Source organism: uncultured Aliiroseovarius sp. (assembly GCF_947492455.1).
In the GTDB taxonomy this organism is placed as follows: Bacteria; Pseudomonadota; Alphaproteobacteria; order Rhodobacterales; family Rhodobacteraceae; genus Aliiroseovarius.
Genome location: NZ_CANLNB010000004.1, coordinates 509,908 through 567,578, shown reverse-complemented (window position 1 = coordinate 567,578; position 57,671 = coordinate 509,908). Strand labels below are relative to the sequence as shown.

48 protein-coding genes, 1 tRNA gene and 1 pseudogene (2 of these 50 only partly in view) are annotated in these 57,671 nt (G+C 60.0%); 30 read left to right on the top strand and 20 right to left on the bottom strand.

Annotated elements, in window-relative coordinates; genetic code table 11:
- Window positions 1-367, top strand: partial view of an alpha/beta fold hydrolase gene (locus tag Q0677_RS12620; RefSeq protein ID WP_298910300.1) — the 3' end only. Its footprint begins 392 nt before the window's first position; the window shows 367 of its 759 coding nt (coding positions 393-759); its start codon lies off the left edge, out of view; it ends in the stop codon at window positions 365-367.
- 57 nt (window positions 368-424) lie between these two features.
- Here Q0677_RS12620 and Q0677_RS12615 read toward each other — a convergent pair whose 3' ends face one another.
- Window positions 425-736 (bottom strand): ETC complex I subunit, encoded by a 312-nt coding sequence (locus Q0677_RS12615; RefSeq protein WP_133485975.1) that lies wholly within the window; start codon window positions 734-736, stop codon window positions 425-427.
- A gap of 565 nt (window positions 737-1,301) precedes the next feature.
- On the opposite strand from Q0677_RS12615, the gene uvrB reads away from it, so the two are divergent.
- A complete protein-coding gene (gene uvrB, locus Q0677_RS12610; RefSeq protein WP_298910298.1) occupies window positions 1,302-3,488 on the top strand; it encodes an excinuclease ABC subunit UvrB in 2,187 nt (728 codons plus the stop codon).
- A 57-nt stretch (window positions 3,489-3,545) separates the two neighbouring features.
- Here uvrB and Q0677_RS12605 read toward each other — a convergent pair whose 3' ends face one another.
- On the bottom strand, window positions 3,546-5,780 hold the full coding sequence (locus tag Q0677_RS12605; protein WP_298910295.1) for a molybdopterin cofactor-binding domain-containing protein: 2,235 nt from the start codon (window positions 5,778-5,780) through the stop codon (window positions 3,546-3,548).
- A 3-nt stretch (window positions 5,781-5,783) separates the two neighbouring features.
- Window positions 5,784-6,242: a (2Fe-2S)-binding protein gene (locus Q0677_RS12600; RefSeq protein WP_298910292.1), complete on the bottom strand. Its 459-nt coding sequence runs from the start codon at window positions 6,240-6,242 to the stop codon at window positions 5,784-5,786.
- A gap of 227 nt (window positions 6,243-6,469) precedes the next feature.
- Between Q0677_RS12600 and Q0677_RS12595 the strand changes: the two genes are divergently transcribed.
- The gene (locus tag Q0677_RS12595; RefSeq protein ID WP_298910289.1) at window positions 6,470-9,469 is read left to right on the top strand and encodes an aminotransferase class III-fold pyridoxal phosphate-dependent enzyme; all 3,000 of its coding nucleotides are present in this window, start codon (window positions 6,470-6,472) and stop codon (window positions 9,467-9,469) included.
- Between the two features lie 192 nt (window positions 9,470-9,661).
- On the opposite strand, the pseudogene Q0677_RS12590 reads toward Q0677_RS12595, so the two are convergent.
- Window positions 9,662-10,092, bottom strand: a pseudogene (locus Q0677_RS12590) (DDE-type integrase/transposase/recombinase); the annotation flags it as partial.
- A 53-nt stretch (window positions 10,093-10,145) separates the two neighbouring features.
- Here Q0677_RS12590 and Q0677_RS12585 point away from each other — a divergent pair.
- The gene (locus tag Q0677_RS12585) at window positions 10,146-10,421 is read left to right on the top strand and encodes an FCD domain-containing protein (protein WP_298910286.1); all 276 of its coding nucleotides are present in this window, start codon (window positions 10,146-10,148) and stop codon (window positions 10,419-10,421) included.
- Window positions 10,422-10,598: 177 nt separating this feature from the next.
- On the opposite strand, the gene Q0677_RS12580 is transcribed toward Q0677_RS12585, so the two are convergent.
- The 3 genes from Q0677_RS12580 to Q0677_RS12570 all read right to left on the bottom strand — a co-directional run bounded on the left by Q0677_RS12580 (window position 10,599) and on the right by Q0677_RS12570 (window position 13,534).
- Window positions 10,599-11,387: an ATP-binding cassette domain-containing protein gene (locus Q0677_RS12580; protein WP_298910284.1), complete on the bottom strand. Its 789-nt coding sequence runs from the start codon at window positions 11,385-11,387 to the stop codon at window positions 10,599-10,601.
- Between the two features lies 1 nt (window position 11,388).
- The gene (locus Q0677_RS12575) at window positions 11,389-12,510 is read right to left on the bottom strand and encodes an ABC transporter permease (RefSeq protein ID WP_298910281.1); all 1,122 of its coding nucleotides are present in this window, start codon (window positions 12,508-12,510) and stop codon (window positions 11,389-11,391) included.
- Window positions 12,511-12,583: 73 nt separating this feature from the next.
- On the bottom strand, window positions 12,584-13,534 hold the full coding sequence (locus tag Q0677_RS12570) for a sugar ABC transporter substrate-binding protein (protein WP_298910279.1): 951 nt from the start codon (window positions 13,532-13,534) through the stop codon (window positions 12,584-12,586).
- A gap of 187 nt (window positions 13,535-13,721) precedes the next feature.
- Between Q0677_RS12570 and Q0677_RS12565 the strand changes: the two genes are divergently transcribed.
- On the top strand, window positions 13,722-14,720 hold the full coding sequence (locus Q0677_RS12565; protein WP_298910277.1) for a LacI family DNA-binding transcriptional regulator: 999 nt from the start codon (window positions 13,722-13,724) through the stop codon (window positions 14,718-14,720).
- A gap of 2 nt (window positions 14,721-14,722) precedes the next feature.
- Here the strand turns inward: Q0677_RS12565 and Q0677_RS12560 are convergent, their stop codons facing one another.
- The 3 genes from Q0677_RS12560 to Q0677_RS12550 are packed head-to-tail and all read right to left on the bottom strand — an operon-like array spanning window position 14,723 to window position 17,885.
- Window positions 14,723-15,856: a Gfo/Idh/MocA family oxidoreductase gene (locus Q0677_RS12560; protein ID WP_298910276.1), complete on the bottom strand. Its 1,134-nt coding sequence runs from the start codon at window positions 15,854-15,856 to the stop codon at window positions 14,723-14,725.
- Between the two features lie 12 nt (window positions 15,857-15,868).
- Window positions 15,869-16,762 (bottom strand): TIM barrel protein, encoded by an 894-nt coding sequence (locus tag Q0677_RS12555; protein ID WP_298910275.1) that lies wholly within the window; start codon window positions 16,760-16,762, stop codon window positions 15,869-15,871.
- A 19-nt stretch (window positions 16,763-16,781) separates the two neighbouring features.
- On the bottom strand, window positions 16,782-17,885 hold the full coding sequence (locus Q0677_RS12550; protein WP_298910274.1) for a Gfo/Idh/MocA family oxidoreductase: 1,104 nt from the start codon (window positions 17,883-17,885) through the stop codon (window positions 16,782-16,784).
- Between the two features lie 122 nt (window positions 17,886-18,007).
- On the opposite strand from Q0677_RS12550, the gene iolD reads away from it, so the two are divergent.
- The 5 genes from iolD to iolG are packed head-to-tail and all read left to right on the top strand — an operon-like array spanning window position 18,008 to window position 23,538.
- A complete protein-coding gene (gene iolD, locus Q0677_RS12545) occupies window positions 18,008-19,876 on the top strand; it encodes a 3D-(3,5/4)-trihydroxycyclohexane-1,2-dione acylhydrolase (decyclizing) (RefSeq protein ID WP_298910272.1) in 1,869 nt (622 codons plus the stop codon).
- Window positions 19,876-20,850 carry a 5-dehydro-2-deoxygluconokinase gene (iolC, locus tag Q0677_RS12540; protein WP_298910270.1) on the top strand — a complete coding sequence of 325 codons (975 nt, stop codon included), beginning with the start codon at window positions 19,876-19,878 and terminating at the stop codon, window positions 20,848-20,850. Before iolD ends, iolC begins: the two co-directional genes overlap by 1 nt.
- A gap of 12 nt (window positions 20,851-20,862) precedes the next feature.
- Complete coding sequence (locus Q0677_RS12535) at window positions 20,863-21,720, top strand: 5-deoxy-glucuronate isomerase (protein ID WP_298910268.1); 858 nt, start codon at window positions 20,863-20,865, stop codon at window positions 21,718-21,720.
- Entirely contained in the window at window positions 21,717-22,547 is an 831-nt protein-coding gene (locus Q0677_RS12530; protein WP_298910266.1) for a class II fructose-bisphosphate aldolase, read from the top strand. Before Q0677_RS12535 ends, Q0677_RS12530 begins: the two co-directional genes overlap by 4 nt.
- A 1-nt stretch (window position 22,548) precedes the next feature.
- Window positions 22,549-23,538, top strand: coding sequence for an inositol 2-dehydrogenase (gene iolG, locus Q0677_RS12525; protein ID WP_298910264.1), 990 nt, complete (start codon window positions 22,549-22,551; stop codon window positions 23,536-23,538).
- Between the two features lie 30 nt (window positions 23,539-23,568).
- On the opposite strand, the gene Q0677_RS12520 is transcribed toward iolG, so the two are convergent.
- The gene (locus Q0677_RS12520) at window positions 23,569-24,597 is read right to left on the bottom strand and encodes a LacI family DNA-binding transcriptional regulator (RefSeq protein WP_298910262.1); all 1,029 of its coding nucleotides are present in this window, start codon (window positions 24,595-24,597) and stop codon (window positions 23,569-23,571) included.
- 81 nt (window positions 24,598-24,678) lie between these two features.
- Between Q0677_RS12520 and Q0677_RS12515 the strand changes: the two genes are divergently transcribed.
- The 3 genes from Q0677_RS12515 to Q0677_RS12505 are packed head-to-tail and all read left to right on the top strand — an operon-like array spanning window position 24,679 to window position 27,350.
- Entirely contained in the window at window positions 24,679-25,860 is a 1,182-nt protein-coding gene (locus Q0677_RS12515; RefSeq protein ID WP_298910260.1) for a phytanoyl-CoA dioxygenase family protein, read from the top strand.
- Window positions 25,861-25,870: 10 nt separating this feature from the next.
- A complete protein-coding gene (locus Q0677_RS12510) occupies window positions 25,871-26,035 on the top strand; it encodes a hypothetical protein (RefSeq protein WP_298910258.1) in 165 nt (54 codons plus the stop codon).
- 55 nt (window positions 26,036-26,090) lie between these two features.
- Window positions 26,091-27,350: a recombinase family protein gene (locus tag Q0677_RS12505; protein ID WP_298910257.1), complete on the top strand. Its 1,260-nt coding sequence runs from the start codon at window positions 26,091-26,093 to the stop codon at window positions 27,348-27,350.
- Window positions 27,351-27,717: 367 nt separating this feature from the next.
- Here the strand turns inward: Q0677_RS12505 and Q0677_RS12500 are convergent.
- Window positions 27,718-27,807 (bottom strand) — tRNA-Ser (locus Q0677_RS12500).
- A gap of 191 nt (window positions 27,808-27,998) precedes the next feature.
- On the opposite strand from Q0677_RS12500, the gene Q0677_RS12495 reads away from it, so the two are divergent.
- On the top strand, window positions 27,999-29,876 hold the full coding sequence (locus Q0677_RS12495; protein ID WP_298910255.1) for a cation:proton antiporter: 1,878 nt from the start codon (window positions 27,999-28,001) through the stop codon (window positions 29,874-29,876).
- A gap of 155 nt (window positions 29,877-30,031) precedes the next feature.
- Window positions 30,032-32,002, top strand: coding sequence for a DEAD/DEAH box helicase (locus Q0677_RS12490; protein ID WP_298910252.1), 1,971 nt, complete (start codon window positions 30,032-30,034; stop codon window positions 32,000-32,002).
- 25 nt (window positions 32,003-32,027) lie between these two features.
- On the opposite strand, the gene Q0677_RS12485 is transcribed toward Q0677_RS12490, so the two are convergent.
- The gene (locus Q0677_RS12485) at window positions 32,028-32,984 is read right to left on the bottom strand and encodes a hexose kinase (RefSeq protein WP_298910249.1); all 957 of its coding nucleotides are present in this window, start codon (window positions 32,982-32,984) and stop codon (window positions 32,028-32,030) included.
- An 81-nt stretch (window positions 32,985-33,065) separates the two neighbouring features.
- Window positions 33,066-35,033 carry an AAA family ATPase gene (locus Q0677_RS12480; protein WP_298910248.1) on the bottom strand — a complete coding sequence of 656 codons (1,968 nt, stop codon included), beginning with the start codon at window positions 35,031-35,033 and terminating at the stop codon, window positions 33,066-33,068.
- Between the two features lie 349 nt (window positions 35,034-35,382).
- On the opposite strand from Q0677_RS12480, the gene Q0677_RS12475 reads away from it, so the two are divergent.
- Window positions 35,383-37,386 (top strand): hydantoinase/oxoprolinase family protein, encoded by a 2,004-nt coding sequence (locus tag Q0677_RS12475; protein ID WP_298910245.1) that lies wholly within the window; start codon window positions 35,383-35,385, stop codon window positions 37,384-37,386.
- A gap of 2 nt (window positions 37,387-37,388) precedes the next feature.
- Here the strand turns inward: Q0677_RS12475 and Q0677_RS12470 are convergent, their stop codons facing one another.
- The 4 genes from Q0677_RS12470 to Q0677_RS12455 all read right to left on the bottom strand — a co-directional run bounded on the left by Q0677_RS12470 (window position 37,389) and on the right by Q0677_RS12455 (window position 44,084).
- On the bottom strand, window positions 37,389-38,612 hold the full coding sequence (locus Q0677_RS12470; RefSeq protein WP_298910243.1) for an HlyD family efflux transporter periplasmic adaptor subunit: 1,224 nt from the start codon (window positions 38,610-38,612) through the stop codon (window positions 37,389-37,391).
- 5 nt (window positions 38,613-38,617) lie between these two features.
- Window positions 38,618-40,981 (bottom strand): ABC transporter permease, encoded by a 2,364-nt coding sequence (locus Q0677_RS12465; RefSeq protein ID WP_298910241.1) that lies wholly within the window; start codon window positions 40,979-40,981, stop codon window positions 38,618-38,620.
- Entirely contained in the window at window positions 40,978-41,706 is a 729-nt protein-coding gene (locus tag Q0677_RS12460) for an ABC transporter ATP-binding protein (protein WP_298910239.1), read from the bottom strand. The genes Q0677_RS12465 and Q0677_RS12460 overlap by 4 nt, the downstream gene beginning before the upstream one ends.
- A gap of 122 nt (window positions 41,707-41,828) precedes the next feature.
- The gene (locus Q0677_RS12455; RefSeq protein ID WP_298910238.1) at window positions 41,829-44,084 is read right to left on the bottom strand and encodes an adenosylcobalamin-dependent ribonucleoside-diphosphate reductase; all 2,256 of its coding nucleotides are present in this window, start codon (window positions 44,082-44,084) and stop codon (window positions 41,829-41,831) included.
- Between the two features lie 172 nt (window positions 44,085-44,256).
- Between Q0677_RS12455 and Q0677_RS12450 the strand changes: the two genes are divergently transcribed.
- From Q0677_RS12450 to Q0677_RS12385, 14 genes are all read left to right on the top strand, one after another.
- A complete protein-coding gene (locus Q0677_RS12450) occupies window positions 44,257-44,691 on the top strand; it encodes a DUF1489 domain-containing protein (protein ID WP_298910235.1) in 435 nt (144 codons plus the stop codon).
- A gap of 231 nt (window positions 44,692-44,922) precedes the next feature.
- Window positions 44,923-45,789, top strand: coding sequence for a branched-chain amino acid aminotransferase (locus tag Q0677_RS12445; protein WP_298910233.1), 867 nt, complete (start codon window positions 44,923-44,925; stop codon window positions 45,787-45,789).
- A 74-nt stretch (window positions 45,790-45,863) separates the two neighbouring features.
- A complete protein-coding gene (locus tag Q0677_RS12440) occupies window positions 45,864-46,319 on the top strand; it encodes a universal stress protein (protein ID WP_247094263.1) in 456 nt (151 codons plus the stop codon).
- A 59-nt stretch (window positions 46,320-46,378) separates the two neighbouring features.
- A complete protein-coding gene (locus Q0677_RS12435; protein WP_298910232.1) occupies window positions 46,379-46,747 on the top strand; it encodes a hypothetical protein in 369 nt (122 codons plus the stop codon).
- 49 nt (window positions 46,748-46,796) lie between these two features.
- Window positions 46,797-47,357 carry a NifU family protein gene (locus Q0677_RS12430; RefSeq protein WP_298910230.1) on the top strand — a complete coding sequence of 187 codons (561 nt, stop codon included), beginning with the start codon at window positions 46,797-46,799 and terminating at the stop codon, window positions 47,355-47,357.
- Window positions 47,358-47,361: 4 nt separating this feature from the next.
- On the top strand, window positions 47,362-47,955 hold the full coding sequence (gene tsaB, locus Q0677_RS12425) for a tRNA (adenosine(37)-N6)-threonylcarbamoyltransferase complex dimerization subunit type 1 TsaB (RefSeq protein WP_366940973.1): 594 nt from the start codon (window positions 47,362-47,364) through the stop codon (window positions 47,953-47,955).
- 6 nt (window positions 47,956-47,961) lie between these two features.
- Entirely contained in the window at window positions 47,962-48,384 is a 423-nt protein-coding gene (gene rimI, locus Q0677_RS12420) for a ribosomal protein S18-alanine N-acetyltransferase (RefSeq protein ID WP_298910226.1), read from the top strand.
- Window positions 48,385-48,566: 182 nt separating this feature from the next.
- Complete coding sequence (locus Q0677_RS12415) at window positions 48,567-49,562, top strand: BMP family ABC transporter substrate-binding protein (RefSeq protein WP_298910225.1); 996 nt, start codon at window positions 48,567-48,569, stop codon at window positions 49,560-49,562.
- Window positions 49,563-49,569: 7 nt separating this feature from the next.
- Window positions 49,570-51,138, top strand: coding sequence for an ABC transporter ATP-binding protein (locus Q0677_RS12410; RefSeq protein ID WP_298910224.1), 1,569 nt, complete (start codon window positions 49,570-49,572; stop codon window positions 51,136-51,138).
- Complete coding sequence (locus Q0677_RS12405) at window positions 51,138-52,244, top strand: ABC transporter permease (RefSeq protein ID WP_298910223.1); 1,107 nt, start codon at window positions 51,138-51,140, stop codon at window positions 52,242-52,244. The genes Q0677_RS12410 and Q0677_RS12405 overlap by 1 nt, the downstream gene beginning before the upstream one ends.
- Before the next feature lies 1 nt (window position 52,245).
- Window positions 52,246-53,253 carry an ABC transporter permease gene (locus tag Q0677_RS12400; RefSeq protein ID WP_298910221.1) on the top strand — a complete coding sequence of 336 codons (1,008 nt, stop codon included), beginning with the start codon at window positions 52,246-52,248 and terminating at the stop codon, window positions 53,251-53,253.
- Window positions 53,237-54,049, top strand: a complete 813-nt coding sequence (locus Q0677_RS12395; RefSeq protein WP_298910220.1) for a purine-nucleoside phosphorylase — start codon at window positions 53,237-53,239, stop codon at window positions 54,047-54,049. The genes Q0677_RS12400 and Q0677_RS12395 overlap by 17 nt, the downstream gene beginning before the upstream one ends.
- Window positions 54,050-54,103: 54 nt before the next feature.
- Window positions 54,104-55,021 carry a sulfite exporter TauE/SafE family protein gene (locus Q0677_RS12390; RefSeq protein ID WP_298910218.1) on the top strand — a complete coding sequence of 306 codons (918 nt, stop codon included), beginning with the start codon at window positions 54,104-54,106 and terminating at the stop codon, window positions 55,019-55,021.
- A complete protein-coding gene (locus tag Q0677_RS12385; protein WP_298910216.1) occupies window positions 55,021-55,788 on the top strand; it encodes a TIGR02186 family protein in 768 nt (255 codons plus the stop codon). The genes Q0677_RS12390 and Q0677_RS12385 overlap by 1 nt, the downstream gene beginning before the upstream one ends.
- 100 nt (window positions 55,789-55,888) lie before the next feature.
- On the opposite strand, the gene Q0677_RS12380 is transcribed toward Q0677_RS12385, so the two are convergent.
- Window positions 55,889-56,617, bottom strand: a complete 729-nt coding sequence (locus tag Q0677_RS12380; RefSeq protein WP_298910214.1) for an SDR family oxidoreductase — start codon at window positions 56,615-56,617, stop codon at window positions 55,889-55,891.
- Window positions 56,610-57,671, bottom strand: partial view of an AAA family ATPase gene (locus Q0677_RS12375; protein WP_298910213.1) — the 3' portion only. It continues 477 nt past the right edge of the window; only the last 1,062 of its 1,539 coding nucleotides appear in the window; its start codon lies off the right edge, out of view — the gene reads right to left on this strand; the stop codon is at window positions 56,610-56,612. The genes Q0677_RS12380 and Q0677_RS12375 overlap by 8 nt, the downstream gene beginning before the upstream one ends.

Below are 57,671 nucleotides of genomic sequence, written 5' to 3'. Positions count from 1 at the left end.
GGACCTTGTGAACACGCGCGGGGATGCTGACCGCCAACTGGCCGAGGTGCTGGACGACGCATCCGTCCGGGCATTCCTGTTGCAATCGCTCAATGTAAAAGAGCAGGCATGGCGGCTGAACTTGGATGTGCTCGAGGCCGAGATGGCCAAAATCGTCGGCTTTCCGGACGTATCAGGATCCTTCGATGGTCCGACCCTGTTTCTCGCCGGTTCGAACTCGGACTATGTGCTGCCCGAACACCGCCCCACGATCAAAGCACTATTCCCGGCCGCCAAGCAGGCCAAGATCCCTGGTGCGGGCCACTGGCTGCATGCGGAAAAACCGCGCGAGTTCGAAGCCGCCGCGCGCAGCTTCCTAAATCTCTAGCCTAAGAAAAGCAAAACCCCGCAACGTGGCGGGGTTTTCGGGAATATCTGGCGCGGTTTAGTGCGTCCAGGGACCGCGGCGGTTGGTGGCGAAGTTCTCGCCATATCCGCCCGACCGAATGTTCGGCTTGCGCTTGTGCGGATCGGTCACCGTGGCTTCGATGCCGTGCTCTTTGGCATAGTCCAGCGCGGCCTCTTTGCTTTGGAACTTCAGGCGCACCTGACTTTGCGTGTCCGACGATCCGGTCCAACCCATCAGCGGGTCAAGTTCACGCGCCGCATCGGCTGCATATTCCAGAACCCAGACCTTGGTTTTTCCCATGCCCGACGACATTGCATTGCGGGCGGGCTGATAGATACGAGCACGCATTCGGTATCTCCTTCCAAAACTAGGATGGTTATCTGTCATGCGGCCCGGCAATTCAAGGCGGAATCAGGGATGTGCAGCAGCTGAACGTACACTCTGCGTGTGTCTCGATCCGTAAATGTCCGTGAGTGTGGCTTATGGAGGAGAAGCAGGGAGACTGCCGGTTATCGACGAGGGAGCGAGGGGTGGGGTGGGTGTTTCGCCGACACCGGCAGTCCGTTCTGCTGCTTGCCTCATTACGCTACCGCAGTGTCAGAGGTGCAGCAAGCAAAAAATACACCTCAAATTGCATTATTTTAACATTTTTTGACCTGATTCATCATTACTTTACAATTACTTAATTGAATTTTGAGTTTTGCTGCATGTGCAAAAATACAATCAAGAGATACACTCACTGATTGTTAAATATGAACGTGTTTTCAGCCACGTTTCCTATGTGTACCTAACCTCGTAAATAATCGTTAACACCGCAACTCACCAAATATGGGGAGATTCTTACTCGCAGCGCGTTAACCACCCCTTGAAGAAGAACAAAAAGTGACCATTCTTGGGGAACGGAGAGATTCGCATGCCCCATGACCAGACCCCGCACAGTCCGCTGACAAATCCAACTATGGCCCCTGTCGTCCGCCCCAAGCTGGAAGGCGGCAAACGGTTTGTGATGCACACGCCGTTTCAGGCCGCAGGTGACCAGCCCACGGCCATCGCCGAGCTAGCCGGCGGCCTCGAAGCTGGCGAACGTGATCAAGTGCTTCTGGGCGCGACCGGCACCGGTAAGACCTTCACGATGGCCAAGATCATCGAGGAAACCCAACGCCCGGCAATCATCCTTGCCCCCAACAAGACCCTCGCTGCGCAGCTCTATGGCGAGATGAAGGGCTTCTTCCCGGACAACGCGGTCGAGTATTTCGTCAGCTACTATGACTACTACCAGCCCGAAGCCTACGTTCCCCGGTCGGATACCTTCATCGAGAAGGAAAGTCAGATCAACGAACAGATCGACCGGATGCGCCACTCGGCCACGCGGGCCCTTCTGGAACGTGACGATGTGATCATTGTGGCCTCGGTGTCTTGCATCTATGGCATCGGCTCGCCCGAGACCTACACCGCGATGACGCAAGACATCACGGTGGGCGAGGAATACGACCAACGGTCCGTCATGCGAGATCTGGTCGCCCAGCAATACAAACGCAATGACAACGCGTTCCAGCGCGGCAGTTTCCGGGTGCGCGGCGATAGTCTGGAGATTTGGCCCAGCCACCTTGAGGACCGCGGTTGGCGTCTGTCCTTCTTCGGGGAAGAGCTGGAAAGCATCACCGAGTTCGACACCCTGACCGGCGCCAAGACCGACACGCTGGAAAAGGTCCGCGTCTATGCGAACTCGCACTACGTGACGCCCACGCCAACGCTGAAACAAGCCATTCAAAACATCAAACAGGAACTCGCCGTCCGCCTGAAGCAGTTCGAGGACGAAGGGAAGCTCTTGGAAGCCCAGCGCCTTGAGCAACGCACCAAGTTCGATCTGGAAATGCTCGAGGCCGCCGGGTTCTGCAACGGGATCGAGAACTATTCGCGCTATCTTACGGGGCGCGCACCGGGCGAACCGCCCCCCACGCTTTTCGAATACATCCCCGACAACGCGATTGTGTTTGCCGATGAAAGCCACGTGTCCGTGCCGCAGATCGGCGGCATGTACCGGGGCGACTATCGCCGCAAATTCACCCTGGCCGAACACGGGTTCCGCCTGCCATCCTGCATGGACAACCGCCCCCTGAAGTTCGAGGAATGGGACGCCATGCGCCCACAATCGGTCTTCGTGTCGGCGACCCCGTCTAACTGGGAGCTGGAACAGACCGGCGGCGTCTTCGCCGAACAGGTCATCCGCCCCACCGGCCTTCTGGACCCCGAGGTCGAAATCCGCCCGGTCGAGATGCAGGTGGACGATCTGCTGGACGAGGTGCGCAAGGTCGCCGCAAACGACATGCGCACGCTGGTCACGACTCTGACCAAACGCATGGCCGAGGATCTGACCGAATACCTGCACGAACAAGGCATCCGCGTGCGTTACATGCACTCGGACATCGACACGATCGAACGGATCGAGATCCTGCGCGACCTGCGTCTGGGCGCGTTCGACGTGCTGGTGGGCATCAACCTGCTGCGCGAGGGCCTGGACATCCCGGAATGTGGTCTGGTCGCCATTCTGGACGCGGACAAGGAAGGCTTCCTACGCTCGGAAACCTCGCTGATCCAAACCATCGGCCGCGCAGCACGGAACGCCGAGGGCCGCGTGATCATGTACGCCGACCGCATCACCGGCTCGATGGAGCGCGCGCTGAAAGAAACCGAACGGCGGCGCGAAAAACAGCACGCCTATAACGTCGAACACGGGATCACGCCCGAGACGGTAAAGAAGAACGTCGAGGACGTTCTGGCCGGGCTTTACGACGGCGACACTGACATGTCCCGCGTCACCGCCACCATCGACAAACCCATGGTCGGCGACAACCTTCTGGCCCATCTGGAGGGCCTCAAGGCCCAGATGCGCAAAGCGGCCGAGAACCTCGAATTCGAAGAAGCCGCCCGCCTGCGGGACGAGGTGCACCGGTTGGAAGCCGTGGAGCTGGCCGTGGCCGACGATCCGCTCGCGCGTCAGTCTGCGATAGAGGCGGCTGGAGACGCAGCGCAAAAGGCCAAGGGGCGGTCAACGGCTGGGAAGCCGGGGCAGCGGGCTGGTCGGAGAGGTCGAAAGTAAAAACGCACCCGCCAGTTGGCGGATGCGTTAACCTAGCTTCCGTGAGTGGCGGGATTGCTAGACAAATGTGAAAACATTCCCAAACGGCATCTCAAACGGCCGCTCACCCGTTGCCCGGAAGATCGCCTCGGCCAGAGCAGGTGCCGCTGGCGGCACGGGCGGTTCGCCGACGCCGGTGACGTAGCCCCGGTTTTCCATGCCGCGCACGATGATCTCGGGCGTTTGGTAGTTCCGCAGCCCTTCGAAGTCCCAGAAGTTCTCTTGCTCGGCCATGCCGTCGGCATAGGTGATCTGGCTGTTGATCGCGTGACCCAGCCCCCAGATCACGCCACCTGCGACAAGGTTTTCGAAATTCACCGGGTCGACGACTTTGCCCACTTCGGCAGCCACCCAGACCTTATCGAGCTTGATGCCATCCTCGCCATTGGTGATCTCGATGATCTGCGCGCAGGGGGTGCCGAAGGACAGGCAGAAGGCCACGCCGCGGGCTTTGTTTGCGGCAAGTTCACCGCCCCAGCCCGACATCTCTGCCACGGCTTCCAAGGTCTTGCGCGACGGGTCGTCCGTCATCAGCCGCAAGCGTTCCTCGACCGGGTCGGCGCCTGCTGCGTGGATCAGCGTATTCAGGAAGTTCTCGTGGAAGAATCCGTTTTGCGAGGCACCAACCGAGCGCCACGAGCTGACCGGGCCCAGTTTCGGCGCGCGATAGCCCGTCACGCGGTAGTTCGGGATCGCATAGGGCTGATCCCACAAGCTTTGCGTGATGGTGGTGTCGGGGCCGGGAACCGGGAAGCCCTGACGCTCGGCCATCTGGCTGTCCATGATCGAGGGCGCAGCGACCTGAATGTCCATCGCGGTCACTTTACCATCAGCCACAGCCCCACGCCCACGCATCAGCGCGATGGGGCGGGTGAAGTCCTGAAGCGTGTCTTCCTCGCGCTTGTAGGTCAGTTTGACCGGCGTGCCCTTCATCGCCATCGCCAGTTCGGTCGCGCGTTTAACCACCTCGTCTTCCAGACGGTGGCCAAAGCTGCCGCCCATCATAAGAATGTGGACATGGACGTCATCCAGCTCCATCCCGGTCATCTTTGCGACACTGGCCTGCGTCATGCGCGGGATCTGGTTGCCGGTCCAGACGTCGACCCGGCTGTCGGTGACCAACACGGTCGCGTTCATCGGTTCAAGCGGCGCGTGGGCCAGATAGGGTGCGCGGAGTTCGGCCTCGACCGTCGCTGAAATCCCGTCCACATCCCCGTCATCTCGGGGCGTGGCGTCGGCGTCACCCGCGTCGATTGTGTCTGCCAGCGCCTGCCAGTGTTCGTCTTGTTCGGCCGGGTAAGGTGCGGCGCCCCACTCCACTTCAATCGCATCCACGGCCTGAAACGCGCGCCAGGTGTTGTCAGCAATCACACCCACACCACCCGTCACCGGGATCACCTTCTGCACGCCGCGCATGCCGTCCACCGCCGACGCATCGAACGAGATCATCTCGCCCCCTTTGCGCGGGTTCACGCGGACGGCAGCATGCACCATGCCCTCCATCCGCAGGTCGATGCCATAGGCCTGCGTACCAGTGGATTTCGCCACCATGTCAACACGCTGCATCGGTTTGCCGACCAGACGCCACTGGGTCGAGGGGCGCAGAGTCACGTCCGTCACCGGCGCGATCTCGGCGGCTTTCGCGGCGAGGGATTCGTAAGGGATGCGCTTTCCGTCCGGCAACACAACCGCGCCGCGTTCTGTTTTCAGCTGAGTGACCGAGAGGCCAGATGCCTCAGCGGCAGCGGCTTTCAGCGTCTCGCGCGCGACGGCACCGGCCACGCGCAGCTTCTCGAACCCGTCCGGCACGGTGGTCGAGCCGCCTGTGATCTGCATTCCCATCAGCTTGATCACTGCGCCCATGAAACCGCGCATGGTTTCCGCAGCCATGCCCCGGTCGGTCGAGGGGAAGGGCACGCCCTCGTCAGCAATCGCGGTGTTCCAATAGGCGGCTGAGGGCGGGCCGGGATCAACCTTGATCTGGTCAAGCTCCACATCCAGTTCCTCGGCAATCAAAGCAGCCTGAACCGAGTACGCCCCCTGCCCTTTATCGGCACGCGGTGTGATCAGCGTGACCCCATCCGCGTTGATCAAAACATAGGGCGTCAGCGCAGCTTCGCCCTGCGCCAGATCGTCGTCCAGCGGATTGTCCACGGGCTGTCTGTATTTGTAGTACCCAAAGGCTACGCCACCCAGAAGGGCCGCCGAGCCGACAAGAAAAGTGCGTCGTGCAATAGTTCCGATACGTCCCATGTCTTAGCTCACCTTCAGAGTTTCAGCAGCGGATTTCACCGCGTCACGAATACGGGGATAGGTGCCACAGCGGCACAGGTTGCCGGACATAGCGTCGTCAATGTCTGCGTCAGTCGGGTTTGGATTGTTCGCCAACAAATCCGCGGCCTGCATCATCTGACCGCCTTGGCAATATCCGCACTGCGCCACCTGGTGTTTCAGCCAGGCCGCTTGCACCGCGTGCATTTCGTCGGGATTGCCCAGACCCTCGATCGTGGTCACCGGTCCATCCACGTCGCCCACCATCGTTTGGCACGAGCGCACGGCCACACCGTCCACATGCACCGTGCACGCCCCGCAGGCCGCGACTCCGCAGCCATATTTCGGGCCGTCCAGTTTCAACTCGTCCCTTAGAACCCACAAAAGCGGCATGTCCTCTTCGACATCCACATCATGGGCAACACCGTTCACAGTAAGCTTCATCGCGTTGGTCCTTTGACTGGTGGCAACTCACGTTACGTCAACCCGACACGCCTTAATGACCGCCGGTCAGTTATGTAGGCCACAGAAGTTTTCGCGATGCAACCCCCAAAATATTTCGCAGATTTTCGGACCGAATTAGGCCTATCGGTTGCAAATTGGATCCAAAAATGCGCAACAATCGCCACAGGACAATTGGGCCGAATCCGCCCCCTCGAAAAGGACAGCACATGGACCATTGGACACAGGTTCTGTTGACGCATTGGGGCATCGACGCCCAGCTTCGCCGCTTGGATGGCGAATACGATCTGAACTTTCTGGCCGAGACCGCTGAGGGCCGCGGATACGTCCTGAAGGCAATGCGCCCGGGGTGCGAAGATTGGCTGGTCGATCTGCAAATCAGGGCGATGGACCACATTCAGGACAAAGCGCCCAATGCCTTGATTCCGCGCATTATTCCCAGCTCTGACGGCGCGCGCTTCTTGCATTGTGCGGACGAAACCGGCGCCCAGCGTCTGGTCTGGCTGATCGAGCGTCTGCCGGGCCAGTGCTATGCCAAGACCGCCCCCAAAACCGACACGCTGATCCACCAGATTGGCGCCGCTCTGGGCCAGACAGCGAAGGCGCTGCAGGATTTCCAACACGACGCGTTGGAGCGTGATTTCAAGTGGGATCTGATGCAGGCCGGGTGGATTGGGGATGAGCTGCCCTGCATCACACAACCCGACCGACGGGCGTTGCTTGAGACCATCCACGCCGGATTCGAGGCCGTCAAACCCGCGCTTAATCGCCTGCCGAAACAGGCCATTCACAACGACGCCAACGACTACAACATCCTCATGGATGGCGGGCTGCTGAACCGCTCCCTCTCGGGCCTCATTGATTTCGGAGATATGTGCGCCGCGCCGCGGATCTGCGATGTCGCTGTGGCCGCCGCGTATCTGGTGCTAGACCATCCGAACCCCGAGGCGGCACTGGCCGCGTTTGTGTCGGGCTATCACGAAGCCTATCCCCTGACCGCAGCTGAGATCGACCTGATCTGGCCGCTCTTGCGGGCCCGTCTGGCGGTCAGCGTGGTGAACTCCACCCTGATGGCCGCCGACAACCCCGACGACCCCTATGTGACGATCAGCCAAGCCCCCGCGTGGCGGTTCCTTGAAACCTACGTTCTGCATCCCGGCCTTCTATCCGCTCGCCTGCGCGCGGCCTGCGAGCTGCCCGTCGTGGATGGGGCAGATCGCGTCTTGGCATGGCTGGATCAAGAGCGCGGCAGTTTCGCACCGGTGATGGGCGTAGACCTGTCAGACGCGCCTTTAGGGTCGCTCTCGGTCGAGCACAGCACATGGCCGCAAAACCCGTTCCACATGCCCCTATCGGAAGCCGCCCGCGTGGGGGAAGAGTTCGAAGACAACGGCCGCATCTGGCTGGGCTACTATCACGAGCCGCGCCTGATCTATGCCGAGCCCGCCTTCCGCAAAGGTCCGTGGAAAGCCAGCGATCGCCGCACCGTGCATTTGGCCGTGGACGCCTTCGCGCCCGCTGGAACACCGCTGCATGCCCCCTATGATGGTACGGTCTTCGTGGCTGAAAACCGCTCCGGTCATCTGGATTATGGCGGGGTCATCATCCTGTCGCACGAAACGCCCGAGGGCGACGCGTTCTATACGCTCTACGGCCACCTGAACCCCGAATTCATGGACCGCTTGAAACCCGGCGATGTGGTCAAAAAGGGCGAGGCATTTTGCCAGCTGGGCGATGCCAGCCAGAACGGCGGCTGGGCTCCGCACGTGCATTTCCAACTCGCCCTCACCACCGAAGGGATCGAGGCCGACTGGCCCGGCGTCGGTGACCCGGACGAGATGTATATGTGGCGCGCGATCTGCCCCAACCCTGCGGCACTTTTGAACCTACCTGACGATCACGTCTACTATCAGCCCACGGACAAAGCCGAGGTGCTGAACGGTCGCCGTGCCCATTTCTGCGGCAACCTCAGCCTGGCCTATTCGGACCCGGTGATGCTGGTGCGCGGTTGGAAACACCACCTGTTTGACGAATGGGGCCGCCCCTATCTGGACGCCTATAACAACGTCCCGCATGTGGGCCACGCGCACCCGCGCATTCATGCGGTGGCGGCGGATCAACTGAAGCGCATGAACTCGAACACGCGCTATCTGCACCCGGCGCAGACGGCCTTTGCCGACAAGGTTCTGTCCAAACTGCCCGACCATTTCGAGGTCTGCTTCTTCGTGAACTCCGGCACCGAAGCGAACGAACTGGCCCTACGCCTTGCCCGTGCCCATACCGGCGCCAAAGGCATCGTGACGCCCGATCACGGCTATCACGGCAATACAAACGCGGCGGTCGCGATCTCGGCCTATAAGTTCAACAAGCCGAGCGGGATCGGAAAGGCGGATTGGGTCGAGCTGGTCGAGGTTGCGGATGACTATCGCGGGTCGTTCAAACGCGACGATCCTAATCGCGCCCAGAAATACGCAGATCTGGTCGATCCCGCCATCGTAGCGCTTCAGGCCCGCGGGCAAGGCGTGGCCGGGTTCATCGCCGAAACCTTCCCCTCGGTCGGCGGTCAGATCATCCCACCCAAGGGCTATCTGCCTGCGGTCTATAAGAAAATCCGCGCCGCGGGCGGCGTCTGTATCGCGGACGAGGTGCAAACCGGGTTGGGTCGTCTGGGCGACTATTACTTCGGTTATGAGCACCAAGGCGCCCTGCCCGACATCGTCGTCATGGGCAAACCCATCGGCAACGGGCACCCGTTGGGCGTGCTGGTCACCACCAAGGAAATCGCGCAAAGTTTTGACAACGGGATCGAGTTCTTCTCAACCTTCGGCGGCTCGACCCTGTCCTGTCGCATCGGGAAAGAGGTCTTGGACATTGTCGATGACGAGGGCTTGCAAGAGAATGCCAAGCAGATGGGCGCGCGCCTGATCGACGGGCTGCGCACACTTGAGGCGCGGTATGACTGCGTCGGCGATGTGCGCGGGATGGGGCTGTTTCTGGGGCTGGAACTGATCCACAAGGATGGCTCGGAAGCCACCGAGATCTGCCAGTTCATCAAGAACCGGATGCGCGACCATCGGATCCTGATCGGCAGCGAAGGCCCGAAAGACAACATCCTGAAAATCCGCCCACCCCTGACCATCGAGGCCGAGGACGTCGACATGATCCTGACCGTTCTGGACAAGGTTCTGGCGGAAGCGTCGCAGGGATAGGAAACAAGGGGCGACCAAACCGGTCACCCTCTACCAATCTGACAGCAACTATGGATCCCGGTACGCATCGCGCCGCCAGCGCGTTAAAAACCCATATCTCTGAAAAGAAACCCTTTCCACACATTCATAGGATGAAAGTAATGTGGCGGTGCTGCCAGACTAATTCGAACACGTCTCAGCGGGACAGTATGGCTATCCTTGTTCAGCACAAAGGCCACGCCACTCTGCTAGAGCAGCTGCGCGGATCAGCTTGAAATTGGATCTGGTGTAAAGGTTTCGTTCCGAGTTGAAGAGGTTGTAGATTGAGGCGTGAACGGAGGCAGTTTTCTGCAAACTTCGCATGCGCCTGAAACGGAGCATGGCGCGATCTCATCTTCAGAACGGAAGGTGGGAGTTTTTCGCTCGATTGTTCAACCAACGACCACACATTTGCTTCTCAGCGTTGCCGATAACCTTCATTGCAGCACCATATGATCGCAGTAAATCAGTCACTAGTTCGTCTGGAGGACCGTGCTTTTGCATTGCTTTTTTAGAAATCTCAAAGCCGCCTTCTTGTCCCTTTTCTTAGTGACAAAGCTCTCAAGAACCTCTCCTTCGCGATCTACGGCCCACCATAGATAATGCCCGTGACCCGCGAAGACCCGATCGAAATCGCCGGGCTGCGCGTTCTTCTAGAATGCCACGCGCTGGAACAATCAAAAACGGAGACACCGACTGGGAAGGCAATTTGGTCGCCGCCCATAACAAGTTGCATCTGATGGAACAGCGCATGCTCGCGTGCGATCATTCCAAGAAAGAAATGTGGAAACGCTATGACTGGGAGTTCCACCTGGCCATGATCGAGGCCTGCAACTCCAAAAACCTGCTGTCGCTCCACGCGACGCTTTACGACAAATACCTGCGCTACCAGATGCCGGTCCTGACCTGTCGCGGCGAAAAAGCTGTGACCTAACGCACACGTTCGAAACAATGTAATAGGCTAGGCAGGCGTCTGGAAATCTGAAACAGGGGGCTGCATTGGAGCAGTTTGAAACAGTCACCATGTACGACCGATATATAACAAAAGGCGAAGCCTAAAAGCTTCGCCTTTTGCCTTTGCTTAGCCCCACGCTTACGGGGCAATCAGACCCTACACGGTGCCCCCAAGGCTGCCCTCAAGCGCGACGAGCTCTTGTCCGCCTGCCATCAGATCCTGAAGCTCTTCAGGCGTGATTTGTCCGCGTTGCGCAGTCCCAAGCGTCTGACCGCGATTGAGCACCGTAAACCGGTCCCCGACAGCCAGCGCGTGGCGCACGTTGTGCGTGATGAAGACCACAGCGATCCCTTGCTTACGAACCTTGTCGATCGTGGCCAGTACGTTTGCCGTCTGGCGCACACCAAGGGCCGAGGTCGGCTCGTCCAGGATCAATACCTTGGCGCCGAAATGCACAGCGCGGGCAATGGCAACGGTCTGACGCTCACCACCAGACAGAGTGCCCACGGCCTGATCCGGTCCACGCAGGTTGATGCCCATCTTTCGCATCTCGTCCATCGTGACCTGATTGGCACGTTCATGGTCAAAGAACTTCATCGGCCCGACCTTCTTCACTGGCTCGTTGCCCATGAAGAAATTGCGGCTGACCGACATCAGAGGAATCATCGCAAGGTGCTGGTGCACGGTCGCAATCCCCGCCGAGATCGCATCGCGCGGATCGCCAAAGCTCATCGGCTTACCCTCGAAATAGATCTCGCCATGGGTCGGCTGATGCACGCCGGACATGGTTTTGATGAAGGTCGATTTGCCGGCGCCGTTGTCGCCAAGAAGGCAGTGGCATTCCCCGGGGAAGACCTCAAGCGAGACACCCGCCAGCGCGATCACGCTGCCGAAGTGTTTCTCGATGTTCTTCATCTGGATGATTGGAGCTTTTTCCGGATTCATATCAACGCTCCCCCGTGATAATGCGACGAATATAGGTGTTCAGGATCACGGCACCCAAAAGGATCACCCCAAGGAACACGCGGAACAAGCTGCTTTCGACGCCCGCAAAGAACAAGCCCTGCTGCACGACGCCAAAGATCAGCGCTCCAAGAGCTGCGCCAAGAACCGACCCGTAACCACCAGTCAGCAACGCGCCGCCGATGACCACGGCAATAATCGCCTCGAATTCCTTAAGAACTCCGCGGTCAGCACCAGCCGAGCCAAACTCCATCACCTGACAGACTGCAAACACAGTGGCGCAGAACGCGGTGAACATAAACATAAGGACCTTGACCTTGTTGACTGGCACACCCGAATTGCGGGCGGCCTCGGCGTCGCCGCCTGCAGCAAAGATCCAGTTCCCAAACTTGGTCTTGGTCAAAAGAATATGGCCAAAGATCACAAGGATGATGGCCCAAACGATCAGCATGGGAATACCATCAACGACGGGCTGGCCTTTACGGCTACCACGTTCGAATACCGCGATGATGCCCGTGTCACCCATCCACTGGAACAGACCCGTGAAAATCTTGCCACCAAAGATCGGCGCAAGCCAATCCCCTTCGGCCACGTCTTTGATCCCACCGATGATGGTTTTGCGTTCAATCACCTGAGGCAGGAAGATCGCAAAGCCGCGCAGGATAAACAGGAAGGCCAGTGTCACAATAAAGCTAGGCAGCCCGGTGCGGATCACGATGTATCCGTTCAGCGCCCCAATCGCGATACACAGGGCAAAAGTCGCCAAGATTGCAAGCCAAACCGGCCAGCTGAGCGTTACACTGAAGATGGCGATCAGCATGCCCGCAAAACCGATCATCGAACCAACCGACAGGTCGAACTCGCCTGCAATCATCAGAAGACAGGCGCCTACAGCGATGATCATGAATTGGGCAGACACTGTCGTCCAGTTCATGATGCCCTGCGAGTTGAACATGCCACTGTCGAAAGCAAACAGCAGGAAGAAAGTGAAAACGGCAACGGTGCCGACAATCCCGCCCAGTTCCGGGCGGATCATCGCTTCGCGGAAGCGGGACCGTGTCTTGATCCGTTCGTCGACCGCAGTTTCAGTGGGTGCATTGGACATGGTAATCCTCTGATTCCTTGTTCAGGATGGAATAAGGGCGGCCAAATTGCTCCGGCCGCCCTATGGGAGAATATCAGCGGTATTCGCCTGCGAACATCTCAACCTTTTCCAGGCCGTCTGCAGTCACGAAACCGGGGCCGGAGTTGATGTTGTTGCCCGGCAATACGCCATAGCGGTGGTAATTGGTCAGGACCACAACCGGCAGATAGGCCTGCAGGAAGGGTTGCTGGTCGATACCCCAGTTGATCACACCGCCTTTGATGCCTTTGACGATCTCTTCGCCAAGGTCGAACGTGCCGAAATAGATATCACCGGCCATGCCGTTCTCGTCCAGAGCCAGCAGGGTCGGGTCAGCCGATGTCGGGCCCAGCGTCAGCACGGCGTCGGTGTTGGGGTTGGCCGACAGATAAGCCAGAACGCGGTTTTTGATTTCGGCCGGGTCCTGACCCGAGTCGATCATCTGGTTCCCCAGATCGACACCCAAACCGTCTGCGAAGCCCTGGCAACGTTCAGTCGAGGACGGAGACGAGATGTAGTGGTTCACGCAGAGGAATGAGCCAACACCGTCGCCCTTGGCGCGCAAGCCAGCGGCATAACCCGCATCATATTCCGGCTGACCGACATACATCAGCGCGCCAACTTCGCGCGCCTGATCAGGCGTGCCCGAGTTCATGATGATCACGTCCACACCGCTGTCCACGGCGGCCTTGATCGGGCCAGACAGCACGTCATAGTCCGACAGGGTGGTGATAATACCGTTGGGGCCAGACGCAGCTGCCTGTTCGATGATACGAGCCATGTCGGCCAGATCGCCAGTCGGCGGGTTGCGGTACTCAACCTCGACGCCCATCTGTTCGCCAGCAAGCGCGATACCGTTCTTGATGGTGTTCCACCAGCTGTCGCTATCGGGCGCGTGACTGACAAGGATGTACTTCTCACCCTCGGCCGAAGCGGTGGTTGCCGCCATCAACGGCGCAGCAGCCACGGCAGCTGCAAGCGCGAGTTTCTTCGTAAGTGAAGTCATAATTTCCTCCCAAAAATTCACCTTTTCACGGTGCGAGAGCGGTCTTCTCCGCCTCTCCGACTCAAATAAACCACATCTCGATCATTTTTGCAACCGGTTGCAAAATGCTTAGGTGCTTTTCATACTGCAGGGATCGCAGAAACCCGTTAAAAGGATCGCAGAGGCAAGTTAAGAAGGCAAACACAGCATGGCCGTTACGTTGAAAGAGGTTGCAGAACGCGCAGGCGTATCCCGCTCTGCCGTGTCGCGCACCTTCACCGATGGCGCCTCGGTCTCGGACAAGATGCGGCGCAAGGTCGAAAAGGCCGCGCGCGAGCTTGGCTACAGCCCAAACGCCTTGGCCTCATCTCTGACCACGGGACGCACAAAGCTGATCGGCCTTGTCTCGAACAACTTTCACAACCCGATCTTCCTCGAGGTGTTTGACCTGTTCACCCGCGGCCTGCAGGACCGCGGCCTACGCCCCCTTCTGGTCAACCTGACCGACGAAACAGATCCCGAAGCCTCTGTGCGGATGCTGCGTCAGTATTCTGTCGATGGCGTCGTTGTAGCCTCATCCACACTACCACCGGGCTTTGCAAAGGCCTTCCGCGACGCGGGCGTTCCGGTCGTGCACAGCTTTGGCCGGTACTCTTCGGCTCCGCAAGTCCATGTGGTCGGCATCGACAACGTGGAATGCGGACGCATGGCCGCGCAGACCCTGATCGCACGCGGTTACACCCATATGGCCTTCATGGGCGGGCCAGAGGATGCGACGTCGACTCAGGACCGCTTTACCGGGTTCATGTCCGAGATGACCAAGCACCCCGACATCCAGACCACATATTCTTTCGCCGAGGCATATTCCTTCGACGCCGGACGGAAAGAGATGCTCAGACTGATCGACGCCTCCCCCGCGCAGGCCTACTTCTGCGGCGATGACGTGCTATCGATCGGCGCTTTGTCCGCCATCGAGGACAGCAATCTGCGCGTTCCCGAAGACATTGGCATCATTGGCCTGAACGATATGGAAATGGCGCGGTGGGAAAACATTGACCTGACCACGATCCACCAGCCGATCCGGCAGATCGTGACCTCGTCCATCGAGCTGATGGTCGCGATGCTGAACGAACCAGACCGCTATCCCGAGGCCCGGATCTTCCCCTGTTCGGTGGTCGAGCGGGGCACGTTGCGCCCCGCCCCGTAGGATTATCGGAACATCGGCGGGCGAGCGTCCATCCAAGCCCCCCCATCCTTGGCCGACGCCACCGCCGTGTGAACCGCCGCCATCGACCGTACGCCATCAGCCGCATTGGGCAACCCATCGCGATCTGCGCCTGAAATGGCATCGGCCAGATCGCAATAAATGTTAGCGACAGCAAGCGGGAAACCCTCGGGATGGGCGATGGCCACGCGGCTTAGGCGCTGCGCATCTTCATGCAGCCCGCCTTCACCCTTCTCTATAATCTGGGTACGTCCACCAACCGGGGTATAGACCAACTGGTTGGGTTGCTCGGACGCCCAGCGAAGCCCGCCAGTTTCCCCAAACACCTGAATGTCGAACCCGTGCTGGCGACCGATGGCCACTGACGAGGTCCAAAGCCGCCCGACAGTGCCGCCTTCCATACGGAAATTGACCATCGCGTCATCTTCCAGAACCCGCGACGGAATGGTCGAGGCAAAGTCGGCCGAAAGGCGCTGCACCTCGTCATCGCAAATGAAGCTCGCCATGTGCAGGGCGTGGATACCGCAATCGGCGAACTGCCCTGAAACCCCAGCCATTTCAGGGTCATAGCGCCAACGCACGCGCGGATTGTCCGCGTCCGTTGCATCGCCGTGATGCCCATGGCTGAAGCTGGTGACGACCAGACGGATCTTGCCGATCTCGCCCGCACGCACCATTGCACGGGCCTGTCGCACCATCGGATAGGCCGAGTAGCAGTAGTTCACCGCGCAGATCTTCCCCGACTTCTCGGCGATCTTCACGATCTCTTCACCCTCTTCAACCGTCATGGTCATCGGCTTTTCACACAGCACGTTAAAGCCAGCTTCAAGAAAGTTCTTGGTGATCTCGAAATGCGTCGCGTTCGGCGTGGCGACCGTGACCAGATCGATCCGATCATCGCGATCTTTTTCGCCCGCCAGCATCTCTTCCCAGTTGCCATAAGCACGGTCCGCCGCGATGCCCAACCGCTGCGCGTATTCGCGGCCCACATCAGGACGGTGATCCAAAGCACCTGCGGTGAATTCAAAGCGACCGTCTGCAAGGGCGCCAAGGCGGTGCGCCGGACCGATTTGGCTGCCTTCGCCGCCACCGATCATGCCCCACTTCAGTTTCGTCATGGTGGTCCCTCCTTACTTGAAGCCGATGGATTCCAGATATTCACGGTTCTTTCGGGCATCGCCCACCGGATCCGGATCAAGCGTTGGGTCACAGTCTTGTTCGACCGTGCACCAACCTTCAAAACCTGCGTCCAACAGCACCTGACGCACAGCGGGGAAGTCTACGTCGCCTTCACCCAGATTGCAGAAGATCCCCTGCCCGCACGCGTCATAGAACCCGGTGCGTTTCTCGATCACATCGGCTTTCACCTTCGGGTCGATGTCCTTGAAATGCATATAGGAAATCCGCCCGACATGGCGCTTCATGAACGCCACGGGATCAAACCCGGCATAGGAGTGGTGGCCGGTGTCAAAGCAGATCTTCAGAAGGTTTTCGTCGACCTCGTTCAGCAGACGCTCAAGCTCCGGCTCGAAATCCATAAAGCCCGCAGCGTGCGCGTGGATGCCAACGGTCAGACCATATTCTTCGGCCCCGATCCGGGCGCTTTCCGCGATCCGGTCGCGATAGGCCACCCACTCGGCCTTGTTCATCTGCTCGGCTTCAGTAGCGCGACCAGCAGTCGGAGCGCGACGGGGCGAGATCGAGTCGATCAGCACAAGATGCTGTGCGCCATGTGCCTTCAACGCACGCGCCGTGCGGTGCGTCGCGTCCAACACGTCGTCCCATGCGTCAGGGTCGTGATAGGCACGGAACACAACGCCACCGATCAATTCCAGATCGTGTTCGGCCAAAGCCTCGCCCAACTCTGCCGGGTCTTCGGGCATGAAGCCAACAGGGCCCAATTCGATGCCCTTATAGCCCGCCTCGGCACAGTCCTTCAGGACGGATCGCCAGGTCGGGTTGCGTGGATCATCCGCAAATTCAACACCCCAGGAACAGGGTGCATTGCCAATTCTGATGCTCATCTTTTAGTGTCTCCGATGCTCAGAAGTCGTTGATATCTTTCCAGGATTGACTGTCGGACGAGGCAAGCCCCGCCGCAATCACCCGGTTTACTTCATGCCCGTCGCGGAAGGTGGGCCACACATCCGCGCCGGTTTCGATGGCCCGCAGGAAGTCTCGTGCCTCGATAATGATTTGGTCCTGATACCCGGTGCCATGCCCCGGCCCCTGACAGAAAGGCTCATAGTCAGGATGGGCGGGGCCGGTCAGGATCTTGCGAAAGCCACGCTCGGGCTCGGGATCGTCCATCCGGTACAACCACAGCGCATTCTGATCTTCCTGATCAAAGCGGATCGCGCCTTTGGTGCCGGTGATTTCATAAGCATAGCCCATCTTGCGCCCGGTCGCGATGCGGCTGAAATACATCTGCCCCATCGCGCCGTTTTCAAAACGGCACATCATCTGGGCGTGATCGTCATTGGTGACGCGCCCGCCCGGCCTGTCACTGTGAACGGTTTCAACCTCGGCGATCACCTTGGCAATCGGCCCCAACAAGGCCAGCGCCGCGTTCACCATGTGGGGCGCAAGGTCCCCCATCGTCCCGTTTGCCATCCCGCTGGTGCGCCAGCTGGCCGGGGTCTGCGGGTCGGCATAGAAGTCTTCCGTGTGCTCACCACGAAACCACGTGATGTCCCCGATTTCTCCGGCTGCGATCAGGGCGCGCGCGTATTGGCTAGCTGGGGTGCGGATATAGTTGAACCCAACCATGTTCGTCACACCCGAAGCCTCGGCTGCGGCGACCATGGCCGCACTGTCGTCGAGCGATGCCCCCAAGGGCTTTTCGCAGAAAACTGGTTTACCCAAAGCAAAGGCGGCCTCGGCGATTTGACGGTGAGTTTCTTGTGGAGTGGCGATGACAATCGCGCCGACCGCGTCATCCTCAACCAAGGCGCGCCAGTCGTCGGTTGCGCGGGCGAATCCATAGGCCGCTCGGTAGCGCTCGGCGCTTTCCGGGGACGACGCGCAGACCATTTCCAAGCGCGGGCGCAACGCGGTTCCGAACACCGCGCCAACAGCAGACATGGCCACCGCATGGGCCTTACCCATATAACCGCCACCAAGGATGCCAATGCCGATCTGAGTCACGTGGATGCCCCTTTCGTTTGAAAACAATTTGCAACCGGTTGCAAAAACTGTATCCTGAGAATCGAAACCCCGCAAGCCGCATTCGGCACCGCACTGTTTTTTCCCGTGGGAGATACGCTGACATGTCTGCGCAAGACGACACCATCCGCCTGACGACCGCTCAGGCGATTATTCGCTGGCTTTCCAACCAGTTCATTGAGATCGACGGAGAAGAAATGCGCCTGTGTGGCGGTGGCTTCGGCATCTTCGGACATGGTAATGTAACCTGTCTGGGTGAAGCCCTGAACACCGTACGCGATGAGCTGCCGCTGTATCGCGGGCAGAATGAACAAAGCATGGGATTCGCAGCCGCAGGCTATGCCAAAGCATGGCTGCGTCAGCGCTTCATGTTCTGCACGGCAAGCGCCGGTCCCGGCACCGCGAACCTTCTGACAGCGGCCGGTTTGGCCCATGCCAACCGCCTGCCTATGCTGCTTCTATGTGGCGACACGTTCCTGACCCGCCTGCCCGACCCGGTGTTGCAGCAGATGGAGAATTTCTATGATCCCACCTTCGGCGTGAACGACGCGTTCAAACCGGTCAGCCGCTATTGGGATCGCATCACCCACCCGGCGCAGGTGATCCAGTCCCTGCCCGCTGCGATTGCGACTTTGCTGGACCCTGCCGATTGTGGCCCGGCCTTCCTTGGCCTTCCGCAGGATGTGCAGGGCTGGACCTATGACTATCCGGTCAAGTTCTTCGACAAGAAGGTGCATCGCATTCGCCGCCAGTCTCCGGACGCAGCCGAGATCGCCGATGCGATCACTGCCCTTGCCAGCGCCGAGCGCCCCATGATCATCGCGGGTGGCGGCGTGCAATACTCGCGCGCTGTAGACGAGCTGACGGCATTTGCCGAAACCCATAACATCCCCGTGGTCGAGACTATTGCTGGACGCGCTAATATGCTGGCTGATCATCGGCTAAACATCGGCCCGATTGGCGTGACCGGATCCGACAGCGCCAACGCGATTGCCGAGAAAGCAGACGTGATCGTCGCCGTCGGCACCCGCCTGCAGGACTTCACCACCGGATCGTGGACCGCCTTTGACAAGGATGCGCAGTTCATCTCGATCAACGCGGCGCGGCATGACGCGGGCAAGCACATGTCCCTACCCGTCGTAGGCGACGCAAAGCTGAGCCTTGCAGCCCTGAATGCGGCGAGCGACTATAGCGCCCCCGCTGATTGGGTGGCATTCGCGCAGGCCGAGCGGAAAAGCTGGGACGATTACGTCGCTGACAACGTCTCTTATGGGAACCGTCCAAATTCCTACGCACAGGCCATCGGTGTGGTGAACGCATTGTGCGACAAGCGCGACCGTGTGGTCGCTGCCGCAGGTGGTCTGCCTGCCGAGGTAACCGCCAACTGGCGCACGCTGGACATTGGCACCGTTGACGTCGAATTCGGCTTCTCTTGCATGGGCTACGAGATCGCTGGTGCCTGGGGCGCCCGTATCGCGCAGGCTCAGATGGAACCCGAACAGGACGTAATCACCTTCTGCGGCGACGGCTCGTATATGATGCTGAACTCGGACATCTATTCCAGCGTCCTGTCAGACAAGAAGATGATCATTATGGTGCTGGACAATGGTGGCTTCGCCGTCATCAACAAGCTTCAGAACAACACCGGGAATGAAAGCTTCAACAACCTGCTTGAAGACTGCCCCACCATTCCACAGCCCTTTGGCGTCGACTTCGTGGCGCATGCGGCCAGCATGGGAGCGACGGCCGAGAAGGTATCCAACCCCGCTGAATTGGGCGAGGCGTTCAAACGCGCCAAGGCGTCCGAAAAAACCTATGTGATCGTGATGGATGTGGACCCCTACGAAGGCTGGACCACGGAAGGTCACGCCTGGTGGGAAGTCGGCACCCCACATATTACCGAAGATGACAGCGTGCGCGCGGCGCATATCGACTGGGAAGCCAGCCGTTCCAAGCAACGTCGAGGCGTGTGATGGCGTTGATCGAAGGTATCAAGGGCAATCGTTTTGCGGTCTTCGGGCGTGCGGGCATGGATATGTTCGCTGACCCGATTGGCACCAAAAGCGAAGACGCGGCCACGTTCCGCGCTGATCTGGGCGGCTCGTCTGCCAACATCTGCGCGGGGCTTGTGAAGCTGGGGGCGAAAGCGGCACTGGTGACGTCCGTCTCAGACGACGCAGTGGGGCGCTTCTGCGTGAACCGCCTAAAGGACTACGGCGTTGATACGCGATACGTCCGCGCTGTCGGTGGCGAGGCCCGCACATCGCTGGCGGTCTATGAAAGCTGCATCGACGATTTCCAGAACGTTATCTATCGCAACGGCGCTGCCGACTTCCAAGTCACCGAATCGGATATGGATGCGGTCGACTACTTTGCCTTTACGGCACTGATCACCGCAGGCACCGTCTTTGCCGCCGAACCCTCGCGCTCGGCCACTTTCCGGGCGTTTGACAATGCCCGAAAGGCGGGGCTGCCGGTGATCTTCGACATCGACTATCGCCCCTATAGCTGGCCCTCGCCCGAGGTCGCGGCAGATGTCCTGTCGCGCGCAGGCGAAGCAAGTGATCTGATCGTCGGCAATGACGAGGAATTCGGCTTCATGGCGGGCGGCATCGACAAAGGGCTCGACAAAGCGCGTGCGCTGGCCGCCGAAGGGCGCATGGTGGTCTACAAGATGGGCCACGAAGGCGCGATCACTTTGGTCGGCGGTCAAGAGATCCGCACTGGAATTTATCCCGTCACCGCCGTCAAACCCAATGGCGCTGGAGACAGCTTCATGGCGGGGCTGCTGGCCTCAATCGCCGCGGGGCATTCGTTGCGCGACGCTGTCCTGCGCGGCTCGGCCTGTGCATCCATCGTCGTCTCGAAACCCGGCTGCGCCAACGCCATGCCCACAACCGCCGAGCTTGAGGCCTTTCTGGCCTCGCACCCCGGCCCAACGGAATGAAAGGAGAGCCCAATGCACATTGCGCCTCATGACAACCAGAACAAACCCATCGTTGATGCGGATAACGCACTGGTCCCGCTGAACTATTTCAACATCGTCAAGCTAAAGAAGGGCGAGGTCTTCGAATACGCCGTGCCCGGCTATGAGACCTGCGTGGTGCCCGCCACCGGCACAGTTGATGTGGATGTTGACGGGGCCTTCTATCCGGACCTTGGCAACCGCACCGAAGACGTCTGGGATGGCGAGCCCGAGGGTGTCTATGTGCCGGTCGGCGCGAAGGTGCGTATCACCTGTAAAACCGACGCGACCGAGACCTTCATCGCCGGTGCGAAATACGACAAGGTGCTAGAGCCCTTCGATGTGCGCGAGGCCGAACTGGACGTCGTGCAGTACGGATCGGACGACACCAAGACCCACCGCAAGATCAAGCATATCCTTGGCGCGAACCACCATGACCGCGTCGGCCGTCTTCTGGTCAGCGAGCTTTACACCGTAGGCGAAGGCGGCTGGTCCGGTTTCCCGTCGCACAAGCACGACACCGACCGTCCCGACCCCAATGGCGGGATGATCGAAACCCGCCATGACGAGACTTACAACTTCCGCTTCAAGCCGGACTACGGCTCGGGCGTGCAGATGTTGCAACGTGAAGACAACAAGCCGGGCGACGCCTATCACATCATGGATGGCTCGACGATCCTTTTGGACAAAGGCTATCACCCTTGCGCGGTTCTGCCGGGTTACCAGATGTACTATTTCACCATTCTGGGCGGTCTCAGCCAGCGCTCGCTGAAGCAGTACTTCCAGCCGACACATGAAGCGCAGCTGCAGACCATTCCCGGCATCATGGACATGGTGGCGAAGTTCAAATGACCCTTGTGACACTGAAAGATGTCCTTCAACCTGCGCTGAAGGAAGGCTACGCCGTGGCCGGTCTGGTCACGCTGGGCTGGGAAGAAATGCGCGCCTATGTGGCGGCGGCCGAGGCCGAGGGTGTCTCGGTCATCCTGCAAGCAGGTCCGTCCTGCCGCGAGCACACGCCCCTGCCCGTGCTGGGCAAGATGTTTCGCCATTTGGCCGAGGCTGCGGCGGTTCCGGTCGTGGCGCATCTGGACCACGGGTACACGTTCGATGAATGCCGCGAGGCGATCGACAGCGGGTTTACCTCGGTAATGTTCGACGGGTCGCGCAAGCCGCTTCAGCAGAACATCGACGAAACCGCCGCGATTGCCGAAATGGCCCATGCGGCGGGCGTGTCCTGCGAGGGCGAGATCGGCTTCGTCGGCTATTCTGGCGGCGAAGGGTCAGCCGGCACCGACCCGGAAGAAGCCGCTGCCTTTGCCCGCGACAGCGGCGTGGATGCGATGGCGATCTCAGTCGGGAACGTACATTTGCAACAGGACAAGGAAGGCGGTCTGGACATCGACCGCATCCGCGCGATCGAGGCTGTGACAGAGGTACCGTTGGTGATCCATGGTGGATCCGGCGTGCCGGTCGACCAGCGCACCGCCCTCGCCCGCGGATCAAAAATCTGTAAATTCAATATCGGAACCGAGCTGCGCATGGCCTTCGGACATGCCCTGCGCGACGCTGTCAATGCCGACCCAGCGCGGTTTGACCGCGTGCAAATCCTGAAAGAAACCCACGACCCGGTGATGGCAGCAACCCGCCGGGTACTACAAGCGTTCAAAGGAGCCTAAGATGACACGGATCGGACTTCTGGGCTGTGGCCGGATTGGCCAGGTACACGCTCGCTCGATTAGCCAGATCGACGACACCTCGGTGACCGCCGTGGCGGATGCATTCGCCGACCCGGCGCAAGCCTTGGCGGACCGCACCGGGGCCAAGGTGCTGGAGCCACTGGCCCTGATCGAAAGCGCGGACGTGGACGCGGTGGTGATTGGTACCCCGACGGACACGCATTATGACCTGATCCATGCTGCCGCCCGCGCGGGTAAGGCCATCTTCTGTGAAAAGCCCGTGGACCTGTCGTCAGATCGCATCCGCGACTGCATGAAGGTTGTGGAAGACGCAGGCGTGCCGTTCCTGACCGCCTTCAACCGGCGCTTCGACCCAAACTTTGCGGACCTGCAAGCCCGTCTGCGCCAAGGACAGATTGGCGAGGTCGAGATCGTGACAATCCAGTCGCGCGACCCCTCTCCGCCCCCGGTCAGCTATATTGAAAGCTCTGGCGGGCTGTTTCGCGACATGATGATCCACGATCTGGATATGGCGCGGTTCCTGCTGGGCGAGGAACTGGTGCGTGTATACGCCGTCGGATCGTCACTTGTGGACCCCGAGATCGGCAAGGCCGGTGACGTCGACACCGCCGCCGTCACACTGACGACCGCCAGTGGCAAGATCTGCCAGATCACCAACTCGCGCCGCGCCAGCTATGGCTATGATCAGCGGATCGAAGTGCACGGGTCAGGTGGCATGCTGCGTGCGGACAACGTGCATGAGACCACAGTGGAAATGGCAACCGCATCGGGCTTTACGCGCGCCCCGGCGCAGCATTTCTTCCTAGAACGCTATGAAGCCGCCTATCGGGCCGAGATGCGCCATTTCATCGACGCGATCGCGACGGGGAACACGCCCTCTCCGAACTTGTTCGACGGGTTGCAGGCCCAACTTCTGGCCGACGCCGCCGCGCAATCGCTCGCCGAAGGCGCACCCGTCGATCTGCGCTAACTCAAATGGCTGAAGGCAACGCCTATGCCTTCAGCCAACCAGCCCGGGAATATTGTACGGCGTGATGATCTGCACGTCGCTCAACTGGGACATCTCCGCCGGTGGAAATAGCCCGTGACGCGCCGAGATTGCGCGAAAGGCTTGGCGCATGTCGTGAAGCAGGTCATGGTGCAACACAAACCCAATGTCGCCTTGCTTGAGCAACGAAAGGTTATCCGCATCAAGATCATGGGCGATGAAATGCCCCGGCGCGAGCCCGGTGTCTTTGAGTGCATCAAGGATCGCGCGGTTGCCGCCGCCCATGGAATAGACCGCGTCCACGGAAGTCATCTGCTCCAATCCGGCGACGAAGCGACGCTTTGTCTTGGTGGTCAGCCCTGCCCCTCCGGAAATCTCCAGAACTTCGTAGCTTGGGCACAAGGCCAAAAACTGCTTTCGAAAGCTCCGGAATCTCTCTGCTTCACCCTGAAAGGCTTCCTGACTGCGCGACGTCAGGACCGTTCCGGTGGGCTCCTTCAGCAGGTTAGCCAACAGATAAGCGGCGGTGAACCCGGCTTTGGCATTGTCGATCCCTACATAAGCCGTGCGTTCTGACTGCGGAATATCGGTCACCAGTGTGACGACCGGAATGCCAGCTGCCTCTAGCTCATTCACGGCTTCTGCAATTGCCTCAACATCCCGTGCCTTCAGCAGAACCCCCTGGCTCCCGCGTTTTTTTATGCGCGCAAGGGCGGCGATAATCTCGTCTTCCGCCATGACCTCTTGCAACAGGAACCGCGGGCGATACACGGCCTCGGTCAAATCTGGCAATGCCGCCTCGCAAGCGGCACGCACCTGACGGCTGAACCGTTGGGGGGCCTCGACAACCACGTCGACAAACATCCGCCGTCCGCGCGCCGAAAGCTGACGCTCTTGCGCCTCCAACTCGGCCACGGCAGCTTCGACCCGCGCACGGGTCTGGGGGCTGACATGCGCGCGATTGTTCAGCACACGATCTACCGTGGCGGTTCCAAGCCCGGCCTGTCGGGCGATTTCCTTGATGGGAAAGCGATGTGTCATTTGATGGTTTATTGATGTGTTTTCGACCGCAATCAAGTCCCGGACGCCTGTATTTTACCTATGACGAACAGGAGGACCCCGATGAACACCGCAATACCGACCAAAACTGGTTTCTATTCCGCAGAGGCCTGCAACTTAGATGAGTTCGCAGCCCTGACCGCGCGTGCACTTTCTTCGGATCAAGTACCTCTCGCGAAAACGATCGTGAAGAACATCCCGATCTACGACATCCCTGCCCTGACCGAGCACCTGTCGAACCCAAACTTACGGCGCTCCCTGATGGCCGAGTGGGCGACCATCCTGCAGTCTGGCGCAGGCGTGTTCGTGCTGAAGCAGGCACAACCCAATCACGCTGCAATCGACGCCGCTTCGGCGGCCTATGAACAGATCATCAGGGACGAGAAGGCACAAAGCGGAGAGGCGGCCGACCATTTTGCCCCCGCAGGCAGCAACGACCGGATCTGGAACTCGCTACAGAAGCTTTGCTTTGCAGCGCCAGAGGTCTTTGTCCGCTATTTCGCTGCCCCGGCCATCGACGCCGCTGCCGAGGCGTGGCTTGGGCCGAATTATCAAATGACAGCGCAAATCAACCTTGTCCGCCCCGGCGGCCAAGCTCAGCAGGCCCATCGCGACTATCACCTTGGGTTCCAAACCGCCGAGGTCAGCGCCACCTACCCGGCCCATGTGCATGATCTTTCGCCTTTGATGACGCTACAGGGCGGGATCGCCCATTGCGACATTCCCATCGAAAGCGGGCCAACAAAACTGCTTCCGTTCTCACAGCTTTACAAGCCGGGCTACGCCGCGTGGCGCCGCGAGGACTTCCGCGCCCATTTTGAAGAACATCACGTCCAACTGCCCTTGGAAAAAGGCGACGCGATCTTCTTCAACCCCGCGCTATTCCACGCAGCGGGCGAAAACTACAGCTCCGACGTGCACCGGATGGTCAATCTACTCCAAGTTTCGTCCGCCTTTGGGCGCGCGATGGAAAGCGTGGACCGGTTGGGCATGTGCAAAAAACTATTTGGCGCACTTTCCGCGATTTGGCGTGACGGGCAGATGTCCGAGGCTGAACTGGACGCGGTGATTGCGGCGTCGGCCGAAGGGTATTCGTTCCCGACGAACCTCGACACGGATCCTCCGATTGGGGGACTGGCACCAGAAACGCAGGCTGCATTGGTTAGAAGATCTGTCCTTGAGCAGGAAACCCAAGAACAGACTAACGAGCTTCTCGTCGCACAGTGGGATCGTAGACACGCATAATTGCAGCATTATGGCGCGCCTGAACAAAGGGGGGAAACGCCTGTTCGCCGCCATCGCTTATGTTGACGCGCAGAACGGCTTCGGGGCGGTGATACGCACCCCCTATATGGCGCAGATCAAACGAATCCCAGAGCAGGATTCATGGCGATTGATCGGCCTCAAGTTTCTGAACTGAGATTGCATGAGACAGGGGCGCCAATTTCGGGCGCCCCTGTTTGGTTCCAACTTGATTGCAGCGTCACCGCCGCCGCCGGATCCGTGACACGATCGCGGCCTCGAAAAAGAAAGGCCTCTGGATGGGCGGCGTGGCACCACTGGGTTATGACCCTCACCCGGATCCGAACAGGCGCGAACTGGTGGTTAACGAGGACGAAGCCAAAACGGTCCGGCAGATCTTCGATCTCTATGAAGAGCTGGGCTGCCTAAATGCGGTCACGCGACAGAGCGCGAAGGACGGGCTCCTCTTCAAACGCCATGTATTCTCGACCGGGCGTGTTCAGGGGGGACGGCCCTTCAGCCGGGGTCAAATCTATCATCTGCTCTGCAACCCGACCTACCTCGGCCAGATCCGGCACAAGGACAAAACCTATCCCGGACAGCACCCGGCCATCATCACCAAGGACCAGTGGGATCGGGTGCAATGCAAACTGGAAGCGACCGCTATGCGACGGCGGGGTAAGGCAGGCACGGCCCGCGCGCAAACGCTCAATGACCATGCGCCGTTGCTTGGGAAATTGCGAGATGAGACAGGTGATCTGCTGACGCCCTCTCACACGCAGAAAGGCAATACCCGGCATCGCTACTATGTCTCCAATCGATTGGTCACAGGAAAGCCGGATCGCTCCGGCTGGCGACTGCCAGCCAAGGCTCTGGAGCAGGCGGTGGTGAAAGCCGTCATTGATCACCTGGCGATCGCGGCTCAACGGCACGAGGTAGTGGCGGCGGCAGATGTGGCTGGATCGCTTGCGGCAACAGAGGCTGTCAAAGAGTTGATTACGCGGGATGAGGCTGTAGGGATCAAACATGCCGCCCCGCTCATTCGGTCCGGCACTCTAGGAAACGGGCAACTGCGCATCACGCTGTCTGCGGATCAGCTTTCCGATGCACTGGGACGCAACCCAGACGATTTGCATGCGAGCCTTCTCGACGACTCTGCCCCCTTTAACATCCGGCGATGTGGCGCCGAGATGAAGATCATCGCCGGAGAGCGAGAACCCACACCAGACAAAACCCTGCTCCAGGCGTTACGCAATGCCCACGCTTGGGTTGGCGAGATAAAAACCGGCACGTCCATCCGCGCGGTGGCCACCAAGGCTTCCATGTCAGAAAGCTACGTCGCCCGTATCCTACCTCTGGCCTTCCTGTCCCCCCGACTCCAATATGCCATTCTGAATGACACCCAACCCATAGAGCTCACTCTCGAAACCCTCGTGTGCACCACGCTTCCCCTGGACTGGTCTGCCCAGGAACGCCTGCTCGGATTCGCCTGAATTCCCCTCTCCCTGATACCGCGCCAGGTTTCCTGATCCTTGCCTGCATATACCCTGATACCGAATTCCGATTCCCTGTTCCGGCGTTTAGGGAAATCGACGGCTAACCCATTGTTATCCCCGCAGTTAAATTGCCATCATCAGCACCAAACCAACGATTACTGGCAAAATTCCCTGTAAATCACCCCTTATCAGGGAAACTCCTATCCAAACCCCACCGCCACAATTGGGCCTTTGAGACTTCTGAGAATGAACAGGGGAATTCCGACTGACGGTGAGTCTCAGTGCAAAACACGAGCCCACAACCGCCTGAATTGACGGCTGCAATCCAAACCAATTCTGCAGGGAAACCTGAGACAGGGGTGGGTGGCGGAGACGAAGGGATTCGAACCCTCGAGACGGTTTCCCGCCTACTCCCTTAGCAGGGGAGCGCCTTCGACCACTCGGCCACGTCTCCGTCGACCCGTTTAGCTATGTCGCCGCGCAGGGGCAAGGGTCAAAAGCGCTTTTTAAGTCGGTTTTCCTCGCGCCTGCTTCACCACGCCAAGCTCCCCTTGCTTGACCTGCCCCCCTTGGAACGCTTTTCTAACGATACCGCCCAACGCGAACAGGGCAAATTTTAACGAAGTTACCGATTGCGAGGGCGCCATGACCGCTGAATTTATGCTGATTACATTCACACTGTTTCTGGCCGGGGTGATTGCGGTGCCCATCGCGTCACGCTTCGGTTTGGGATCGGTGCTGGGCTATCTTGTGGCCGGCATCGCGATCAGTCCGATCCTGCATTGGGCAGGTGCAGACGTCATTGCGCTTCAGCATTTTGCCGAGTTCGGCGTGGTGATGATGCTGTTCATTGTCGGGCTCGAGATGAACCCGAAATCCCTGTGGGAGATGCGCAGCCGCATTTTCGTACTGGGCGGGCTTCAGGTCGGGATCACGACCGGTGCCGTGCTGGCGGTGTGTCTGGCCTTCGGACTGCCGATGACGGTCGGATTGGCGATCGGGCTGGTGCTGGCGCTCTCCTCGACCGCGATTGTGAACCAGACCCTGCGCGAAAAGGGGCTTTTGCGCTCGGACGGGGGTCAGGCGAGCTTCTCGGTCCTGTTGATGCAGGACATCGCGGTGATTCCTATGCTGGCGCTAATTCCGTTGCTGGCGATGCCAGAACTGGCGGACACACTGGCGCACGGAGCAGGACATGATGATGGACATGGCGGCGGGTTGAACCTGAGCCTTGTCGACGGGCTGAACGGCTGGCAAACGGCGCTGGTGACGCTGGCGGCAATCGCTGGCGTGGTCTTCATCGGCACTTATCTGACCACGCCGATTTTCCGGTTCGTCGCCAAGGCGCGCCTGCGCGAGCTGTTTGTCACCACCGCCCTGATGATGGTCCTTGGCATCGCCCTTCTGATGACGCTGGTTGGCCTTTCGCCCGCGCTGGGCACCTTCCTTGCGGGGGTCGTCATGGCTGGCAGCGAATATCGGCACGAGCTGGAAAGTGACATTGATCCCTTCAAGGGCATCTTTCTGGGCGTGTTCTTCATCACCGTGGGCGCCGGGATCAACTTCGGCCTACTGGGCAGCAACTTCGGTCTGATCATCGGACTGACCCTTGGTCTGATCCTGCTGAAATCCGCGATCCTGTTGGTGCTGGGGCGAGCCTTCAATCTACAAGGTGGCGACAAATGGTTGTTTGGCCTTGGCTTGGCACAGGCAGGCGAGTTTGGCTTCGTCCTCCTGTCCTTCACCGTCGCCAATGCGGTGATCCCGCAAGACATCGCAGACCTTCTTCTGTTGGTCGTCGCGCTGTCGATGCTGCTGACCCCTGCCCTGTTCATCCTATATGACCGCGTCATCGCTCCGAAATACAGCGCGCAAGAAGAGCGCGAGGCGGACGAGATCGCGGGCGAGGCCCCCATCATCATCGCTGGTCACGGCCGGTTCGGCGGCATCGTGAACCGCGCGCTTCGTGGGGCGGGCTATGACACGACCGTGCTGGATTACTCGTCCGAGCAGCTGGAAATGCTGCGCCGCTTCCACATCAGCGTCCATTTCGGAGACGCCACCCGCCCCGACCTTCTGCATGCCGCGGGCATTGACGAGGCAAAGGTGTTGGTCATCGCCATTGACGACAAAGAGGCGATCACCCAGTTGGTCCGCTATATGGTCGAACATCATCCGCATGTGCATCTGGTCGCCCGTGCCATCGACCGCAATCACGTCTATGACCTGTGGTCCGTCGGCTGCCGCGACATCATCCGCGAGACCTATGACAGCTCGATCCGAGCCAGCCGCTCGGTCTTCGAGGCGCTGGGGCATAGCCGCGCGCAGGCCGAAAAGCTGTTGGAAGAGTTCGAGGACGCCGACCGCGAGGCGATGCTGGATCTGGCCGGGCTTTACGACATCAACATCCCACCGTTGGAAAACGAGGCCTATATGGCGCGCGTCGACGAGATGATGGAGGAATGGCAAGAACAGCTGCGCGGACGGATGCAGGACGTCAAAGCGGACCAACCCGCCGAATAACGCGGAAAAGGTGCCTTTTCGGCGCGCGCATTCTTAAAACATTGGGTTTCGACACCTATACAAACGCTTCTGTACCCGATACACGGCGCCCTTAACCTAGGACAAGGCGCAGGCAGTGGGTGTGCGCCAGCCGGGACATACAAAGAACCTTACTCGTGAAACAAACCATCGCAGATGCGCTTGCCCGCAAGGGCTATGACACTTTGACCCCTGTTCAGCAGGCGGTTACCAACCCGGATCTGGACGGGCGTGACCTTCTGGTATCGGCCCAAACCGGATCGGGTAAGACGATTGGGTTCGGGCTGGCCATCGCGCCGACGATCCTTGGGGACGACGACACGTTCGGTGCCTCTGGTGCGCCGCTTGCGCTGGTCATCGCGCCCACGCGCGAGCTGGCAATGCAGGTGAAGCGAGAACTCGGTTGGCTTTACAAAGATGCAGGCGCCTTTCTGGCATCCTGCGTGGGCGGCATGGATATGCGCGACGAACGTCGTGCCTTGGCCCGCGGTGCACATGTTGTCGTTGCCACGCCGGGCCGTCTGCGCGATCACATCATGCGCGGGTCCATCGACCTGACCCAGATCCGCGCCGTGGTGCTGGACGAAGCGGACGAAATGCTGGATCTGGGCTTCCGCGAAGATCTGGAGTTCATTCTGGAAGAGACGCCGGAAGACCGCCAGACGCTGCTGTTCTCGGCCACCGTACCCGCCGCCATCACCAAGCTTGCCAAAAGCTATCAGCGCGACGCGGAACGTGTGTCGACCGTAGGCGAAAAGAAACAGCACAGCGACATCGAATACCGCGCGATGACGGTGTCCCCCCGCGATGGCGAAAACGCGATCATCAACGTGCTGCGCTATTACGAAGCGCCGAACTCCATCGTGTTCTGCAACACCCGCGCGATGGTGTCGCGCCTGACGGCACGCTTGTCGAACCGGGGATTCTCGGTCGTGGCCCTGTCGGGCGAACTGACCCAAAGCGAACGCTCTAACGCGCTTCAGGCAATGCGCGATGGGCGCGCGCGGGTCTGCGTGGCGACCGATGTGGCCGCGCGCGGCATTGACCTGCCCAATCTGGACCTCGTGGTCCATGCCGAACTGCCCAGCAGCCATGAAACGCTTCTGCACCGCTCGGGCCGGACGGGTCGGGCTGGACGTAAGGGCGTCAGTGCGCTGGTCGTTGTGCCGTCGTCGCGCAAAAAGGCCGAACGCATTCTGAAGTTCGCCAAGCTGAACGCAGAATGGGGCCCTGCGCCTTCTGCTGACGCCGTGAACAGCCGCGACGAAGAGCGCATGCTGGCCTCGGACGACTGGACGGTCGAAATCATGGACAGCGAACAGAGCGCTGTGGCCCAGCTGGTCGAAAACTTCTCGCCCGAGCAACTGGCCGCTGCCTATCTGCGGCAATACAAAACGCGCCACTCGGCCCCTGAGGAGCTGCAGGAATTCACCGACCAGAAGCGCAAGCCCAAAGCGCCGTTTGGCCCCAGCGTGTGGTTCTCCGTCTCGGAAGGGCGCAACCAACACGCCTCGCCGCGCTTCCTGCTGCCGATGATCTGCAAGGCGGGCGACATCACCAAGGACGATATCGGCGCGATCCGCATCGCGGACGATCAAAGCTTTATCGAAATCCGCGAGCAAGCCGTGGACGGGTTCGTCGCGGCGATTGGCCCTAACATGCGGGTTGAGAAGACCAAAGAGATCGTCCGGCTGGACGGTGCCCCCGACGTGCCCGACTTCAAGCGCCCCAAACGTGACCGTGACTTTTCTGGAAAACCGCGTCACCGCAAAGGGAACACGCCTCCGATCGACTGGAACGACGATCCCGCGCCCAAGCCGCGCAAACCCAAACCCGAAGACCGCAAGCCGCGTCACAAAGGGCCGAAGAAACGCGAATTGGATGAGGGCGCACACGGCGCATTGGCGCCGCGTAAATCGTCTGACACCAAGAACAAGGGCAAACCCAAGAAGGCCTCTGGTGGCTTTGACGGTGGCAAACCCAAACACCGCAAAGACGGACCCAAGGGACCGCCCCCGCCGAAGGGCAAACCCAGCAGCAAGAAAAACCGCGCCCGTGCGGCGGCCAAGGCAGCGGGCGGAAATGATACGCCGAAACGGCGGAAGTGATTGGATCGGTGCAGGCTGGGCGGTGCTAGAACTGTTCCAGCCGGCACTGCCCTAACAGCGCTTCGGTCACGGCCTGTTCACACAGGGCCGTGCCCTCGGTACTGACGGTCGCGGCGGCGGCGGCGACGCCCCACTGCAAGGCATGCTCGGGTGGATCGCCCCGGGACAGCGACAGCGTGAAGGACCCGACCAGTGCGTCCCCGGCACCGACTTTGCTGCGCTCGGGCACTTTGGGCGCGCGGCAAAAGAACCTCTGGCCGTCCGCTACCATGCACGATCCCGCGGCGCCATGCCCTGCCACGACGATCTTTGCGACACCCCGGCGCACGAGCTCTTCCGAGAAATACAGATTGTCCGAGATCGATTTTAGCGTTCTGCCGAACGCCTTCTCGATTTCGCTGCGATCCAGCCGCAACACGTCGACAGGGGCGTGCGGGTTGTCGATCATGTGCTGAAGCGGCGTCTTGGACGTGTCGACGATCAGACGCGTGTCGTGGCGTTGCGCAACCTTCTGCACCTCTTGCACAAAATCATCGGCAAGCCCTGCCGCCATTCCCCCACTTAGAACAACAATTCCGTGCGTCGGCACCTCGGGCGCGATCTGGTCAAGCAGCATTTGCCCCTCAACCGCATGCAACAGCGCGCCGGGCAGCGAAAACCGATACTGCTTTTGCGCTTCCTCGTCCATGACCGCCAGACTGTACCCGGTTTCCCCGGTGATCCGACTGGCAATGACCGGGACGCCTTCTTTCGCGAGCAGCTCTAACAGCAGATCCCCCATGGATCCGCCGACCGCCACGAATGCCTTCGCGCTCCCGCCCAGTTTCAGGATCGTCCGTGCCACATTCACGCCGCCCCCACCGGGATCAATCCGCGGAGCGCTACAATACAGTTTCGCACCCGGAGTTACGCGTTCCGTCGAGGTCGCGTAATCAACGGCGGGCTTCAGCGTGATGGTCAAGATTTCGCAGGGCGTCGTCATTCTGGTATTCACCGACATAAGATTGGGCGCAATTGATAGCCTATAACAACTACGCCCTAAGTTCTCGCAAGAATAGTAAACTTACTCGGAATCAGTCCGTCTTCGCTGATCGACATGAAGCTCTGCCGGTCGCCGAAGACGGGATTTGCGCACCTGAAATCGCGACTTCTGCGGCGGGGCAAACGGCGCGTTGTCGGCGCTCGCAAAGGATGTATCCCCGTCGATCTGCAACGTCGTTTTGTCGTCGGTCACGTGGACATCCACGATATGCAAGCTCGTCTCGATCCCGGTCAGGAAGAACTGGCGGGCCAGCGGATTGATGAAATGCGCCTCGATCCGGTTGGCGATGCCGCGACCTCCGTAGAAATAGTCCTGCGTGCACACCTGTTTGAGCTTGGAATAGCCGACATCGCTGAGCGTGATCTTCACGCCATGCTCTTGTTCAACGGTGTTTTGCACCCGCTCCAGAATTGCATCGAAAATCGCCGCCATCCCGGTGGGTTTCAGGAAATCAAAAGCCACCACATTCTGACCAATCCGGTTCAAAAGCTCGGGGCGTTTCAGGTCATTCCGGAAGTGCTCTTCGACGGCCTTCGTGATCTTCATAGACAGTTGCGCATAGGTGTCTGACGGCAGGACATTCATGCCCATATTGGTCGCCCGCGACCCTTCCACCATGCCGATATTCGAGGTGAAGATGATCAGCGCCTCGGAAAAATAGGCGGTGGATCCGCGCGCGTCTGCAAGGCGTCCTTCGTCAAGGATCTGCAGGAACAGGTCTAGGACGCGGGGGTGGGCTTTCTCGACCTCGTCGAACAGAAACACGCTGAAGGGGCGCCGGTTCGCGGCATTGATCAGCTGCCCGCCCTTTTCGTGATCATGGTGCCCGGGCGGCGCGCCGATCAGCCGCGCGACCGAGCTTTCTTCCATGAATTCAGACATATCAAAGCGGTGACAGGCGGCTTCGTCGCCGAACAGAAGCTCGGTGATCGCTTTGGCAAGCTCGGTTTTGCCCACGCCCGTGGGACCAACCAAAAACAGTGCGCCCCGGGGACGCGTGTGCATCGACCCGGACTGCGCGCCGGACAGACCAAGGATGGAGCGCGCCAGAATATCGAGCGTCCGCTCCAGCGCATGCGGTTGCCCCTTGATGCGACGCCCTAAAATCTCGTTCGCGCGCTTCATCCGCTCGCGCAACACAGGCGAGGCCCAGGGGTTCCGTCTGGCACCCGTTCTGAACACCCTGACGGCGTCCGAGATGTGAGACAGGTTGAACCCTTCTTCCTTGGCGACCATGCCGATGCACTGCATCGCACGAAGCGGACCCCCGTCACATTCAAACGCAAACTGCTGGAGCAATCTTTCCTGATCAGGCGTCGGGTCTGCATCGATCCACCCCATGTCTTCGGCAAGGTGCCGACCGAAAAAGTAGCGGTCTTCGAGATTGGGAAGCTCAAGCTGAACTTCGCGGACTGACGCATTTTGCAACACAAACCAGTCGGGCAAATCCGCAAGGTGATCGGCCACCCAAATGGTCGGATTGGGACGCCCCGTACCAGCCTGCCTGCGCGCGCGCGACTTCTGGTCGATGGCCACCATGCAATCATCATACGCCACCGCGTCATGGGTGCGAAAATGCGAGGCATAGTCCAGCATCAGCGCAATCGGGAACGCGTCGAAATCCGCGACCGCCGCGTGGATGTCCCGAATGTCATCTGGCTGCGCATCCGGTTTATCCTGAAAGAGATCCATTTCCTTCACTGCGTCGGCGTCCGCGTCCGACGACGTCTTATGGATCGTCAGCCCGGCGACGGGATCGTAATGCAAAAGCGCCCGAAAACCCTGAGATCGCAGCAAATCCCATAACGTTTCTTCGAAATCAGGGAACGGATCCCCCTGTCCGGTGAACGACGGATAGAGGTCACGGATATTGCCCGACAGGATAATGTGATCCGCATAGGTCACCGCCGAGCTGAACTCCTCGTACCATGACGGAAGGTCGTGATGTGTGGCCAGTGCCTGCGTTGTGTCCGCCCCGTGTCGTGTCATATGCCCCCCTCAAACTCGCACCCTTACAATCCCAAGGATCTCAGTAAAAATGGACGTTAAGATGGCCCAATTTTGATCTTCTCGGAATTCGGCGGGCAGAATCCGGTACGCGTTTAAGCACCCTGCGCATCCTGTCCTGCTTAACGCCGTCAGCACGTTCACAAGCAGAGTGCGCCAATTCTGACGATCTTCAAGCTGACAAAATGTCCGCATGCCCCATGGTAAAGTGCAAAAGCTTACGAAAAGTGGAATTCTTAGACAGAAAACGTCAAGTATATGCCGTTCTTTCGCTTGAAACGGACGTGGAATAAAGCTCTGTAGGTCCGGCGAATAGAGTGAGGGCGCGAACATGGTATTGTCTTTGGGGGTCGATACAGGCGGAACCTATACCGATGCGGTGTTGATCCGAGACGAGAAAACCGTCATCGCCAGCGCAAAATCCCTGACCACCCGCACGGATCTGGCGATTGGCGTCGGCAAAGCCATTCAAGCCGTTCTGGAAAAGGCCGCTATCGCGCCGGCCGAGATTGCAATGGCATCGCTATCCACAACCCTTGCAACGAACGCTTTGGTCGAAGGGCAAGGTGGGCGCGTCGCTCTGATTTACATCGGGTTTAGGGAAGCTGATCTTGCCAAGCATGGCTTGAATGACGCGCTGAAGGGCGATCCTGCACTGGTGATCCCCGGCGGGCACAACCATGCGGGCGGTCCGGCGGCAGAGCTGGATGTCGCCGCGCTCCGCGCGTTTTTGGCAGCGCATCACGGCATCTCGGGCTATGCGGTCGCCGCGCAATTCGCCACCCGCAACCCCGCGCATGAACTCGAAGTCGCGCAGATCATCACCGAGGTCACCGGCGCGCCCGTCACCTGTTCTCATCAGCTGTCGTCCAAGCTGAACGGTCCAAAGCGTGCCGTGACTGCCGTTCTGAATGCACGCCTGATCGGGATGATCGACCGGCTGATTGGTCGCGCTCAGGACGCCTTGCGCGACATCGGCATCGACGCGCCCATGATGGTCGTCCGGGGCGACGGCGCGTTGATGAGCGCCGAGCAAGCCCGCGAACGCCCGATCGAAACCATCCTCAGCGGTCCCGCCGCCTCGATCGTGGGCGCGCGCTGGTTGACAAATGTGGACAATGCGCTGGTGTCAGACATCGGGGGCACCACCACCGATATTGCCGTGATCCGAGATGGAAAGCCGATGATCGATCCCGCTGGCGCCCAAGTCGGAGGTTTCCGCACCATGGTCGAGGCCGTCGCCATGCGCACCCACGGGCTTGGCGGGGATAGTCAGGTCCATCCCGTCAGCGAAGGTCTGACGGGCGGAGTCACCTTGGGTCCGCGCCGTGTGCTTCCCGTGTCGCTGATCGCAGCCGAGGCGCCCGAGGCCGTCCACGCAGCACTCGACGAACAATTGCGCATGGCGGCGCCGGGCGAACATGACACCCGCTTTGCCCGCCGAGTACCCAACGTCCCGACCGACGGGATTGATACACGGGCGGAAACTTTGCTTGGTCGCCTAGGTGACGCCGTCCTGCCCCTGAACAAGCTTCTGCAGTCCCGTCTGGAAAGCAGCGCGCTGACCCGGTTGATTGATCGCGGGATCGTTCAGGTTTCGGGCGTGACGCCGTCCGATGCCAGCCACGTTCTGGGCCGTCTGGACGCGTGGGACACCGAGGCCGCGCGCAAGGGGCTGGAGCTGTTTTCCCGCAAACGCAGCGGCAACGGCGCGCGGCTGGCAACCTCGCCGGAAGAGATGGCGCAGAAGATCATCGACCAGATGACCGAACAAACGGCGCTGACACTGCTGGAAACTGCCTTCGCCGAGGAAGCGGACGATTTCGGTGTTCCGCCCCAAACTCTCGCACGCCATGTCCTGACCCAACGCGCGCTTGCCAATCACCGTGGCTTGCTGGCGCTGGATGCAGCATTGAATGTCGAAGTCGTTGGGCTTGGGGCCTCCGCGCCTAGCTATTACCCCGCGGTTGGCGAGCGTTTGCATTGCAAGATGCGGCTGCCTGAACATGCGGGCGTCGCCAACGCGGTCGGCGCCGTGGTGGGCCGCGTGACCTTCCGTCGATCCGGCACCGTGACCTCGCCCACCGAGGGCAAGTACCGCGTGCATCTGGAAACTGGCCCCGAGGATTATCTGGACGCCGACGCGGCCATGACAGCGCTGGAGCAGCATCTGCGCGACGTCTCACAGGATGCCGCAAGAACGGCGGGAGCAACGGACATTCACTTTGTCACCGAACGCGATATCCGCTCCGCCCAGATCGAAGGGCAGAACGTGTTTGTCGAAGGCACCATCATGGTCGAAGCCAGCGGTCGCCCACGGGTTGCGGTGGAATAGGCTTATTGCCGGCTTTCCACCTTGCTGCCGTCTTCGACCAGTGCTGACGGGTACAAGATCACCGTGTCGCCTTCGGCAAGCCCCTGGCGCAGTTCCGTGAACACGCCGTTGCTGTTGGCGATCTCGACCGGGGTCAATGTGGCAACGCCGTCCGTCACCTTGAACACCGACCAATCCCCGTTGGTCCGGAACAATGCGCTGGTTGGCACGGACAGAACATCCTCGGCCTGCCACACGACGATGGCAGCTTCCAAACGATAGCCATGCCCCAGCCCCGCGCGATCTTCGGGCGGGCTTTGGATTTCGATCTCGACCCGCACACGCTGTTCTTCGATCCCAAGGGCCGAGGCTTTGGTGACCCCGAACGGATCAACCCGCGTGACAGCGCCTATCAATTCATTGTCCTGCCCCCAATCGCGCAAGATCACCGTATCCCCAACCGAAACCCGGACCGCATCGGACGAGATCAGGTTCACAATGACCTCAAGGTCGGACGCGATGTCGCCGATCTCCATGATCGGAGCGCCGGCGGGCAAGACGGTTTCGCTTTCTTGAAACACCTGCAAAATACGACCGTCAATCGGGGACAGAAGCGGGATTTCCGGAAGGTTGCTGTTCCCACCCGTCGATCCAAGATCGTCCTGCCCCACAAGAATGGCCTGTGCATTTGCCAGCTCCGCCTCGCGCATCGCAATGGACGCTTCTGCCGTCGCACGACTTGCCCGGCTGGCCCGCCACGCGCTTTCCGCGCGGTCCAGCGTGGCCTTGCTGGCGATGCCGCTGTCAAACAGCGCACGCGAGCGTTCGACTTCGGAGTTCGCCAATTCCTCGTTGGCAAGGGCTGCCTCCAGACTGGCGCGGGCCAGTTGCACAGCGGCGGAGGCTGCTTCGACCGCAGCGACGGCTTGTTCACGCGTGCGACTGTCAAGAACGGCCGGATTGGTGGGCAGCATCCGCGCCACCACCGTTTCCCCGCGCGTCACCGCGTCCCCGGGGTGCACCCGCACACGCAGAAGCCTGCCCGCAACGGGGGTCGACACGATATAGGTCTCGCGCACGTTGGTGCGCCCTTCCTCGACAATCGTGACCTCCATCGGGCCTTGCTGCACGGTGCCGAAATCCACCGGGATCGGCTTTGGCATCAACAGCGCAATGATCGCCGCGCCGATAAAACCGACGACCGCAATGATCAGGACGCTCCGAGAGAGTTTCGCGTGTTTTTGCATTCCCATTACTCCCTTGTTTTAAGGGCTAGAGTGATATCTGTAGATCTAATTCTACGCTGCACAAGCCATCCGGAAACCACGGCCGCACAAACAACGACCGAGATCGAGCTGCCATAGGCCTTCGGCGCAAAGATGACCGGGATCTGGTACAGGTCGGTCGAAAAGCCCTGCGCGATCAGATGGGACAGCCCCGTGCCCATCCACAAGCCAAGCGGCAGGGCCAGAAGGACGACGACGGCCAGTTCGCCCAGCAGCACGAACGCGGCTTCCGAGTGTCTGAACCCCAAGACCCGTAAGCTGGCCAGATCACGCGCGCTTTCATCCTGCGCGACGCGGGCGACGTTGTAGACAATCCCGAAGGTGATCGCGAAGGCCATAACTCCCATGATGAATCGGGCCGAACCCGCGCCTTCGTCCATGACTTTCTTAAAAGCGTCCTCGGCCTCGCTGCGCAGGCTGATCCCCGCGACGGCGGGCATGTCCTTGAGGTCTGCATAGACCTTTGACTGAGCCCCGTCGCGCATCGCGATATACGCGGCTGAGAACCGGTTTGGTTCGCCAACCTGTCGGCCCAGCGCAGCCAGATCCATATAGGCGGGCGCGCCCAGCAGGCTTTCGGCGATCCCGGCAACTTGTGTCATGACGGTCTGCTGCCTTCCTTCCCGGATCTCCAACATAAGCGTGTCGCCAACCTCGACGTCCAAAACATCCGCTAGCGGCGTGGACAGAACGATACCCCGTTCGGGCAGCGCGATCGGTTGCAGGTCTTTGTCCAAGGCGCGGTGGAGTATGGGGGCTTGGGACAGTCCCGTGATGCTGCCCTTGTAAGTCCGAAGCCCATTTCGAAACACCACGGGGACAAAGCGGACGGGTTCCGCGTGGGAAATCCCCTCCATCCCCTGCAGATTATAGATCGTGCGCATGGGCACGTTTCGCACGAAACTGACCGTCGCATCGGATCGATCCACCACGTTGAAGGTCCGATCGATGGCCACGTCAAACCCGTCATAGATGATGAGCATCGCAAGGCTTAACGCCATACCCGAGGCGATCCCGATCACCGCACCTAGCATCCGCCACGGCTGACGCATCAGTCGGCGTAGCACCATGCGGGTGGGCTGATCCAGCCGGGCAAATAGGCCTTTTTTGAACGAGAACGAATGCGAGAAGTCAGGCGGTGTCGGCGGGCGCATGGCTTGGGCTGGGGTCAGCCGGAAGATCCCCCGCAGCGCCCAGATCCCGCCCAAAGTGGCGACGGCGATACTCAGCAGCAGCCCCGATGCGAAGGACGCAAACTCTAGCCGGAACAGCAGGAAGGGCAGTTTGTAGTAGGTCGTGTAGACCGGCACCATCGCACGCCCCAGAAGCACGCCAAGCAGACAGCCCAGCGCAGCACCGGTGACGGCGATGAATAGGGCGAGTTCCAGATAATGGCTGGCGACTTCCCGCTTTGAGTAACCAAACGCCCGGACCAGCCCGATCTCTTCCCGCTCGGCGGTGATCATGCGGCTGGTGACGATGTAAAGCAGGAAGGCGGCGACCATCATGAATACGGGCGGCACGGTGCTGGAGGTGACCTCGAGCCCCGAGATCTCTTCGCTCAGGAACCGGTCCGACTGGAAGTCCTCAAGCCCATAGGCGCCCGGTGCGCCAAACGGATCCAGCACTTGGTCGATCTGATCCAGAACTGCGTCTTTATTGGCCCCGCGCAGAAGCGACACCAAAGCCTCGTTAAACGCGCCTTCAAGGTCCAGCGCGGCTGCAAGGGCGGGTCTGCCCATCCAGATCACGCCAAACCGCGCGTCGTCGGGGATGAACTCTCCGGGGGCTGCGAAATAGATGAACTCGGGCGATTGCGCGGTACCCACGACGTTGTACCAGCGGCGCACACCATGCAGCGTGACTTCCAATTGCGACCCCGGCGCGATGCCGTGGGCCGTTGCGAAGCTTTCCAGCAGCAGGATTTCATCGGGCCGCTGCGCATCCGGCATCCGCCCCTGCGTCAAACGCACCTCATTCAAATGCCGCCGCCCATGCAGAGGCAAAGACAGCACCTGCATCGAAATCGAGAACTCACGGGTGTCGACCTTGGCCGAGGCCATGCTGTTCAGCCGCGTCTCGACCGTGCGAATGCCGGGAATATCCGCCAGTCGGCTTTCCACGTAATTCGGCGCACGCACCACCGGCGCGAAGATGTCAGCAAGCTGGTGACGTTCGTAATAAGCGTCGCGGGTCAGGGTCAGTGAGGATACGAAGCCGGTCATCATGATCTGCAAGCCAACGCCAATCGCGATCACCACCATGATCGCAGCTGCTTGCGCCTTGATCCGCCATAGATCGCGCATGAGCTTGGCGTGAAGCGGGGTCACCAGTGGATCTCCTCGGCGGAGACACGGTTTTCGTTTAGCTCGACTTTCTGAATTTGACCGTCTGCGAAGTGAATGACCCGGTCGGCCATCGCCGCTGTCGCTGCGGCATGGGTGATCAACAGGACAGTGGTGCCCAGCGCTTCGTTCACGTCTTGGATGACCCGCAGAACCGCACGGCCCGTGGTGCTGTCCAGCGCGCCCGTGGGTTCGTCACAAAACAGAACATCCGGCTGCTTGGCGACGGCCCGGGCAATGGCGACGCGTTGCTGCTCGCCCCCCGACAATTGCGCCGGAAAATGGTCGATGCGCTTGGTCAGCCCGACAAGCTCCAACGCGCGCTCGGCGGTGATGGGATTCTCGGCGATCTCGGTCACCAGCTCGACATTCTCGCGGGCGGTCAGGCTGGGCATCAGGTTGTAGAACTGAAAGACAAACCCAACATGACGCCGCCGATAGTTGGTCAGCGCGCGGTCATCCATATCCGTAAGAATCTGATCTCGGAAACAGACCGAGCCCGAGGACGCGCGATCCAGCCCACCCAAGATATTCAGAAGCGTGGATTTGCCGCTTCCGGACGCGCCAAGCAGCACGACGATCTCGCCATCGCCGATCTCAAGGTCAGCGCCCCGCAGCGCATGCACTGCCGAGTGGCCCTCGCCATAGGTTTTGGTCAGTCCCTGAACCTGAAAGGCGTGGTCTGTGTCTGTATCATGCGCCGATGTCATGGCTTACAGTAACATGAGCCGCGCCAAGGGAATATTGATCAAGGTCAAGATTGCGTCGGCGCGCCGAAAATCGGCGCGCCGACTGAAACTGATCCATAGCGGACAGTTAATTCATCACAATTTTAACCGCACTTGGAGTGACCGCAGGATCCGCAGGTCATGCAGCCTTCGATCATCCGCATGTCATACTGACCACAGCTGGGACAGGCTTTGCCACGCGGTTGCTCGCCCAAGTTTACGACCTCGGCTTGGGGATCGGATTTCAGGCCCATGCCTTCGCCCTCCAGGAAGCCGGTTGCGATCATGTGACGCTCGATGACCGAGCCGATGGCCGCCAAAATCGACGGGATGTACTTCCCATCCATCCACGCGCCACCGCGCGGGTCGAACACGGCTTTCAGCTCTTCCACGACGAAGCTGACGTCACCACCACGGCGGAACACGGCTGAGATCATGCGGGTCAGCGCAACCGTCCAGGCGAAGTGCTCCATGTTTTTCGAGTTGATGAACACCTCGAACGGGCGGCGATGGCCGTTGATGATCAGGTCATTCACAGTGATATAGATCGCGTGCTCGCTATCGGGCCATTTCACCTTGTAGGTATGGCCTTCTAGCGACTGCGGGCGGTCCAGCGGCTCGGAAATATAGACCACGTCTGCACCGCTATCGGCCTCGGGCGCTTTTTCGCTTTCCTCGGACACCGACAGAACCGACCCGGTCACGTCGTTCGGGCGATAGGTGGTGCAGCCCTTACAGCCGGTTTCCCACGCTTCCATGTAGACGTCTTTGAAGTCATCAAAGCTGATGTCTTCCGGGCAGTTGATGGTCTTGGAAATCGAGCTGTCGATCCATTTCTGGGCCGCCGCCTGCATCTTCACGTGATCCATCGGGGCCAGCGTCTGCGCGTTGACGAAATAGTCCGGCAGCTCTTTGTCGCCAAACTTGTCGCGCCACAACTGCACGGCGTAATCGACCACTTCTTCCTCGGTGCGCGAGCCATCGGGCTGCAGCACTTTGCGGGTGTAGGCATAGGCGAAGACCGGCTCGATCCCCGAAGACACGTTGCCTGCATACAGGCTGATCGTGCCGGTCGGCGCAATCGAGGTCAGCAGCGCGTTGCGGATGCCGTGCTTACGGATCGCGTCACGCACGTCGTCGTCCATATGCTGCAACGAGCCCGAAGCCAGATACTTGTCCGCGTCGAACAGCGGGAACGGGCCTTTTTCCTTGGCCAGCTCGACCGACGCCAGATAGGACGCGCGCGCAATCTGCTTCATCCATGCTTCGGTCTGGGCGGCCGCCTCGTCCGAGCCATAACGCAGACCCAGCATCAAAAGAGCATCCGCCAGACCGGTCACACCAAGACCGATACGACGCTTGGCTTGGGCTTCTTGCGCCTGAGCCTCCAGCGGGAAGCGGCTTTCGTCCACCACGTTGTCCATCATGCGCACAGCAGTCGAAACCAGCTCGGTCAGCGCGTCGCCGTCCAGTTCGGCGGTTTCTTCAAACGGATCCTTGACCATTTTTGCAAGGTTGATAGAGCCCAGCAGACAGGCGCCATAAGGCGGCAGGGGCTGTTCGCCACAGGGGTTGGTGGCGGCGATCGTCTCGCAATAATTCAGGTTGTTCATCTGGTTGATGCGGTCGATGAAGATCACGCCCGGCTCGGCGTAGTCATAGGTCGCCTTCATGATCTTGTTCCACAGATCACGCGCCTCGACCGTGTGATAAACGGTGCCGTTGAATTTCAGATCCCAGCTGCCATCCGACTTCACGGCTTCCATGAAGTCATCGGTGACCAGAACCGACATGTTGAACATGCGCAGACGGGCCGCGTCCGATTTCGCGGTGATGAAGTCCTGAATGTCCGGGTGGTCACAGCGCATGGTGGCCATCATCGCCCCACGGCGCGAGCCTGCCGACATGATCGTGCGGCACATCGCGTCCCACACGTCCATGAAGGACAGCGGGCCGGATGCATCTGCGGCGACGCCCATCACATCCGCGCCACGCGGACGGATGGTCGAAAAGTCATAGCCGATCCCGCCGCCCTGCTGCATGGTCAGCGCGGCCTCTTTCAGCATGTCGAAAATGCCCGACATGCTGTCCGGGATGGTGCCCATAACGAAGCAATTGAATAGGGTCACGGCACGGCCCGTGCCAGCACCCGCAGTGATGCGGCCAGCGGGCAGGTATTTGAAATCTTCCAGCGCGTTATAGAATCGCTCTTCCTGCTTGGGTTCCGACGCGGACAGGGCGCGCGCGATGCGGCGCCACGTGTCTTCAACCGTCTGATCCTGAGGCGTCCCATCGGCCTTCTTCAAGCGATATTTCATATCCCAGATTTGTTCGGCGATGGGGGCAGCAAAGCGGCTCATACGATTGTTTCCTGTTCGGCTTGGAGGGCTTTCCACGATACGTGAGCGGCCCATTTTGGTCAATGGCATCGTCCCCTTTTCCGAGCGTTGCAACCGGCACGTGCAGCGATTGCGAATCCCGAACAGGGCGCGTAAGATCGGACTTCTAGAACACTACATGTAGATGTGGAAGATGGTAAAGTACGTAAATCTGGTAAAACTATGCGTTGGCGCCGAGAAGGTCGAAGACCTGACCGCATGGCAGAATATGCGCATGGGACAGACCGGATTGCCGAACCCAATGCACGTCACCCGCATGTGGCCCAAACGCGAGGCCGAACTGCTGGCGGGCGGCTCTCTATTTTGGGTGTTCAAGGGGCTAATCTTGGCCCGTCAGCGCGTTCTACGCCTGGACGAAGTCATCGGGCAAGACGGTATTCGCCGCTGCGGTTTGGTGCTGGATCACGACGTCGTCCTGACCGAAAGCACCCCGCGCCGGGCGTTTCAGGGCTGGCGCTATCTGTCGGCGGAAGATGCGCCGCGTGATCTAAAAGCCGATGCGCCGTCCGACAAAGAGCCCCTGCCCGCCGAACTGGCCTCGGCGCTGGCGAAAATCGGCATCCGCTGATCCTGTCACAAAAACTTTGCATCAGTACGCGATAGTTCCCCTGTGCTGACCATCGTTTTTCCGGCTGCCCGCCCGGATAAACCACAGGCACACCGCGTGCCCGTCTGGTCCGATCGCACGCAATCTACGCTCTGACGGCAGCCCCCTACGCCGTCAGAGCGTTTTCACATTTGTTGCTCTTGGAACGACCTTCAATCGCTGTTAGCCTCCAGCCGATTTCAGGAGGACACCATGGCAATCGGCACCAACATCCGCACCTATTTCAACGGGACATGGCACAACGAAGATCTGGCCGTGATGAAGGCCGCTGACCATGGATCGTGGCTGGGCACAAACGTATTCGACGGGGCGCGATTCTTTGAAGGCGTCCACCCGGATCTAGACGCACACTGCGCGCGCACCAACCGCTCGGCCGAGGCGCTGATGATCACGCCGACCGTGACGACCGAACAGATGATCGAGATCGTGAAAGAAGGCTTGGCGCTGTTTCCGAAAGATGCCGCCGTCTATATCCGCCCGATGTACTGGGCCATTGATGGTGGCCATATGGGTGTGGCCCCGCGCGAAAACAGCACAGGTTTTGCCATCTCGCTGGAAGAGATCGCGATGGCCCCGCCGAAGGCCTCGTCCCGCCTGACCACCACCCAGTTCCGCCGTCCGACTTTGGACAGCGCCATCGTGAATGCGAAAGCCGGGTGCCTTTACCCCAACAACGCGCGGATGCTGCTGGAAGCCCGCGCCAAGGGCTTCGACAACGCAATATCGCTCGACGTGATGGGTAATGTGGCCGAGACCGCAACGGCCAACATCTTCATGGTCAAAGACGGCGAGATCTTCACCCCGATCGCCAATGGCTGCTTCTTGGCTGGAATCACCCGCGCCCGGCACATCAAGAACCTGCGCGCCGACGGATACACCGTGCATGAAACCGTTCTTGGCTATGACGACTTTCACAATGCGGACGAGGTGTTCACCTCGGGCAACATGTCGAAAGTCACCCCCGTCAGCGCCTTTGAAGACACGCAATATAACGTCGGTCCGGTGACACAGCGGGTGCGCGAGCTCTATTGGGACTGGGCGCTTTCCGGGGCGGGCTAAGACGCGGGATCGTAGAAAAACGATAGACACTCCCCAACTGCTCGGGCAGAGTAATCCCGTTTCGGAGGACATCTATGCGCAAGTTTCTCGTAATTCTGGATGACAGCCGCGAATGCCTGAACGCGATGCGGTTCGCCGCCATGCGTGCGGCCCATACGGGCGGAGGTGTTACGGTTCTGTCGATCATTCCGCCAGACGAATTCAATCACTGGATCGGTGTGGGCGAGTTGATGCGCGAGGAAGAACGCGAACGGATCACCGTACATTACGAGGTCTTCGCGAAATGGATGCGCGACAGGCAGGATGTTGAACCTGAACTGGTCATCCGCGAGGGCGAGGCCGTGCCGGAAATACTGGCCCATGTGCGCGAAAACCCCGATGTAGGCGTGCTGGTTCTGGGCGCGGGCGAAGGAAAAGCTGGGCCCGGCCCGCTGGTGACGCAAATGACCCGCGCCGCCGCCGATCTGCCGATCCCGATTACCATTGTGCCCGGCACGATGACCAAGGAACGTCTTGAAGCGATCACTTGAAGACGGTTTTAAACCTGCTTTATCTTGCTTCGCTTGCGACCATTTCGGTTGTCGGCTTGATGTGGAACACGCTTTCTCATGGGTTTCACGCCACCGGTGGGGAATTCCTTTGCCGTGAATTGAAAAGCAGCGGCGGCGACGATGATGTGATGGTGGTGATGTTCATCACGCTAATTATCCCCATGATCATCCGCCTCATGTGCATGAAGAAGTCATATGCCCGTATGGAACTACTTGTGCTTTTGCTCTGCCTAGGGCTTTCCGTCTTCGGCCTATGGCTCGCCGCGCTTGATTGTGCCGATATCTGGGACACCGCATTTGCGATACCAGACTACGCTCTTCAAGCAGCCCTTTTGGGGATGGTGTTGGCGCTTGCGTGCGGATTTGCGCTCTGGCGGATCAGTATGAAGGTCGCCCGAGATGGTTGACACCTGACCGCGCGAGGCCCATATCAAACCTGACAAAAAAGGTGCGCCCATGTTCATTCAGACTGAATCCACTCCGAACCCTGCAACGCTAAAGTTCCTGCCCGGTCAGGACGTATTGGGGGCTGGAACCGCTGATTTCCCGACTGCCGACGCTGCTGACGGCTCGCCGCTGGCGGCGCGTGTCTTCAAGGTGAACGGCGTAACCGGCGTGTTCTTTGGCGCTGATTTCGTCACCGTGACCAAGGACGACGCGGTCGATTGGGATCACATCAAACCCGCCATCCTTGGCGCGATCATGGAGCATTTCCAGTCGGGCCAGCCGGTCATGGCAGGCGAAGCCGCAGCCTCGGGCCATGCGGAACACACGGGCGAAGACGGCGAAATCGTCGAGCAAATCAAAGAGCTGCTGGACACCCGCGTCCGCCCCGCCGTGGCCCAAGATGGTGGCGACATCACCTTCCACGGCTTTGATCGCGGCATCGTTTACCTGCACATGCAGGGTGCCTGCGCGGGCTGCCCGTCCTCGACCCTGACCCTGAAAATGGGGATCGAGAACCTGCTGAAGCACTACATCCCCGAAGTGGTCGAGGTACGCCCCGTTGCGGCCTGATCCTGTGATCTTGGCATTTGACACATCGGCCGCGCATTGCGCGGCCGCTTTGCTGTGCGGGGACACAATTGTCGCTGAAAAGCACGAGGACATGGCGAAAGGTCAAGCCGAACGACTGTTTCCGCTGCTGGAAGAGGTTCTGGCAGAAGCAAACGTCGCATGGGCCGACCTGTGCGCCATCGGCGTGGGCGTGGGGCCAGGCAACTTCACCGGTATTCGCATTTCGGTCTCGGCGGCGCGCGGGTTGGCCTTGTCTTTGGGTGTCCCCGCGATTGGTGTGTCGTCGCTTGAGGCGCAGGCTTTTGACGCCCCCCGCCCTGTCTGGTCTTTGATCGACGCGCGGCGGGATCACTTCTATGTGCAGCAGTTCACGGACGATGACAGCACCGCGCCCAACCTGATCACGGGTGACGAGGTTGCAACCCTGACCGGCGACCGTATCGGCCCCGACACCTTAACACATCCGGCCCCGGCCATCGCCCAGATCGCTGCCGAACGTCTGCTTGCGGGTGAAACCGCTGACCGCCCTGCCCCGCTCTATATCCGCTCCGCCGACGCAGCCCCTCCGCGCGATCCGGCACCAGTAATCCTGCCCTGATCCGCCATGTCTGACGCCTCTGCAGACTCCTTGTCGGAAATCCACGTCGCGGCCTTCGTCGCAACGCGCGGCTGGAGTGCGGATGAGATTGCGCAGCTTCAGACCTCACCGCTTGTATTCACTGTTGCCCAGCCCAACGGCTTTGCCATGGGGCGCGTCGTGGTCGATGAAGCCGAGCTTTTGACCGTGGCCGTCGCCCCCGAGGCACAAGGACACGGGATCGGCGAAAAATTGTTGCAGGATTTCGAATGCACCGCCGCTGATCGGGGGGCCACGCGCGCCTTTCTGGAAGTCGCGGACGATAATGCCGCCGCGCGCGCACTTTACCGCAAAGCGGGCTGGTCTACCTGCGGCCAACGGCCCGCTTATTACACCCGATCCGACGGCACGACCTGCGACGCAATCTTGATGGAGAAGCACCTTACCTAAGGTGAACCTTCTGATTTTCCCCAAGTTTTGCGGCACTGCGGCGAACAAATATCGGTATCTCCTCTTGCCCTCGCATGAAAATCCCGGATGATCCTGTGCAGCGATCTGCTCGCAGACTTTTGGGGAATCGGCAGACATGCGGTCCGTGCGGCCCCACAACAACAACAACCGGGAGAATTGAAATGACCCTGATGAAAAGCTTTCTAGGCGCAGCCGCGTCGTTGGCCCTGACCGCAGGTGCCGCGCTGGCCGAGCCCGCAATCATTTTCGACTTGGGCGGTAAATTTGACAAATCCTTCAACGAAGCTGGCTTCAATGGCGCCGAGAAATGGGCCGCTGAGACCGGCGGTTCGTATCTTGAGGTCGAACTGCAGTCGGAAGCTCAGCGTGAACAGGCGCTGCGCCGCTTTGCGGAAACTGGTGCCAACCCCGTGATCACCATGGGCTTTGCGATGTCGACTCCGATCTCGGAAGTGGCACCTGATTATCCAGACACGACCTTCGTCACGATCGACGGTTGGTCGGATGCTCCGAACGTTCTGAACGTGGCATTTTCCGAGCATGAAGGCTCGTATCTGGTCGGCATGATGGCCGCGACTGCCTCGAAATCGGGCACCGTGGGCTTCATCGGCGGCATGGATATCCCGCTGATCCGCAAATTCGCCTGTGGCTATGCTGAAGGCGTGAAAGCGGTGAACCCGGATGCAACCGTGATTGCCAACATGACCGGCACCACCCCGGCAGCTTGGAACGACCCCGTAAAAGGCGGCGAGCTGACCAAAGCACAGATCAGCCAAGGCGCTGACATCGTGTATGCAGCTGCTGGCGGCACCGGTCTGGGTGTTCTGCAAACCGCAGCTGACGAAGGCATCCTGTCGATCGGCGTGGACTCGAACCAGAACCACCTGCAGCCGGGCAAGGTCCTGACCTCGATGCTGAAGCGCGTGGACGTGGCTGTATATGAGGCCATGAAAGCCGGCGCCGATATCAAACCGGGCGTTCAAGTCATGAACCTGGCCGCGGAAGGTGTTGGTTACGCTCTGGATGAACACAACGCAGCACTGGTTTCGGACGAAATGAAAGCCGTTGTAGACGCTGCTGCCGCCAAGATCATCTCGGGCGAACTGGTCGTACACGACTATATGTCCGACGACAGCTGCCCGGTTCTGGACTTCTGATCCGACCATGGTAGGCGCAAAAACCGAGGGGCAACAGGCGACTGTTGCCCCCGCAATCGAGCTTCGCGGCATCTCGAAGGCGTTTGGCCCGGTGCAGGCGAACAAGGACATCTCGATTTCCGTACAGCCGGGGACGATCCACGGGATCATCGGCGAAAACGGTGCGGGCAAATCGACCCTGATGTCCATTCTCTATGGGTTCTACAAAGCCGATGAAGGTCAGATCTTCATTCACGGCCAAGAAACCCAGATCCCTGACAGTCAGGCCGCCATTCGCGCCGGCATCGGGATGGTGTTCCAGCACTTTAAACTGGTCGAAAATTTCTCGGTGCTTGAAAACGTAATCCTTGGGGTCGAAGACGGCGCGATGCTGCGTCCGTCGCTGGCCAAGGCACGCAAGACACTGAAATCACTTGCAGATGAGTACGAACTCCACGTGAACCCCGAGGCCCTGATCGAAGATTTGGGCGTTGGGACGCAGCAACGTGTCGAGATCCTCAAGGCGCTCTATCGCGAAGCTGACATCCTGATCTTGGACGAACCGACGGGCGTTCTGACACCGGCCGAGGCCGACCACCTGTTCCGCATCCTGAACGGGCTGCGCGATCAGGGCAAAACCATCATCCTGATCACCCACAAGCTGCGCGAGATCATGGAGATCACCGACACTGTGTCCGTGATGCGCCGTGGTCAGATGACCGCGACGGTGAAAACCAAAGACACCAATCCGGAAGAACTGGCCGAGCTTATGGTCGGGCGTAAAGTGCTTCTGCGCGTCGATAAAGTGCCAGCGCAGCCGGGAGACAACGTGTTGGAAGTCAAAGACTTGCATATGGTTGACGACCACGGGGTCGAGCGCTTGAAGGGCATCAACCTGAATGTCCGAGCGGGGGAGATTCTGGGCATTGCCGGTGTCTCGGGCAATGGTCAGTCGGAACTGTTGGAGGTTCTAGGGGGCTATGCGACGGCCACTGGCGAAATCCGCATCAATGGCGACCCGATTGACCTGACAGGCAAGTATTCGGACGGTCGCTCGCGGCGCGAACGCGGGATTGCACACGTGCCGGAAGATCGTCAGGAGCACGGGCTGATCATGAACTTCCCTGCCTGGCAGAACATCGCGTTCGGCTATCACCATGAAGAAGAGTTCCAGAAGAACGCGCTTCTGATGGACAACGCCAAGATGGTCGAGATCGCACAGGACAAAATGGATCGTTTCGACGTCCGCCCGCCGATCCCGAGCCTTCAGGCCAAAAGCTTCTCGGGCGGGAACCAACAGAAAATCGTTGTGGCCCGCGAGATTGAGCGCAACCCCGACCTGCTTCTGGTCGGCCAGCCCACACGCGGCGTGGACATCGGCGCGATCGAGTTCATCCACAAGCAAATCATCGGCTTGCGTGATCAGGGCAAGGCCGTGCTTCTGGTCTCGGTCGAGTTGGAAGAGATCCTGTCGCTGTCCGACCGCATCGCCGTGATGTTTGACGGCCATATCATGGGCGAACGCATGCCCGATCAAACCGATGAACGCGAGCTTGGCCTGTTGATGGCCGGTGTCACCGGGGAAGGAGACAGCTGATGGACAAGATGCCGAAATGGGCTGACGTCGCCCTTATTCCTTTTCTGAACCTGCTGATCGCCTTTGTTCTGTCGGGGCTGGTGATCTTCGCCATCGGGGAAAATCCGTTCAAGGCGCTGATGACTATGATCGACGGCGCGTTCGGGTCGACCTATGGCTGGGGCTACACGCTTTATTACACCACCAACTTCATCTTCACCGGGCTTGCCGTGTCCATCGCCTTCAAGGCCGCGATGTTCAACATTGGCGGCGAGGGTCAGGCGATGATCGGTGGCTTGGGCGTTGGCATTGCCTGTCTGTTTATCCCAACCGTACTGATGCCGCACTGGACCATCGCGCTGGTCTTCGCGATGATCGCAGGTGCCATTTTTGGCGCCGGTTGGGCGCTGATCCCGGCCTATTTACAGGCCAAACGCGGCAGCCACGTGGTGATTACCACGATCATGTTCAACTTCATTGCAACCGCGCTGATGGGCTATCTGCTGATCGGTCCCCTGAAGCTGAAAGGCGCGCAGGAAAGTGCCTCGGCCAGCTTCCCGGACGTGACCAACCTGCCCACGCTGCACGAGCTTCTGGCCCCGTTGGGCATCAGCTTCTCGAAATCCGCGCCCGCCAACGTGTCGCTGTTTATCGCGCTGGCCATGTGCGTCGTCGTCTATTTGCTAATGAACCGCTCGCGGCTGGGGTACGAGATCCGCGCCTTTGGCGAAAGCCCGACGGCCTCGGTCTATGCGGGCATCTCGCCCACCAAGATCATCATCGTCGCCATGATGTTGTCGGGCGCCATTTCCGGCCTGATGGCGGTCAATGCCACAATGGGTCAGCACGAGCGTCTGATCTTGAACGCGGTCGAGGGCGCAGGCTTTATCGGTATCGCGGTAGCCTTGATGGGCCGCAACCACCCGTTCGGCGTGCTGCTGGCGGCACTTCTGTTCGGCTTCCTCTATCAGGGCGGTAGCGAGCTGTCCTTGTGGTCGAAAATCCCGCGCGAGCTGATCATCGTCATTCAGGGCTTGGTGATCCTGTTCACGGGCGCGCTGGACAACATGGTGCGCATGCCGGTCGAACGTATGTTCATTGCCGCTGCCAAGCGAAAGGACGCGTAAGATGGATTTCCTGACGATCATCCAGATTGCAGACTCAGGCTTGCGCCTTGCGACGCCCTTGTTGTTTGCCTGTCTTGCTGGCCTCTTTTCCGAGCGTGCCGGGATCTTTGACATCGGGCTTGAGGGCAAGATCCTTGTCTCGGCCTTCATGTCAGCCGCGGTTGCTGCCGTCACCGGATCCGTCTGGCTGGGCCTTTTGTGTGGTGTCTTCGCCTCGATCAGCTTTTCGGCCGTGCATGGCATCGCGTCGATCACCTTCCGCGGCAATCAGCTGATTTCCGGCGTGGCGCTGAACTTCTTGGCCTCGGGCATCACGGTGTTGGCCGCGCAAGCGTGGTTCAGCCAAGGCGGGCGTACGCCGCCCCTGATGGGTGAAGGCCGCTTCATGCCCATCGAACTGCCCTTTGCCCTTGGTCGGTCCGATGCCGAAGCCGCGGGTGTACCGCTGCGCGTGTTGATCGACCAAGCCAACCCGATCCAACAGGTCTATTCCGAGTTCATCTCAGGCCACACCATTCTGGTCTATGTCGCCCTGCTGATGGTTCCGCTGTCATGGTTCGTCCTGTTCCGCACCCGGTTCGGCCTGCGCCTGCGTGCGGTGGGTGAAAACCCAGCCGCCGTGGATACAGCGGGCGTGTCCGTGATCAAGCTGCGATATGCCTCGATGGCCATCGCCGGTACACTCTGCGGCCTGTCCGGCGTATATCTGGCGACCGGCCTTGGCGCGGGCTTCATCAAGGAAATGTCCGCCGGGCGCGGCTATATCGCGCTGGCGGCCCTGATCTTCGCCAAGTGGAAACCGGTGCCTGCACTGGGGGCGACGTTCCTCTTTGGTCTCTTGGAAGCCATCGCGAACCGTTATCAAAACATCGACCTTGGCGGCTTCGTCATTCCGGTCCAGTTCATGCAGGCCCTGCCCTACATCCTGACCGTCGTGATCCTTGCAGGCTTCGTCGGGTCCGCAATCGCACCCAAAGCCGGGGGACAACCCTATGTCAAAGAACGCTAAGGCGCTCGCAGAGCAAATCCGCGCTGTCGCCGGCGACGCCCCGGTCGAGGTCGGACTGGTCCTCGGGTCCGGTCTTGGCCATCTGGCCGAGGCTGTGGACGGCGTTGCGATCCCCTATGGCCGGCTTGAAGGCTTCCCCCATGCCGGTGTCTCGGGCCACAACCCGAACCTTGCCATCGGCACGCTGGGCACCACCCGCGTGGCGGTGTTCGGAGGGCGGGAGCATTATTACGAGAACGGGCGTTCGGACGCGATGCGCCTGCCGCTTGAGGTTCTGTGCGAATTGGGCGCGGATCGTCTGATCCTGACCAATGCCGCCGGGTCGATGCGGGCGGACATCCCACCGGGCAATCTGATGCAGATCACTGACCACATCAACTTCTCGGGCCTGAACCCGCTGATCGGGGAAAAGACCGATGCGCGGTTTGTCCCGATGGGCGGCGCCTATGATCCGGAAATGGTGGGTGATTTCCAACGTATCGCGTCAGAGGAAGGCATCGCCCTGCAACAAGGCACCTATGCGTGGTACTCTGGCCCGTCGTTTGAAACCCCCGCCGAAATTCGCGCCATTCACACCCTCGGCGCGGATGCCGTGGGCATGTCGACTGTGCCCGAAGTGATTCTGGCACGCTTCCTTGGACTGCGTGTTGCGGGCTTTTCGACCATCACCAACATGGCCCAAGGCCTGTCGGACGAAGCGATTAGCCACGAACACACTAAAAAAATGGCTCCACTTGGCGCTGAAAAGCTGGAAAAACTGGTTCGACGCTACTTAACAGGTGACGAGCCCGCCTGATTTGGGCCATTAATGGGCCAATCCCAAGACTGAACATCCAGAGTACCCCGCCTTATGCAGATCTACCTGCCAATCGCCGAAGTGTCCGTAAACGCGTTCCTTCTGCTGGGCCTCGGTGGCATTGTGGGTATCCTATCCGGCATGTTCGGCGTCGGCGGGGGCTTCTTGATGACCCCGCTGCTGTTTTTCATCGGCATTCCGCCTGCAGTCGCCGTTGCGACCGAAGCAAACCAGATCGTCGCAAGCTCGTTTTCCGGGGTGCTCGCACATTTGAAACGAAAGACGGTGGATCTCCGAATGGGCTGTGTGCTCTTGGTCGGAGGTTTGATCGGCGCAGCGCTTGGTGTTCAACTTTTCAATGCGTTGAAGGCCATCGGGCAAGTCGATCTTCTGGTCAAACTGTCCTACGTGGTCTTTCTGGGCATCATCGGGTCCCTGATGTTCGTCGAAAGCCTGCGCGCGATTATGAAGTCACGCAAAGGCGGGGGCGTGCCCAAACGGCGCAAACACACGTGGGTCCACAACCTGCCCTTCAAGATGAAGTTCCGCACCTCGGGGCTGTATATCTCGGTCATTCCACCGGTTCTGGTGGGCGTTCTCGTCGGTATCCTTGCCGCCATCATGGGTGTGGGCGGCGGCTTCATCATGGTGCCCGCCATGATCTATCTGCTTGGGATGCCGACGAAAGTTGTGGTCGGAACCTCGCTGTTCCAGATCATCTTCGTCACCGCCTTCACCACGCTCCTGCACGCCACCACCAACTTCACCGTGGATATGGGGCTGGCCGTGCTACTGCTGATCGGCGGTGTCATCGGCGCCCAGATCGGTGCCCAGATCGGCGTGCGCTTAAAAGCGGAACAGCTCCGCGTCCTCTTGGCGATCATGGTTCTGGCAGTCTGCGGCAAACTGGGCCTGGATCTGCTGATCCAGCCTGCCGAACTGTTTGAACTTGGCGCGGTAGGGGGGCACTGATGCTGCGTATCCTGTCCATCATCGCCCTATTCTTCCTGTCGGCCCTGCCCACCCGGGCCGAGGAAATCGTCGCGGGCCTCAGCCAAAACCGGGTGTCGATCACCGCCACCTTTGTTGGCTCGGAAATCCTGATCTTCGGCGCAGTTAAACGCGAAAGCCCGCCCCCAGAGGACAGCCCGCTTGGGGTCGTGGTTGTGGTCGAGGGACCAAGCGCCCCCATCACCGTGCGCAAGAAAGACAAGCGCTTTGGCATCTGGGTAAACACCGACGCGATGGAACTTGCCGCCGCCCCCAGTTTCTACGCCATTGCCACCTCGAACACGCTGGACAACACGATTTCGAAGCTGGACGACTTCCAGCACCTGATCTCGGTCGAACGTTCGATCCAAATCTCGGATAATCCGTTCAACATCGACGACCCGCGCGAGTTCACCGACGCTCTGATCCGCATCCGCGAGAAATCGGGCCTCTACAAACGTTTGGAAAACTCGGTCAAATTGGCGCAGGACACGCTTTTTGAAACGCGTATCGCCCTGCCCGCCAACCTGACCGAGGGCGACTATCGCACGCGGATCCTGTTGACGCGCGGTGGTCAGGTGACCTCGGAATACGAGACGATCATCAACGTGCAGAAAGTCGGGTTAGAGCGCTGGATCTTCAATCTGGCCCATGAACAGCCGCTGATCTATGGTCTGCTATCGCTGGTGATCGCCATCGCCGCAGGCTGGGGCGCATCGGCTGCCTTCCGCATGATCCTGCGTAACTGACACCCATTTTCTTGTCTTAAATACCTTGGGGTGAATGCGCGACGCGCAGAGGGGCAAAGCCCCTTCAGGCTCACGCAGTGAGCCACCGAAAGCCCGCGCGTTAACCGCGCCCGATATAGGGCATCTTGGTCGCCATCACGGTCATGAACTGCACGTTCGCCTCGGGCGGCAACTGCGCCATGTGCAGGACTGACTTCGCGACTTCTCCCACATCCATCGACGGGGGCGGCACATCACCTTCCGCCACTGCGGCGTCGATGATGCCTTGCAACAGATCCGTCCGCGCGTTGCCGATGTCGATCTGGCCGCAGGCAATGTCAAAGGGGCGCCCATCAAGGCTTAGCTGCCGGGTCAACCCGGTGATCCCGTGTTTTGTGACGGTATAGGTCACGGCCCCCTCGCGCGGGACATGGGCGCTGATCGAGCCATTGTTGATGATCCGCCCACCCTGCGGGGATTGCGCGCGCATCTGAGCAAAGGCCGCGCGGGCGCACAGAAACATACCGGTCAGGTTGACCGACACCGCGCGGGTCCAGTCCTCGACCGCGACCTCGTCAATCGGCGCGGCGGGCGAGAACAGGCCTGCGTTGTTGAACAGCACATCCAGACGACCTGCTATCGCGGCAAACTGGTCAAACGCCGCGCTGACTGCGTCAGGATCCGAGACATCCGCAACCAGCACATGCGCGTTCTCCTGCCCCTCGGCGATCTCGTCCAGCGCCTCTTTGCGCCGTGCTAGCAGGCCGACGGTCCAGCCTTCGGCCAGAAACAACTCGGCGACGGCGCGACCAATGCCAGCACTGGCCCCGGTGATCAGAATGCTAGGCATCAGGCGCTCCTTGTGCTTCCAGTGTCAAGGTTGTGGGTTTTGCGGGCAGATCCGCTGTCGACAGATCCCCTTGCGGTCGTGCCATCGCATAGCGCGTCACCCAATGCAGTCGCGTCTCGGCCCGGGTGATCGCCACGTAAGCCAACCGCTTCCACAGAGGCAATCCAGCCTCTTTCCGCCCCGCCCAGGCCGCCGCCGCAATATCCGGGGCAAAGACCTGCACCTCAGGCCATTGCGAACCCTGCGCCTTGTGGATGGTCACCGCCGCCCCGTGCAGAAAGGCCGCGCCCATACGGGCAGCAAAGGGGATGAACGGCTCTTCTTCATCCGGTTTTTCGATCTTCACGATCGACGCTGCCGAAACCTGAGGATCCTCTGCGCCCAACACATGTAACCGCGAAAACCCGGGCCGTTTCCCCGGCCCCAGATAGACACATTGCGCGCCTTTGATCAGACCACGCGCCTCAAGGTCGATGCGTTTCTTGCGGTGCTTCAGCGGCAACTCGATCCCGTCACAGATCAGGGGTTCGCCGGGCAGAAGCTCGATCTCGGGGGCGTGAAAGGCGGATCGGAAGGCCTGGATCAACCGCACGCGCGTCTTGTTGCGCCAGACCAGCACAGGCGAGCGTGCCATCAGGTCAGCATTGGCGCGCTGCGCCACCACGACACGATCATCGCGCGCGGCAGCCTGATGAATCATCCGTTCAAAGCCGTCGAAATCAAGGCTGTCATCCGCCAAAGCGTGCGCCAGATCCAGAATGGGGTTGTCATCTTCCTGACGGTGGATGCGATGCAGAACCTGCCTTCTTGGACCCTTGATGTCGTCAAAGATCATCTTGCCGGACTGCCCCACCGGGGCCAGCTGCGCAGGGTCGCCGAACAGGACCAAGGTCGGGAAAATCTCGCGCAGATCCTCGAATTGCTTTTCATCCAGCATCGAGCTTTCGTCGACAAAACCGATGTCCAGCGGGTCATCGCGCCGCTTCCAGCCGGTAATAAAGTCGGACCCACGAAGCCCAGCCGCTGCCAGCGCACCGGGGATGGATTTCTGGGT

Excerpts from the sequence above, each read along its gene's own strand:
- Q0677_RS12565 (WP_298910277.1), top strand. The coding sequence starts at position 13,722 with ATGGCCGTTACGTTGAAAGAGGTTGCAGAACGCGCAGGCGTATCCCGC.
- Q0677_RS12470 (WP_298910243.1), bottom strand. The coding sequence starts at position 38,612 with ATGCAAAAACACGCGAAACTCTCTCGGAGCGTCCTGATCATTGCGGTC.
- Q0677_RS12480 (WP_298910248.1), bottom strand. The coding sequence starts at position 35,033 with ATGACACGACACGGGGCGGACACAACGCAGGCACTGGCCACACATCAC.
- Q0677_RS12475 (WP_298910245.1), top strand. The coding sequence starts at position 35,383 with ATGGTATTGTCTTTGGGGGTCGATACAGGCGGAACCTATACCGATGCG.
- iolC (WP_298910270.1), top strand. The coding sequence starts at position 19,876 with ATGGCGTTGATCGAAGGTATCAAGGGCAATCGTTTTGCGGTCTTCGGG.
- Q0677_RS12390 (WP_298910218.1), top strand. The coding sequence starts at position 54,104 with ATGCAGATCTACCTGCCAATCGCCGAAGTGTCCGTAAACGCGTTCCTT.
- Q0677_RS12510 (WP_298910258.1), top strand. The coding sequence starts at position 25,871 with ATGGCGCGCCTGAACAAAGGGGGGAAACGCCTGTTCGCCGCCATCGCT.
- Q0677_RS12495 (WP_298910255.1), top strand. The coding sequence starts at position 27,999 with ATGACCGCTGAATTTATGCTGATTACATTCACACTGTTTCTGGCCGGG.
- Q0677_RS12605 (WP_298910295.1), bottom strand. The coding sequence starts at position 5,780 with ATGGGACGTATCGGAACTATTGCACGACGCACTTTTCTTGTCGGCTCG.
- Q0677_RS12535 (WP_298910268.1), top strand. The coding sequence starts at position 20,863 with ATGCACATTGCGCCTCATGACAACCAGAACAAACCCATCGTTGATGCG.
- Q0677_RS12585 (WP_298910286.1), top strand. The coding sequence starts at position 10,146 with ATGCCACGCGCTGGAACAATCAAAAACGGAGACACCGACTGGGAAGGC.
- Q0677_RS12405 (WP_298910223.1), top strand. The coding sequence starts at position 51,138 with ATGGACAAGATGCCGAAATGGGCTGACGTCGCCCTTATTCCTTTTCTG.
- uvrB (WP_298910298.1), top strand. The coding sequence starts at position 1,302 with ATGCCCCATGACCAGACCCCGCACAGTCCGCTGACAAATCCAACTATG.
- Q0677_RS12460 (WP_298910239.1), bottom strand. The coding sequence starts at position 41,706 with ATGACATCGGCGCATGATACAGACACAGACCACGCCTTTCAGGTTCAG.
- Q0677_RS12440 (WP_247094263.1), top strand. The coding sequence starts at position 45,864 with ATGCGCAAGTTTCTCGTAATTCTGGATGACAGCCGCGAATGCCTGAAC.
- Q0677_RS12555 (WP_298910275.1), bottom strand. The coding sequence starts at position 16,762 with ATGAGCATCAGAATTGGCAATGCACCCTGTTCCTGGGGTGTTGAATTT.
- Q0677_RS12615 (WP_133485975.1), bottom strand. The coding sequence starts at position 736 with ATGCGTGCTCGTATCTATCAGCCCGCCCGCAATGCAATGTCGTCGGGC.
- Q0677_RS12530 (WP_298910266.1), top strand. The coding sequence starts at position 21,717 with ATGACCCTTGTGACACTGAAAGATGTCCTTCAACCTGCGCTGAAGGAA.
- Q0677_RS12445 (WP_298910233.1), top strand. The coding sequence starts at position 44,923 with ATGGCAATCGGCACCAACATCCGCACCTATTTCAACGGGACATGGCAC.
- Q0677_RS12520 (WP_298910262.1), bottom strand. The coding sequence starts at position 24,597 with ATGACACATCGCTTTCCCATCAAGGAAATCGCCCGACAGGCCGGGCTT.
- rimI (WP_298910226.1), top strand. The coding sequence starts at position 47,962 with ATGTCTGACGCCTCTGCAGACTCCTTGTCGGAAATCCACGTCGCGGCC.
- Q0677_RS12595 (WP_298910289.1), top strand. The coding sequence starts at position 6,470 with ATGGACCATTGGACACAGGTTCTGTTGACGCATTGGGGCATCGACGCC.
- Q0677_RS12430 (WP_298910230.1), top strand. The coding sequence starts at position 46,797 with ATGTTCATTCAGACTGAATCCACTCCGAACCCTGCAACGCTAAAGTTC.
- Q0677_RS12575 (WP_298910281.1), bottom strand. The coding sequence starts at position 12,510 with ATGTCCAATGCACCCACTGAAACTGCGGTCGACGAACGGATCAAGACA.
- Q0677_RS12560 (WP_298910276.1), bottom strand. The coding sequence starts at position 15,856 with ATGACGAAACTGAAGTGGGGCATGATCGGTGGCGGCGAAGGCAGCCAA.
- iolG (WP_298910264.1), top strand. The coding sequence starts at position 22,549 with ATGACACGGATCGGACTTCTGGGCTGTGGCCGGATTGGCCAGGTACAC.
- Q0677_RS12400 (WP_298910221.1), top strand. The coding sequence starts at position 52,246 with ATGGATTTCCTGACGATCATCCAGATTGCAGACTCAGGCTTGCGCCTT.
- Q0677_RS12385 (WP_298910216.1), top strand. The coding sequence starts at position 55,021 with ATGCTGCGTATCCTGTCCATCATCGCCCTATTCTTCCTGTCGGCCCTG.
- Q0677_RS12570 (WP_298910279.1), bottom strand. The coding sequence starts at position 13,534 with ATGACTTCACTTACGAAGAAACTCGCGCTTGCAGCTGCCGTGGCTGCT.
- Q0677_RS12580 (WP_298910284.1), bottom strand. The coding sequence starts at position 11,387 with ATGAATCCGGAAAAAGCTCCAATCATCCAGATGAAGAACATCGAGAAA.
- Q0677_RS12380 (WP_298910214.1), bottom strand. The coding sequence starts at position 56,617 with ATGCCTAGCATTCTGATCACCGGGGCCAGTGCTGGCATTGGTCGCGCC.
- Q0677_RS12455 (WP_298910238.1), bottom strand. The coding sequence starts at position 44,084 with ATGAGCCGCTTTGCTGCCCCCATCGCCGAACAAATCTGGGATATGAAA.
- Q0677_RS12450 (WP_298910235.1), top strand. The coding sequence starts at position 44,257 with ATGGTAAAGTACGTAAATCTGGTAAAACTATGCGTTGGCGCCGAGAAG.
- Q0677_RS12600 (WP_298910292.1), bottom strand. The coding sequence starts at position 6,242 with ATGAAGCTTACTGTGAACGGTGTTGCCCATGATGTGGATGTCGAAGAG.
- Q0677_RS12435 (WP_298910232.1), top strand. The coding sequence starts at position 46,379 with ATGTGGAACACGCTTTCTCATGGGTTTCACGCCACCGGTGGGGAATTC.
- Q0677_RS12485 (WP_298910249.1), bottom strand. The coding sequence starts at position 32,984 with ATGACGACGCCCTGCGAAATCTTGACCATCACGCTGAAGCCCGCCGTT.
- Q0677_RS12515 (WP_298910260.1), top strand. The coding sequence starts at position 24,679 with ATGAACACCGCAATACCGACCAAAACTGGTTTCTATTCCGCAGAGGCC.
- Q0677_RS12410 (WP_298910224.1), top strand. The coding sequence starts at position 49,570 with ATGGTAGGCGCAAAAACCGAGGGGCAACAGGCGACTGTTGCCCCCGCA.
- Q0677_RS12395 (WP_298910220.1), top strand. The coding sequence starts at position 53,237 with ATGTCAAAGAACGCTAAGGCGCTCGCAGAGCAAATCCGCGCTGTCGCC.
- Q0677_RS12415 (WP_298910225.1), top strand. The coding sequence starts at position 48,567 with ATGACCCTGATGAAAAGCTTTCTAGGCGCAGCCGCGTCGTTGGCCCTG.
- iolD (WP_298910272.1), top strand. The coding sequence starts at position 18,008 with ATGTCTGCGCAAGACGACACCATCCGCCTGACGACCGCTCAGGCGATT.